This window comes from Microbacterium ureisolvens, from assembly GCF_019511645.1.
GTDB classification, from domain to species: Bacteria; Actinomycetota; Actinomycetes; order Actinomycetales; family Microbacteriaceae; genus Microbacterium; species Microbacterium ureisolvens_A.
The window spans coordinates 285,403-343,073 of record NZ_JAEUAX010000005.1 but is presented as its reverse complement, the minus strand read 5'-3'; the positions used below and the strand labels follow the sequence as shown (position 1 = coordinate 343,073).

Genomic DNA, 57,671 nt, shown 5'->3' with positions numbered 1-57,671 from the left:
TGATCACGGTCGATCAGGTCCTGGAGAACTCGGAGGGAATCGTGAGCTCGATATACGGTGACAGCAGGCAGGGCGGTGAACTCGCCGGCGCCGAGATGGCGGAACAAATCGACGGATCCGGAACCGTGGCCATCATCAACGTGGTCTCGGGTGTCACCGTACTCGACGAGCGAGTCGAGGGTTTCATCGACGCGCTGGCGGACGCGGCGCCGGACGTGACGATCGCCCCAGTTCAGGAAGCCGGAAGCAGCCCGTCGGGATCGGAAGCGGTGACTCGTTCACTGCTGCTGGCCTACCCAGATCTCAAGGGCATCTACGGGGTAACCGAGGTCAATGCAGAAGGCGCCGCGGCGGCACTTCGGGCGCAGAACAGGAGCGGCGACATCCCCGTTATCGCGTACGACGGCACCCCGCTGGAGGTGGAGTACCTGGAGGATGGGCTGCTGCAGTACCTGATCGTTCAGCAGGCCGCGAAGACTGGCGAGCTCGCCATGCAGTACGCCGTCGACTATCTGAGCGGTGACACCTCAAGCATCGAGAAGCTTGTCACTCTGCCCACCGTCGGTGTCGGCGCCGACGACCTCGACGACCCTGCGGTCCAGGCGGTTCTCTACGGTCCGGCGATCAGCTAATCCGTCCACAAATGGTGGGCGGAGACTCACACGGCTGCGCTTGGTGGGACGCCAACCAACCCACGCACGAGCGCCGGCGAACGCCCGTCGAGACAATTGGAGACCATCGTGGCACACACAGTCGAAAACCGCCGCCCAACGCGAACGCCGATTCTCACCGCGGAGAATCTCGTAAAGAGTTACGGTGGCCTCACCGCGCTAGACGGCGTCAGTTTCAGCCTTTATCCCGGCGAAGTGCTGGCCCTCGTCGGTGACAACGGTGCGGGGAAGAGCACCTTGCTGAGCATCCTGTCCGGCAACTCCACGCCCACATCCGGCCATCTACTCGTCGACGAGGCTATTGCCCACTTTCGACGCCCCGCCGATGCCACTGCCGCTGGAATCGCGACCGTCTACCAGGACCTCGCACTCGCGCTGGATTTGGATGTCGCGGCCAATCTGTTCCTAGGCCGCGAGGTCGTTTCCAGGCGGGGACCCGGACGCTGGCTGGGCTGGCTCGATGAGGCAAGGATGGTGAACGACGCACGCAAGGCTCTCAGCGACATCCACATCACCATCCCTGATCTCGACGCCGAAACTCGAAGTCTCTCCGGTGGACAGAGGCAGGCGATCGCGATCGCACGAGCCATCACTTGGTGTCAGCGAGCTCTACTGCTGGACGAGCCCACCGCCGCGTTGGGAGTAGAGCAGCAGCAAGAGGTTCTGCACCTCATCACGAGAGTCCGCGAGAGTGGCATTGCCGTGATCCTCGTCTCGCATCAGTTGCCGCACGTGCTTGAGATCGCGGACAGGATCGCGGTCCTGCGCCGCGGTCGCCTCGTCACGATCCTTGAGCGTGAGGAGGCGAACACCGAACGCCTGATCGCGCTGATCACGGGACTGGAGGCAGCCTGAGGAGCGGAGTGTCGCATTGCACCGCATAAACACTGGATTGCGCACCACGGGTGTGCGCCCCCACAAGGTAGGAGACTTCATTGGAATATCGACAGCTCGGCAGCAGCGGGCTTCGCGTCTCAGCGCTGACGCTCGGCACCATGACCTTCGGAGGCAGGGGGTGGGCGAAGCTTGTCGGCGCCACCGATGTCGACGGAGCCAGCAGGCAGATCGCCCAAGCCGCGAGTGCCGGCGTCAACCTCATCGACACCGCGGACGTCTACTCCGATGGGAGATCGGAGGAGATCGTGGGCGAGGCTCTCGCCGGATCTCGCCACGACATGCTGATCGCCACGAAGGTTCGCATGGCGATGGGTACCGGTCCCAACGAGGCCGGGCTATCACGTCACCACATCATCCGGGCAGCTGAAGCAAGCCTCAGGCGCCTGCAGACCGACCATATCGATCTGTATCAGGCGCACGAGTGGGATGGGCAGACTCCATTAGAAGAGACGCTCGCCGCGTTTGACCACCTGGTCCAGTCAGGAAAGGTCAGGTATATCGGGGCGTCCAACTACACCGGCTGGCAGCTGATGAAGGCCATGGGAATCTCGACCCGCGATCGCTACGCGCCGTTCGTCAGCCAGCAGATTCACTACTCGCTGCACGCCCGCGATGCCGAAGCGGAATTGGTTCCGGTCAGCGTGGACCAGGGCCTGGGCATACTTGTATGGAGTCCGCTTGCGGGAGGTCTCCTGTCCGGGAAGTATCGTCGAAACCAGCCCATGCCTGAGGGCACTCGCCGTTTCGAAGGCTGGAACGAGCCGCCGGTCAACGACGAGAACCGAACCTTCGACATCGTCGAGGCGCTCTGTCAAATCGCGGACGGACGTTCGGTTTCGGCGGCGCAGATCGCCCTCGCGTGGCTCTTGGGTCAACCGGCGGTGACTTCGGTGATAGTTGGGGCTCGCACTGACGAGCAGCTCGCCGACAACCTCGCTGCAGCCGAAATCACACTCACTGACGACGAACGCAGCCGATTGGACCGAGTAAGCCGGGAACCGTTGCGCTACCCCCACTGGCACCAGCGGAACATCGCGGCGGACCGGCTGGGTGCGGCGGACCTCGCGCACCTGCAACAGTACTTGTAGCCGCGAGGACGGCGCGGTTGGACTGATGACCCCTCGCGAGGGAGGCGGCGGGCGCTCACCGGCAGCTTGGCTGCGGGGTCACCCCAGCGCCCCTCTCCCGAATCGAAGCTGCGGCGACGGCACGTCACCGGACGGTGGCGGTTGAGTTACGGCGGCCAGACATTCGTCTGGGCTCCGTGGAGAAGCCGACTGCGCAGCGAGACGACCGCCCAAGTACCGTGCGGTCGCTTCACCGCGCCGAAGCCGGCCACACGGATCGATATATCGCGGGATGGGTCATCGACACCCGCTGGGGGCAGATTGTTCGGCGGGTCATATTCGGCCTCCAGGGAGCGTCGTAGCCTTTCGCCTTTTCATCCACCTCCGCAGCGGCGTCCCGCCGCGTGCCCCCGATCGGCGTCCGTAGAGGATCCTGACCACCACACATGATGCCTACAAAGAGTTCGAGCATGACCGAGCCGTTCATCACAATCCGCGGCAACGCGGGTTTCGCGTTTCCGGTTGCCCCCTGCCACGGAGGACTAAGGAGCGGCGACCGCGGCCCAATCTGCGGGCCCGTGTTACCGACGTCGGTGACTGCTTCTGATCGACCTTTCGGACCGTCTTCGAGGTGAACGCGACACTGATCGTCGACGAATTCCTCGGCCGTCTTGGCTTCGGTTCGGAGCAGGGATCCAGAGCCGCGGTTGGGCCCCGCGCAGTCGCCACGCAGGGATAGCCCGCCGGTGTTCGCATCGATGGTCGAGTGCGCACCCCGCCCGAAGGACTGGGGCATGGACTGGGCGATCCAGGGTGGTGTGCTCAGCTGGGTCACCTCCACTCCCGGCGGGCGGATCCTGATCCGCGAGGGTGCGACGCTGACCAACGCGAACCGATTCCACTTCCCTTACGTTGCGCACCAGCCCTTGCGCGCGGCGACAGGTTACCGACTGAGCTTCGCCGGTGAAGTATGCCTACACGCGCCTTCCGCGCAATGGACGCTTCGTGTACGCAACCCCACCGTGGATATCGACGCCCGTGCGGATATCGCCCTCGTGCACACCGAACTCACGCGGGGCAGGATGGAACTGGCTCGGATCTCGTTGCCACCCGCGGCGGCAGCTCCCCGACAAACCAGAGTCTGGCGGGACGCGACCACAGTCTTGGCCGAGGCCGCAGTCGCAGCGTTCGCCGGCGTGTGTGCTCCTAATTCGTCGTTGGCGCCCATCACGCTGACCGTGCCCTGCGACGAGGGAGCGTACGACTCACAAGCTGGCTGCGGACAGTCAGTCGGCGATGGAGACGTGCGGGGCGACGTTGGCTCCCGGCTGTTTCGCGGGGTCGCGAAGCGGGGGAAGGGTGATACGTCTGACTCCGAGGGCTAACGTCGAGCCGACCTGGTCAGGACCCAGCAATGCCCGGATGCCGGGGCATGACCGCTCGATCACTGGAGACGTGAGACATCAACGTCCGACTCGATGATGCCGCGAAGGTCCTTCCATGAGCTGATGAGCTCGCTCACCGCTTCGTCCTCCAGCAACTGGCTGGCATCCGCAAGATCGATCCCCGCCGCGGCGATCCGGTGGAACACTTGGCGGGCGTCGGGGTAGCCGCCGGAGGTCCCGTGAGCAGGGACGATGCCGTGGTCGAAGGTCGCATCCAGCGTTGCTTTGGACATGGTGCGCACAGTTCCGGGAGCAGCGAGCGCGGTGACGTAGACCGTGTCCGCGAGGCTCGGGTCGTGCGTGTCCGTGGATGCCCAGAGCGGTCGTTGCATGTTTGCACCTGTCGTAGAAAGCTGTCGCACGCGCGGGTCTGTCAACGCGCGCTCATACATTTCGTAGGCAAGCCGGGCGTACGCGACGCCTGTAAGTGACTTGAGACAGACGGCTTGCTCGGTGTCGAGCGCTGTCAAGCGCTTGTTGACCTCGAGGTCGACGCGGGAGATGGGGAACGATGCGACAGAGTGAATATGGGAGAGATCGAGGCCCTGAGTCCGAGCCTGTTCAAGTCCCGACAGGTACGCGTCGAGAACTTCGGCGTAGCGATCGAGACTGAATATCAGAGTGGCGTTGACTGAGATGCCCTGGGCGAGCACGGCGGTGATGGCAGGCAGTCCTGCTCGAGTGGCAGGGATCTTCACGAGCACGTTCGGGCGGTCGACCTTGGTCCACCCGTGTCGTAGGCGAGGTCCGGTGGAACGTCGATCGAGACACGGCCGTCGACGCCGCCTGTGGCTCGGTAGGCCGAGTAGAGGACCTCAGCCACCCCACGCACATAGGCGGCGATCAAGTCGAGAATCGCGGCGTCGATTACCGTCGCCGAGTTCGCGAGTCGGCTGATACGCATCTCGTACCCCGGCGCGCTGCGGAGCGCGCGTTTGAACGCCTCGAGATTCATCGTCACGCCCGAGACGTTGCGCGCCTTGGTCAGTGAGCCGAGGTCGCCCAAATCGATGCGGTCGCAGCAGAGGTCGTCGAGCCAGATGGTCACTCCTGCATTCCGCAGTCTGTCAGTCGCGGTGTCGCTCATCGTGCTCCTTCTCTCTGAGCGGCCGGCAGCAGGTGGATGCGGGAGTAGCGAGCAACGTGATGTGAATACGTCGGTTCTCCGGAGAGGTGCCGGCGCGCTTCGGGTCGACCGAACATTGAGACCAGGCGGGCCAACAACGCACCGTCGGCAGTGCCGGTGCGCAGATCACATCGTCGCCGATGCCCTCGCTTGCGAGGCTTTATGTGCTCCTAGCTTCGAACCGCGATTAATTCGACTTCGAGCTTCCACTCAGGATTGCCAAGGCCCGCGATGATGACGGCAGTTGCCGCTGGACGGTGGTCGCCGAAATACTTGCTACGGGTACGGGAAAGAGCACCTGGATCGCCGTCGTCATCGACGATGTAGGAGTTCACCTTGATGACGTCGCTGGGGGTGAGCCCTTCGGCGGCCAAATGTGCAACGAGGTTGGCAAAGACCTGGTCCGCCTGCTCGAGGAAAGATTTCGGCCAAGTGCCGTCCTTCCGTACAGCCACCTGTCCTGAGACGAAGACAAGACTCGCGTTTGCGGGGCTTGTGACAACGTGGCTGTATGTGCCGAGAGGGGGGTGGACTTCGGGTGAGTTTGAAAACTCCAGAGGCACGATGGGGCTCCATTCCTTAGGTGGGGTTCGCCGTCCGAATCATCCGGGTAGACGTATGGTTCATGGTCGTTCGCCTCGTTCGGTGTCATCCGACGTCGAGGCGGTGGGGATGGCTGCGGTGATCGCCTCAAGCCCGGACAGCCGCGCTGGCGACAGCTGCTTGAGCACTTCCTCGCGCGACATCAAACGCGCCTCGACGACGAGGTCAGCGACGCTTCGGTTCGTGAGGAGCGCCGTCTTCGCGAGCGCGGCGGCGGCGGCATAGCCGATGAAGGGGGTAAGGGCGGTGATCGAGCCGATCGACGAACTGACCATGGTGCCGAGCCGATCACGGTTCACAGTGATGCCCTCGACGCAGTTGACCCGGAGGGTCCATATGGCCTGCCGCATCCAGGTGATTGACTGGAAGAGGGAGTGCGCGATCACCGGCTCGAACGCGTTCAACTGCAGCTGGCCGCCTTCGGCCGCCATGGTGACGGTGAGGTCGGCGCCGGCCACCGAGAACGCGACCTGGTTGACGACCTCGGGGATTACGGGGTTCACCTTGCCGGGCATGATGCTGGACCCCGCCTGTCGTGGTGGAAGGTTGATCTCCCCGAGGCCGGCCTGAGGCCCGCTGGAGAGCAGACGCAGATCGTTGCAGATCTTGGACAGTTTGATGGCATCGCGCTTCAGCGATGCGGAGAACGACATGAACGACCCTGTGTCGCTGGTGGACTCGACGAGGTCGTCGGCGGTCTGCAGGTCGAGTCCGGTGATCTTCCGCAGGTGGTGGAGCACCGTCTGCGAGTAGCCGACGTGTGCCGTGATGCCGGTGCCGATCGCGGTAGCGCCCATGTTGATCTCGAAGAGCAGGTAGGCGTTCTCGCGGAGGCGGTCGTAGTCCTCGCCGAGGGTGGTGGCGAACCCGTGGAATTCCTGGCCGAGGGTCATGGGGACGGCGTCCTGCAGCTGCGTGCGCCCAACCTTGAGTACGTCGTGGAACTCGACCGCCTTGTCGAGGAACGCTTGTCGCAGGAGGCTCAACTCCTGGAGAAGACTCTGCAGCGTGAGCGACAGGCCGACTTTTATCGCCGTCGGGTAGACATCGTTCGTGGATTGACTGCGGTTGGTGTCATCGATTGGAGACAGGAACGCGTAGTCGCCCTTCGGCCGCCCAGCCAGCTCAAGCGCGATGTTGGTGATCACCTCGTTCGCGTTCATGTTGGTCGACGTACCGGCGCCGCCCTGGATGACACCGACCGTGAACTGCTCGTGGAACGACCCGTCGATCACAAGCTGCGCGGCACGGTCGATGAGGTCGGCCTTGTCCTGCTCGAGCACACCCGTCTGCGCGTTCGCGCGGGCGGAGGCCTGCTTCACCATCGCTAGGGCGATCACCAGGTCCGGGTACACCGAAATCGGTCGCTTGGCGATCGGGAAGTTGTCCATCGCCCGGGCGGTGTGGATGCCCCAGTAGGCGTCCACGGGGATCTCGACCGAGCCGAGCGAGTCGGTCTCCATGCGGGTGGACATAACCGCGTCCAGAACCATGTGTGCGCGTCCTCGTAGGTCTTCGCAGTGCAAACGGGTGCGGGTGCGGCTACAGCCCGAATGCGGCTCGCACACCTGCGTTGACGAGCTGACCGTCGCGGACGTTGAGGCCGGCCGCAAGCGGGGCGTTGGCCGAAGCTGCCTCGTCCCAGCCGTGCGCTGCGATCTGCGAGATGTAGGGCAGCGTTGCGTTGCTGAGCGCCTGAGTGGAAGTGTGCGGTACCGCGCCCGGCATGTTGGCCACGCAGTAGTAGAGCGACTGGTGCACCGGGAAGGTCGGGCGGTCGTGGGTGGTCGGCCGCGACCCCTCGAAGCACCCGCCCTGGTCGATCGCGATGTCCACGAGCACCGACCCCGGCCTCATCGCGGCCACCATATCTTCGGTCACGAGTTTGGGTGCGGCCGCGCCCGGGATGAGCACCGAGCCGATGACCAGATCGGCGTCCAGAAGCTGGTCCGCGATCTCATAGCGCGTCGAAACGCGGGTCTGGATCCCGCCGTTGAAACGCACCTCGAGGGCTCGCAGCCGCGGCAGCGAGATATCGATGACCGTGACATCGGCACCCAGGCCGAGGGCGTTCGCAGCGGCGTGCTCGCCTGCGACGCCGCCACCGATGACGACGACCTTCGCCTTGCGCGTAGCCGGCACGCCGCCGAGCATCACTCCGCGGCCCCCGGCAGCGCTGAGGAGAGTGGAGGCTCCCACAACGATCGACAGGCGTCCCGCAACTTCGCTCATGGGTGCGAGCAAGGGCAGGGAGCGGTCAGGTAGCTGAACCGTTTCGTAGGCGACCGCGGTCGTGCCGGCAGCGACGAGGGCGTCGGTCAGCGGACGGTCGGCCGCGAGGTGGAGGTACGTGAAGAGCGTCAGATCATCACGTAGGTGGTGATACTCCGACGCGACCGGCTCCTTCACCTTGACCAGGAGCTCGGCGCGTGCCCAAGTCTCCTCAGCGTCATCGACGATCTCCGCACCGACGGCGTCATAGTGTCCGTCCGCGAAACCGGCGCCGACGCCGGCGCCCGACTCGACGAGCACCTCGTGACCCTGCTGCACGAGCGCATCCGCGCCTGCGGGCGTCAGGGCGACACGATTCTCGTTATTCTTCACTTCGGCGGGGACTGCGATGCGCATGCCAACTCCTTCATCGACTCCAGCAAAGTGTCGCAGAATGATCATTGGTTTTGGTTCTCTGAGAAAGAATATTCGGTGATTCTCCGTAGACTCGGTGTATACTTCGGATCAGCGCCGGCATGGCGCAAGCTGAGCGAAGGAAATTCGGATGCCCGATGAGGTAGATCATCTCGATCATCAGCTAATCGCGGAGCTCGCCAGTCGAGGCCGTGCGACGAACGCTGCGCTCGCAGAGTCTCTTGGCGTTGCACCGTCAACGACGCATGCCCGGATGCGGGCACTCGTCGACGACGGCACTATCACGGGCTTTCACGCCGCGGTCGATCAGGCACGACTCGGTCGCGGGCTTCAGGCAATCATCGGCGTGACTCTCCGCGGCGGTCAGCGGGAGGGCAGCATTCGCGAGTTCGCCGCGGAGATCGGACGTCACCCCGACGTGATTCAGCTCTTCTTCGTGGGCGGAACCGACGACTTTCTCGTTCATATCGCAGTGAGCGACTCTTCGGCGGTGCGTGCGTTCGTTCTCGACCATCTGTCGACCCGACAGAGTGTGGCGTCTACACGGACGAGCATCATCTTCGAATACCACCGCAACGCCGTCGCGGCTGACTTTGATTAGCGAGGCCTCGTGTTCAGGGCAGCAGCCCCGCCGTCCGCGGCCCGAGCCCGAGCGCCCGCGCGATCTCGAGTTGCTGGGCCGTGTCCACGTCGCGCCGGAGGGACGACCCCGCCGGCACGACCATGGCCACGCACCCCATCCTGACGTGGCGCGCGAACGAGCCGTCGCCGAATGCCGACGCCCACTTCACCCCTACGCGGGCGGTCACCAACGTGGAGCCGGTGCCCTCGGCATCCGCCACCACGGCTCGGTCGAACGATGCGGCATGCCGCAGCGCGGCGGTCAGATCTTCGGGTCGCAGAGCGGGAAGATCGCCCAGGAGCGCAGCCCGCGGCATGCCCTCCGCCGCCGCCATCCCGTGGAGGACGGCTCCGTCAAGCCCTCGCGCTCCGCCCTCGGGGACGCAGTGTAGGCGCGGGATACCGGCCGCGTCGACGACGAGTCCGTCGTCGTCCGTCACCACCACGACGCGGGCGACGGCCTCGCAGGCGGCGGCGGCCGCGATGGTGTCGAGTGCGATCGCGCGGGCGAGCCTCGTCCGGTCGACAGCGGCACCGCCGAGCCTGGTCTTGCTCATCGCGGCCGGCTTCACCGGAATGAGGATCGCCCAGCTGGGGAGGAGCCCGTCATCAACTTCAGCTCCGCGCGGAGGCGCGGGTACCCGATCCGACATGTTTTCACCCGTCAGGAACAGAGCGTCACTCGCCGAACCGAACCTGAAACGGGCGGCTCTCCATGAGATAGGTCCGCACCGATTATTCCTCTTCGCGCATGGCGGAGGATGGTCATGATGCTCTTCTCTCCGCGAGCATGGGCAAGAACTCCGAGCCGTCGGCGGCGCTCAGCCTCGCCCGGAACGAGTCGACCGTGCCCGGCCACAGCAGCGTCAGCCGGCCGGTGCGCGCATCGACGTACCAGTTCCGGCATCCGCCTGCGATCCACGGGGTGGATGCGGCGGCTCGGTCGATCTCGGCTGTCCACGCCGCCTCGATGTCGGGGCGTACACGCAGCACGCCGCGGCGGCGGGCTAGGGTGCGGGCGAGGTAAGCCGCCTGCTCTTCGATCATGAGCACCGACGAGTTGTGGCCGAGAGACGCATTCGGTCCGTTCAGCACGAACATGTTCGGGAAGCCCGGGACGACGGTCGACGCGTACGCCGTCATCCCGCCAGACCAGTGCTCCGCGAGCGTCACTGTCTCGCCGCGGACGAGTTCGGCGTACGGCTGCTGAGTCGACGCGAACCCGGTCGCGAGCACGAGCACGTCGGCCTCGTGGCGCCGGCCGCTCGCAGCAACAAGCGTTGAGCCGTCCACCGAAGAGAGAGCAGATGCCTCTAGCGTCGCCGCCCCGGCGGCGAGGACCGGATAGAACGCGTCGGAGAGCAGCACCCGCTTGCAGCCGAACGCGTAGTCCGGCGTGAGCGCGGCCCGCAGCTCCAGGTCGCTGACCTGTGCAGCGAGATGCTCAAGGGCAACGGACCGGGCGGCGGCGGACGCCGCGGCATCGCCCGAACGCGACGGGAAGCGCCGCTCGCCCTCCGCATACAGGTCGCCTCGGAGTTCGGAGAGTACGGTGGGATCCGCCGCGAACCCGGCGCGCTCCGCCTCGGAGTAGAGGTGGCCCTCGCGGGGGACGATCCATGCCGGGCTCCGCTGGAACAGGGTGACGTCGGCGACGCGGGCGAGCTCTGGCACGAGTTGCACCGCGGACGCGCCCGTGCCGACAACCCCGATACGGGCACCCGTGAGGTCGACGGAATGGTCCCAGCGGGCGGTGTGGAAGAGCGGACCCGGGAATGTTTCGAGCCCCGGCACGTCCGGGATCGACGGCTCGGTGAGACGCCCGCACGCGAGCACGAGCGCGTCGGCGACGAGGATGCGGGGCGCTGCACCGCCGAGGTCGAGACGCCAAACTTCCGCGTCCGCGTCCCAGGCAGCGGAACGCATCGGTGTGTTCAACTCGGGCAGGATGCCCTCCGCGACGGCGACGCCCTCCAGATACTCGCGGATCTCGTCGCCGCGCGCGAATACGCCTGACCAGGCGGGATTCGGGTGCGCGGCGAACCCGTAAAGGTGACTGGGCACGTCGCAGGCGACGCCGGGGTAGGTGTTGTCGCGCCAGGTGCCCCCTACGGTTGCTCCGCGCTCGAGCACCGCGACCGACTGCACCCTCGCGCGGCGCAGCGCCATGGCGGCGCCAAGCCCCGCGAAACCCGCACCGATGATCGCGACCTGCACTCGCGTAGGCGCCATCGTCATCGCAGCCCTGCCTTGCGGTCGGCGGGCGGCTCACGGTAGTCGGTCGTTCGCTGACGGAATGGGCGGAACAGCCGCCCTGCGAGTGCCGCCGCATCCGCCACCGGCAACTCCTGACCGTGCTCGACGCCGGCGTCAGGCTTCACACGTCCGTCGAGCAGCGCGCCGCCGAGGTCGTCGCCGCCCGACTGCAATAGGACAGCCGCCGCCTCGCGCCCGACGCGCGTCCAGGGTATCTGCACGTGGGGTATCGATCCCGACAGCAGTAGCCGCGAGACGGCGACCATCGCACGGTGCTCGTCGATCGGCATCCGGCCGGCAACGATCGGCACTCCGCCCGCGGGCCCTGGAAGGGGGATCGGCACGAACTCGGTGAACCCGCCGGTCGACGACTGCAGGGTGCGGAGTGCTCGCAGGTGCGCGACGCGCTCCGCCGCGGACTCCACATGTCCGTAGAACAACACACTGGTGGAGCGGAAGCCGGCGCGGTGCGCGGCGGTGATGTTCTCGATCCAGCGGTCGATCTCGAGATCGTCGGGCGCGATGATCCCCCGCACGCGCTCGCTCAGTACCTTCACGCCCGTGCCCGGGACCGTGTCGACGCCCGCTGCGCGCAGGGCCGTGAGCGCGCCGGCGACGCCCAGCCCGCCACGGTCGGCGAGGTCGGCGATGTCCTGCGGCCTGTACGCATGCAGGTGCACGCGTCCCGTCGCGGCCTTGATCGCGCGGGCTACGTCGAGGTAGCCGACCGGATCCACCGATTCATCCAGCCGGCCCTGCACGCAGATCTCGGTGACGCCGAGGTCCCACGCGTCGGTCGCGATCGCGGTGACGTCGTCGAGCGCGTACGACACGCCGAGCCCGGTGGATGTGAGGTTGCGGTTCACGACGAGGCTCACGGCCTCGCCCACGGTGTAGCGCCGTACGTCGTCCGCAGTCGATGCGAGCACGTCGAGGTCAGCACCCGTGGCGCTGAGCAGCTTCTCCCATTCCGCGTCGTCCAGTGTGAGGGGGTCTGCGGCTGCCATTTGCGCGAGGTGTCGGACCGCTGACCCCACAGCTCTCCGCCCATCCCAGACCAGTGGAAACCGGGACCCGGCGGAAACGTGCGGGGTCGGCGCCACATCCGCCGCGAGCCCGTCGGCGGCCGCAAGGGCTGCCACTGGGGCGTGCAGCGCCGGGTCGATCCAGAACGAAGGCTTGTTGACGAACTCCGGGTGCACCGTCAGGCGCTCGCGGAGGATGAAGCCGAGCTCGGCAGTGCGAGCGGACAGGTCGTCGAGGTGCGGCCACGGTCGCTCAGGGTTCACATGATCGGCGGTGAGCGGCGAGACACCGCCCCAGTCGTCCGCGCCGGCGCGCACCAGGAGCTCGAACGCTTGCGGATCGGAGAGGTTCGGCGGCACCTGGATGCGCATCCCCGGCCCGAAGACGAGACGCGCCACCGCGACGGCGGCGACGTACTCGACAAGTTCGGCGTCCGGAACGCCGTGCATGGCCGTGCGCTGCTTCGCGCGGAAGTTCTGGACGATGATCTCCTGCACGTGCCCGTGCCGTTCGGCGCTGTCGCGCAGGGCGACGAGCGACTCGGCGCGGTCGCGCACGGTCTCGCCGATGCCGACGAGGATGCCGGTGGTGAACGGCACGCGCTCGCGGCCCGCATCCTCGATCACCGCGAGCCGCAGCGCCGGGTTCTTGTCCGGCGACCCGTAGTGCACCTGCCCCGGTTGGGTGAACAGACGCTCCGACGTCGTCTCGAGCATCATGCCCATCGACGCGGCGGTGGGACGGAGCATCCGCAGCTCGTTCGCGGTCAGCACGCCCGGGTTGAGGTGGGCGAGCATCCCCGTCTCTGCTGTGATGAGGCGGGCGATGTGCCCGACGTACTCGACGGTGGACGCGTACCCGTGCTCGTCGAGCCAAGCGCGCGCCTCCGGCCAGCGATGCTCCGGACGATCACCAAGCGTCAGCAGCGCTTCCTTGCATCCCATCGCGGCACCCTGTCGCACGACCGCGAGTACCTGCTCGGGCGACATGTACGCGGGCTGCCGCTTCTTTACCAACTGCCCTGGGGTGTCAACGAAGATGCAGTAGTGGCAGCGGTCGCGACACAGGGTGGTGAGTGGCACGAACACCTTGCGGGAGTATGTGAGGATCCCGGACCGTCCCGCCGCGTGCAGTCCTGCGTCGCGGGCGAGGCCGGCGAGCCACAGCATTCGCTCGAAATGGTCCCCCCGGGCGTGCAAGAGCGCCTCCACTTGCGGGATGTCGAGGCGCGCGCCGGCGGCCGCAGTATTGAGCGCGGCAGCCACCGTCTCCAGCGCGGGCGTGGGGGGCGGGTCGAGCACGGCCTCGGTCCCCGCCGTGCACCGGATGACGGGCGCGGCCTCGCCGAGGACGGTTGCATCTCCGTGCGCCGGTGCCGACGAACCGCGGCCCTCCAGAATCCAGTTCATGAGAACGTCCTCCATACTCGCCCTGCCCGACGCTCGCAACGTCGCGAACGACCACGACGCCGTTGCGCCGATCGACCACTACCCGAACGGGTCTGCGCCTCGAACATCGAACTGTCGAGCTACGCGCTCATCGAGTCCGGCGGTTCACAGCGCACGAAGCCTCGGCAGGATGTCCTCCGAGAACTGCGCCAGGAAGCGGTATTGGTCGTGTCCGGGGCCATGAAAGACGAGGTGATTGAAGCCGGCAGCGACATAGGGATGAATCTGCGCGACAGCGTCGTCTGGATCGCTGGCGACGATCCATCGCTTGGCGATCTGTTCGATCGGGAGCTCGTCCGCCAGACGCTCCATTTCGTCGGCCGAGGAAACGGTGTGCTTCTGCTCAGCGGTCAGGGACAGCGGAGCCCAGAACCGGGTGTTGTCGAGGGCAGCGGCCGGGTCGCGATCGTACGAGAGCTTGACCTCGATCGTTCGCGAGACGTCATCCATTGATCGACCGCGCTTCTCTGCGCCCTCTCTCACCGCGGGCATCAGCTTCTCTGTGTACAGGTCCATCCCCTTCCCCGAAGTGCAGATGAACCCTTCGCCGTGCTGGCCTGCATAACGGGCGACGAACGGCCCGCCCGCAGCGATGTAGACGGGGACAGGGGTGCTCGGACGGTCGTAGATCTTCGCGTTGACCAGCGTGTAGTACTCGCCCTCGAAGTCCACGGAGTCTTGAGTCCAAAGGGCACGCATGAGCTGGATCGACTCGCGCAGCCGACCGAATCGCTCCTTAAACTCTGGCCACACCATGCCGGAGACGGCGACCTCGTTGAGCGCTTCTCCGGTGCCGACGCCGAGGATGATCCGATCGTTGTACAGAAGAGCCATGGTGGCGAAGGTCTGGGCCATCACCGCGGGGTTGTAGCGGAAGGTGGGCGTGGTGACACTCGTCCCGATCGCGATGCGGTCAGTGCGCTCGCCTACCGCTGCCATCCAGGTAAACGCCGCCGGCGCGTGTCCTCCTTTGTCGCGCCACGGAAGGAAATGGTCCGAGACCCACGCGCTGTCCAAACCCACTTCCTCCGCGCGCACCGCGTACTCGACAAGGTCACGGGGCCCGAACTGCTCCGCCGAAGCTTTGTAGCCGATCTTGATGGTCATACTGATTTCTTTCCTACTTGGCGCAAACCCGAAGTGTGATCGAGGTTGCGATCATGGACTATCCGGTGGACCAACTGCCGGGCCGGCGGATATCGCGAAGGCACAACATTGTCTGGGTTGCGGTGACACCGGGGATGACTGAGATGGTGTCGACGAGAATGCTCGTGAGCTCATTGGCGTCACGGAGAACGAGCGCCACGAGGAGGGTCCACTCGCCGGTGATTAATCGCACTGTCTGGACATTCTTCAGTTCGATGAGGCTTTGAATGACGTTCTCGAGGGATTGCCCGCCGCCGCTCACATTGACACCGACAAGAACATGAACGGGGTACCCCAGGGCTTCCATGCTCACTTCAGCGTGATAGCCGGTGATGACGCCGCTGGTCTCGAGCCGATCGATGCGCTCGAGAATCGTCCCTGGCGCCACGCCCAGTTCCCGAGAGATCGCCCGGGCCGACAGCCGCGCATCGCCGGTGAGAAGAGTGACGATCTTGTAGTCGAGTTCGTCCAGAATCCGTCTGTCGACGGAAGCGTCAGCGAAGTCCGTCGCCTCGATGCCCGCCCCTTGCGCGGTGCGGTCCACTCGCCCGGTTCCGACTGCCTTGGCGGTGTCGGCGGTCCGGCGAACGGCCGATGATTTTGAGATCTTGGTCATCGTGAGATGCTACCTCCGGGGTATTCCGGCCTCCTGTGGCCCGAAGCGCTATTCGACGAGCGTTCCGTAGAACGAGTTGACATCTCCTAGGAAGCTGTTCAGCTCCTCCAGGAACTCGGTCCGGCCGGGCATCGTCTGAAGCTCCATGCGATAGCGCTCGAAGTCTGAAACCTCAATGAGCTCCACGTAGTGGCACGGGGCGCTGCCACGTATTGCGCCCGAGATTCGAAGCACGTTGTAGGACACCACCGATGGCAACGACCGTGCTGTCGGATAGTCCACTTCGCGAATCCAGCGCTCGTATTCTTCGGCATCCGCGCCCTCGCGGAGCGTGCTGAGGAAAATCACCTGGGTGCTGCTCACTTTGAGTCCTCCTATCGGGCGGAGAGTTCCGCCACGTTCTGCAGTTGATTCAGCGGTCCATACAACTGCTGGGCGACGGCGAAATGGTCGGGGTCGAAGACCCGCGCTCGGCCCGCGCCGATTGCTCTCGCCGCCTCAATGCAGAAGGAGGTCGCCAGAGCGATGTCCATGGGCTGGTTGGCGCCGGTCGCACTCCCCGGCACGGCGCTCTCGGCCGTCAGCGCGACTCCCACCACCGGCTTATCGGTGGCCGTCGCCGGCTGCACGATGCTGTTGATGTGGGGTAAGCCGTTGCCGTAGGCGGTGATGTCGTACGTGCTGAGCGGAAGGATCACCGGCGCACGGCCGGTCACGTTGGAGTAGATGCTCATCAGGTCCTCTGCCGCAGGCAGCACGTAGCCCTGCATCACAGTGGGCGTGAAGGCGATCCCCCTGTGATTCAGCGTTCGGTTGCCCTTCGTGGCGTCCACGGAGAAGACCACGTCCATCTCCGGCCGTACTTCCAGCCGATTCATCGTCTCCATGCTCACCGGTGAGTCCATCAGGGGTACTGGCTTGCGATCGACGGTCGGGGCATTCGCGCAGATGTGGGTGGTGATCACCACATCACCGTCAAGGCGGTCCCCGCGTGAAGAAGTGGACGCGAGTCGTACCGCGACCGCGAGCGCGGCGATCGCGCCGTCCGCGTCAGAGACCATCCCTCGCTGCTTCGGCCTTGCGCCGATCCCCCCGAGGCGACCGATGATGCCGACAGTCGGCGCTGACCCGCCGGTGGATAGGCCCTGCCCGCCGGGGATCCTGATCTGCAGGAAGTCTGTCGATCCGCGCTCGTCCGCGACGGTTTCGACGGCAGCGAGCACCCCCCGCTGCAGTAGCCAGTCTGCGACCTCGACTCCGTCGACGGGCGCGTCCAGGACATCCATCACGTCGAGAACTGCTTGAAGTGACATCTGTTGGCTCTCTCTCATTGGATCTGGACAAGTGCTCACCCTGCATGCATACTAGGTGAACGTTCGACCACTCAGCAACCATCGAATCTCGACCCGGAGGCAATGGGTACGTGAAACGCCACCTTCTGTTGATAAGCAACTCGACCCAGCCAGGGCGGCCATACCTCGAGCACTGCCTGGACGAGATGGCTTCATTCCTCGCGGACGCGCGATCGGTGCTGTTCGTGCCGTACGCGATGCAGAACGTGGACGCCTACGCCGACGCGGCGCGGAACGGACTTCGCGATCTTGGGGTGCAGGTGTCCTCGATCCACCGGGCGGAGGACCCGCTGGGTGCCGTTCGCGATGCGGAGGCCATCTTCATCGGCGGCGGCAACACCTTCCGCCTGCTCGACAGACTCGCGCGGTCCGGCCTGCTCGGCGCCCTCCGGAGTTTCGCGAGAGCCGGAGGCCGCTACATGGGGACAAGCGCAGGGTCGAACATGGCCGGCCCGACAATCAAGACGACCAACGACATGCCGATCATCTATCCGCCGACGTTCGACGCGCTCGACATTGTGTCGTTCAATATCAATCCTCACTACGCCGACCGTGATCCGGATGTCCCTCACGACGGCGAGACCAGGTCGCAGCGCATCGCCGAGTTCCACGAGATCGACTCCCACGCTGTGATCGGGTTGCGCGAGCAGACGATGCTGCTCGTCGATGGAACGTCCATTCAGCTTCGAGGGTCACATGCCGGGGCGAAGGTGTTCCGCCAGGGGCAGCCCCCGACCGAACACCACGCCGGCGAGTTCCTCGATCACGTCCTCGAGCCGCACACAACTCTGCAAGCCTCTACGAACGGAGCCAAGGATGATCGGGAATGACCTGAGCTTGTTGCTGGTAGGTCGGGACACGCCCCGAGAACTCCGGGAGTTGGTCGGACTGGCCGACCGGTCCGGATATGACGGGCTGTGGCTTGCCGACGAGCGGTTCTTCCGAGACTGCTGGGCCGGCCTGACAGTCGCGGCGCTCTCAAGCAGCACGCTGCGGCTTGGTGTCTGTGTGACCGACCCCTACGTGCGGCATCCCGCGCTGACCGCGACAGCGTTCGCCACCGTCGACGAAGTCAGCGAAGGCAGGGCTGTGCTCGGCCTCGGCGCCGGCATCTCGGGTTTCGCGGAGATGGGCATCAGCCGCAACAAGCCCCTCACTGCCATCCGCGAGACCATTGAGCTCGTGCGACAGCTGTGGTCAGGTGATCACATCGAGTACGCCGGTGAGATTGTGCAGTTCCACGGCGGAGTCATCAATGTCCCCGCCCGGGCCGACACGCCCATCTGCATCGCCAGCAACGGAACGCGCATCATCCAGCTTGCCGGCGAGGTTGCCGACGGCCTGATCGTGCAGGCCCTCGCCTCTACTGAGATGGTCCGCTCTGTACAGGATCTGCTGGCCACCGGCGCCGCCCGCACTCAGCGCGACCCCTCGCAGCTGCGCCTTCATGCACGTCTGGATGTGGCACTGCACAGCGACCCGGCGATTGCTCGCCAGGCCGTCCTCCCCGGTGTCGTGCGGCACCTGCGAACCCACTACCCGCTGTACAGCAGCCCCAAGCTGGCGGGACTGACGATCCCCGACTCGCTGGACGAGGCGATCAGTCAGCTCGCCTACACCCACGATCCCGATTCCCTGGCGGCCATCGCGCCACTGATTCCCGAGCACTTCATTGATCGACTGGCTGCAGCCGGAACTGTCGACGGCGTGGCGCGCCAGTTCGGTGAACTGCTCGCAAACGGCGTCGCCGAGCTCATCGTCATGCCCGTCGTGTCCGAAGGCCAGCAGCAGCGAGACCTGATCCAACAGATCGCTCAAGAAGTGATGCCTCGGGCCCGCGAGTATGCCCACGCCCTCGCCCCGCAAGCCGCCTGAATCCCTTGCAAGAACCCATCTGAGTACCCGACAGAAACTCGACACAAGAGACGCTCTACCCATCAATGGAAAGGACGCATCAATGACCGATGCAGTTCAGGGGACAACAGTGTCCCCGCGTACCGCACACAGCCGCGCACGCCGCCAAGGAATGATCGCGGCTTGCGTTGGCAATTCGCTGGAGAACTACGACTGGCTGGTGTACGCGGCCTTCAGCGCCATCCTCGCCGCGCACTTCTTTCCCACAGACAATCCGGCAGCCGCTCTCCTCGGCACGCTTGCGATCTTCGCCGTCGGCTTCTTCTTCCGGCCACTCGGCGGACTCGTCCTCACCACGATTGCCGACCGACGCGGACGCAAGTTCGCGCTGATCGTCTCGATTCTCCTGATGACCGGTGGCAGCTTCCTCATCGGTGTTTCACCGACCTACGAGGTGATCGGTATCGGCGCCCCGATCCTTCTGTTCGTCGCCCGAGCGATGCAGGGATTGTCGCTGGGCGGTGAGCATGGAGCCGTCGCGTCCTATCTCAACGAGCAGGCTCCCCCCTCCCGACGCGGATTCTTCGGCAGCTTCCAGTACGCGACGCTACTCGTCGGATCGCTGGTTGCCACGGGGACCTCGGCCCTGCTGAATACAGTGATGGTTCCTGAGGCGCTCATGGACTGGGGTTGGCGGATCCCCTTCCTCTTCGGTGGCCTCATCGGACTCGCCACGCTGTGGATGCGCCGCAACATGGAGGAGACCGACGCGTTCCAGGAGGCCGAGGAAGACCACCGCAAGGTCAAGAACCCTTCGCTCACGCTGCTTCGCACCCATCCTCGTCAGGTGATCGGCTTGTTCCTTCTGGCCGGTCTCGCCGGTGTGTGGTTCTATACTTTCGCCTCCTACCTTCCGAACTATGTGCAGGCGTCCGGGCTGGATCCGAAGACGTCCCTTCTCGCCGGTGTGATCGCATTGACCGTCGCACTCATCTGCACGCCGTTCATCGGCCATTTCTCGGATGTCTTCGGGCGCCGGCTCTTCGTTCTCATCTTCACTGCGTTCTGCGTGGTCGGCGCCGTGCCGCTGCTGCTGATCCTCCAGCCCACATTCGGATCACAACTCCTCGTCCAGACGGTCGCACTGCTCGGCTACAGCTTCTTCGGCGCGGCGGGATTGACGGCGATGACGGAACAGTTCCCCACCGAGATCCGGGCCATCGGCACCGGTCTTCCGTACGCTCTCGGTTTCGCGATCTTCGGTGGGACGGCGCCCCTGTTCTTCCAGTGGCTCACCGACGTAGGGCTGGCGCAGGTGTTCCCCTGGTACGTCACGGTCCTCGCCGTCCTCGCCCTGATCGCCATCGCCCTCAGCGTGCGTGACCGACGGGGAATCTCCATGCAAGACATCAAGTGACGCCTGTCGTCGGAGCCCGGTTCGAGGCATTCCCGGACGCCGGGAGCCGGCTCCGGCCACCGGCACGTACTATCCGAACCCTGCAAAAGGAGAAGTAGTTGTGAGCAAGAGAACTGCCCTGGTTACCGGTGCAGCCAGCGGAATCGGCGCCGCATGCGTCGAACGATTCCGGAACGACGGCATCGAGGTCGTCACCCTCGATCGTGACCCCGGTTGCGACTTCACGGTGGACATCAGCGACCCCGCCGCGGTCGCTACTGTCGCCGACCAGCTCGCAGGCGTCGACATTCTCGTCAACTCGGCGGGGATCGTCGGTCCAAGCGGAGAACTCTACACGCTGACTGTGGAGGATTGGCAGCGAACGTTCGATGTGAACGTCCTGGGGATGTTCCTTGTGTCGCGTGCCGTCATCCCTGCGATGGTGAAGAAGGGCTGGGGGAGGATCGTCAACATCTCCAGCGTCGCCGGCAAAGATGGCAACCCCCGCCAGTCCGCCTATTCGGCGAGCAAGGCTGCGCAGCTCGCGATGACCAAGTCGATGGGCAAGGAGCTGGCCACCACCGGTGTTCTCGTGAATGCCATCGCGCCGGCATCCATCCAGACGGCAATGACCGACGCCGTATCGCCCGAGGTGATCGAGCGGCTCAAGGGTCTGATTCCCATGGGGCGCATCGGACAGGCGACTGAGGCCGCGGCACTGGTCGCCTGGCTCGCATCAGACGAGTGCAGCTTCTCCACGGGCGCCATCTATGACCTCACCGGTGGGCGCGCCACCTACTAAGAGACCGGCCGGCAACGAGTGGCTGGTGTTCACGGACACCAGCCACTCGGCTATTTCTCGCGGTGAATGGTGCGACCGCCACCTGCCACAGTTGGTGATTCGCGCACTGGAGCACGCGTAGCAGCAACGATTTGGAGCCGCCTTGCAGACATTGGAATGTCCAGCTGAACGAACTCAAGCGAACCGGCACTCACTACAAAGCTGGAGTTGATGGCGAGCATCACGCCGTGGCGCGCGAGTGGGCAGAAGAACTCGCGCCGATCTTGTCGAAGTGATCGTCGACGCGGTGGGGAACCGGATGCTCCAGGGCGGGGACATCCTTGTCGTGACGTCCAAGATCGTGTCCAAGGCCGAGGGGCGGATCATCCAGGCTGACGATCGCGAGGACGCGATCACCGCAGAGACCGTTCGGGTCGTTGCGTCGCGCACCTCGGACTCTGGGCACATCACGCACATCGTGGAGACCCGCCTCGGGATCGTGGCAGCTGCGGCTGGGGTGGATGCCTCCAACACCCCGGCAGGCACGGTGCTGCTGCTGCCCGCGGACCCCGACGCCTCCTCGCAGCGGGACTGCGCGAGCGTCTAGGTATCGAGGTCGGCGTCATCGTCTCCGATACCCTTGGGCGCGTGGCGTGAGGGTCAGACCGATGCGGCCATCGGCGCGGCCGGTGTGCACGTCTTCGAGGATCTCCGCGGGCACATCGATGCCGAGGGTCGCCCCTTGGCCGTCACGATGCCATGCGTGGCAGACGAACTCGCCTCCGCGACGGATCGGATCTCGTCCAAGGCAAGTCCGCGAGGCGCCCTGTCGCAGTGGTCCGCGGTCGCGCCGATCTTGTGGGATCTCTCGACCTCCCCGGGGCGCGGTCCATCGTGCGGCCGGCCGAACTCGACATGTTCTCTCTCGGCGCTGATGAAGCGTGGGCTGACGGATTCGCGCAAGGTGCGGCATCCGCCGACACTGATTCCCGCTGGCCACCGCCATGCCCGCGCGCACGGCGGCCAGGGTCCGCTGACTGCCGAACAACCGGGCGATCGGGGCGAGCATCAGACGGCGCGGTTACCCCTTCGAGATCGAGGTACCCGTGAGCTGCGAGTCCGGCTTGGAGGTCGAGGCGGAGATCATCGACGGCTCGACTGCCGTCGAGTCGCCCTCCTCGCTCGCTCGGCTCCGCGTGCCCACCTCGAAGCCCGCTCGCCAGTCCTGGCGGCAATCGGCGGCGATGCTGGGGGCCCAGGCTGCGCGCACAGCATCCGCGATCCGGCCCAGTGCAGGTCGACCCACCGGCTGCCGCCTTCGGACGGGAGTTTCTGCATCGAGTTGGGGCCTCACAGCGTGCCCAATCGACGGTTGGGCGAGAGTCGAACAGCAACGCGTTCGATCACGGCGGCTACCGGCTGTTCCCCGACATCGCCTAGCCAGGATCAGGCGTGGGCGCCGATACGCGTGCCCAATCGACGGCGAGGAGCGGGCTGCACACGATCATCGACGAGTCGCTGCGGCAACGGTGGAGTTCCCGGCAGACCAGCCGCTACCTCCGGAACGACTGCCCAACGACCACGACGGTGCAGTCGAGTCACGAGAGCATTATCTAAGCAGTCTGTCCGCTCGGTTGGGGATTGCGCGCGACGAGCCGCGAAGGAAGGGTAAGACGTATCGGCGGCGCCGATGAGGGCGTCGCCCCTTCCCGGGGGGAGCAGGGCCATGTACGCGCGTTCCACCACTATGGTCGCCCAGCCCGACCGCATCGACGGCGGTATCGCGTGGGCCAACGAGGTGTTGATGTTGGTGATGTCCGACATCGAAGGCTGCATAGGAATGTCCCTGTTGGTTCACCGGCCGAGTAATCGCTGCATCGTCACGACCTCGTGGGAGTCCGAGAACACCATGCGCGCGAGCAACGAACGCCTCCACCCAACCCGTGAGCGCTTTCTCGAGACCTTGGGCGCGAACGACGTTACCCATGAGTGGGAGATCGCGATCATCCAGGAGTGGGAGATAGCCGTCCTCCATCGTGACCGGGTGTCCTCTGCCGAGCCCCACGCCCGTGTGACTTGGTCTCGCCCACGGGCGGGTCAGCTGGACGCGGCAGTAGCCGCGTTCAAGGCCACCGAGTTGCCGCTGCTGGAGCACCAGGACGGGTTTTGCAGCGCGAGCATGCTCGTAAGCCGCGGGACCGGAATGCTCGGTGAGACAGGGATGCTCTGCTCGACGGTCAGCTTTGTCAGCAGAGCCACGGTCGAGGGCAACCGCGATTTCGCGGCCCGCCAGCGGGCCTTGATGACCGAGCGGATCGGGATCGAGTACATCGATGTGATCGAGTGCGAACTCGCCATCCACCATCTGAGGGTGCCGGAGCTGGCGTAACGGATGCCCGTTGTGACGCGACTCGGTGGCTGACGATGAGGCTCAGGTCGCGCGACTCGTGGGTCGACGAGGGGCCCAGCGGCTCCCAGTCAACCCGATGAAATGGACCCGGCGGACTACCGTCATGGGCTGTGCCAGGCGCCACGTCGCGCGAATACTCGAACCGCCTCGTCATCATTGGCGGATCAGCGGAGCGCGCGGAACGTCAGCTCCAGGTCCAATCGTGCGGGGATGACAACGGGGTGTGTGCCCGCCATCTTCTCAAGAACGCGGATGACTTGAGAGGAGTAGCCGTATTCGTTGTCGTACCAGACGTAGAGGATCAGATTACGGTCTTCGGCGATGGTGGCGAGTCCATCCACGATACCGGCGCGGTGCGATCCAACGAAGTCGGTGGAGACGACTTCGGGTGATTCGACGTAGTCGACCTGCTGGCGAAGGTTGGAGTGTAGCGATACCCGCCGGAGGTAGTCGTTCACTTCGTCCTTTGTGGTCGGACGCTCGAGGGTGAGGTTCAGGATCGCGAGCGATACGTCGGGCGTGGGCACGCGGATACTGGACCCCGTCAGACGACCTGCCAGTTCGGGCAGCGCTTTCGCGACAGCTTTCGCGGCACCGGTTTCGGTGATGACCATGTTCAGCACGGCGGAGCGTCCGCGGCGGTCGCCTCGGTGGAAGTTGTCGGTGAGGTTCTGATCGTTGGTGAACGAGTGGACGGTTTCGACGTGTCCACGAGCGACGCCGTACGCATGGTCGACTGCTTTGAGCACTGGCGTGATCGCGTTTGTCGTGCAGGATGCCGCCGACAGGATCTTGTCGTCCATGGTTATGGTGTCGTCGTTGATGCCGTGAACGATGTTCTTGACAGGCGTCTTGCCCGGCGCGGTGAGCAGCACCCGTGACGCCCCGGGGCTCCGTAGATGCTCAGAGAGGCCGTCCTCGTCGCGCCAGCGTCCCGTGTTATCGACGATGATTGCGTCGGTTATCCCGTATGCCGTGTAGTCGACGTGCGCAGGGTCATCCGCGTAGATGACCTGGATGCGCGTGCCGTTGGCGATGAGGACGTTCTCCTCCGCGTCTACCGTGACCGATCCGGCGAAAGGGCCATGGACCGAGTCGCGGCTGAGCAGGCTGGCTCGCTTGGTGAGGTCGTTTTCCGATCCGCGTCGCACCACGATCGCTCGCAGGCGTAGGCCGTGCCCGTTGCCGGCGTGGTCGATGAGGATTCGAGCGAGCAGTCGACCGATTCGGCCGAAGCCATACAGCACAACATCGGTGTTTCCGGCTGTCGGTGTGATCTCCGACACCTTGCCGAGTTCGGCCCGCAGGTGGGCCGCGGGGTCCCGGGCTTCGTTCTGCTGCAGCGACAACGCCAGCCGGGCGATGTCGATAGACGCCGGCTGGGGAGCGATCTCGAGCAGTGCTTCAAGCACCGTGCGGGTCTGATCCAGTGTCAACTCCGCGTGTCCGCGATCTCGGGCCCGGTCGTGGACGGTGATCACTCCCGTCGCGGAGAGATTGATCAGCCTGTGTCCGTGGATCGATGTGACGACGCCGTGATTGCGGTAAAGGCGGCCGATGAGCGGGATCAGCTGTTCGGCGTGCTCCTCCCGAGTCACCCACTCCGAACGGTGGGTTTCGAAGGTGATGGCCGGTTCGATCGCGAAAATCGCCATGGTTCAGCGGCCCCGCACCATCAGCTCGGTGCGGGTGAGCACCCCCGCCGGTGTGTCCTCAGCCTGGGCGAGCGTCAGCCAGGTCTCGACGACGGCATCCGGGTTGAGGGACAGCGACTCGACCCCGCGCGCGACGAGCCATTCGGCGAAATCGGGGTGGTCCGAGGGGCCCTGCCCGCATATTCCGACGTACTTTCTTTGCCGTAGGCACGCATCGATCGCCATTCCGAGCAGGCGGCGGACCGCCGGGTCGCGTTCGTCGAAAGTGGAGGCAACGAGGGAGGAGTCGCGGTCAAGACCGAGGGTGAGCTGGGTCATGTCGTTGGAGCCGATGGAGAAACCGTCGAAGTAGTCCAGGAATTGTTCGGCGAGGATTGCGTTGGATGGCACCTCGCACATCATGATGACCTTCAGGTGGTTGGCGCCGCGACGGAGTCCATTCTGCGCGAGCAACTCGCTCACTGCCGCTGCTTCATCGAGAGTGCGCACGAACGGCACCATGACCTGAACATTGGTCAAGCCCATATCGTCGCGTACGCGGCGGATCGCCTCGCATTCCATGTCGAAGCACTCGCGGAACTCCGGCGAGATGTACCGGGATGCGCCGCGGTAGCCGAGCATCGGGTTCTCTTCTTCCGGCTCGTATAGATGCCCGCCGATGAGGCTGGCGTACTCGTTGGACTTGAAGTCCGAGAGTCGCACGATCACCGGTTCTGGAGCGAACGCCGCGGCGATCATCGAGATGCCTTCGGCGACCCGCCGGACGAAGTACTCGCGCGCGGACGGATAGGCGGCGATTCGTGCCTGCACGTCGGCGCGGAGCTCGGCAGGAAGGTCGTCCATGGCGAGCAGCGCACGCGGATGAATGCCGATCTGCCTATTGATGATGAACTCCAGCCGCGCGAGGCCGACGCCGCGGTGCGGGAGCTTGGCGAAGGAGAAAGCCTGATCGGGCGTGCCGACGTTCATCATGATTTTCACCGGCGCTTCCGGCATTCGGTCGAGCTCCGTCTGCTGCTCCTCGAAGTCGAGGAACCCTGCGTACACGAACCCCTCGTCGCCCTCGGCGCAGGAGACGGTCACCTCCTGTCCGTCGATAAGCGCGCGAGTCGCATCGCCGGTGCCGACGACCGCGGGGATTCCCAGTTCGCGGGCGATGATCGCGGCGTGGCAGGTGCGGCCGCCACGGTTCGTGACAATCGCTGATGCCCTCTTCATGACCGGCTCCCAGTCGGGGTCGGTCATGTCCGCTACCAGGACGTCGCCCGGAGCGAAGTCGCGCATCTCATCGAGCGATGACAGCACGCGTACCGCCCCGGCGCCGATCTTCTGGCCGATGGCGCGGCCTTCTGCCAGCACCGGTCCGCGTTCACGCAACAGGAAACGGCGCATCACGTTCGCAGCCTGACGGGACACGACTGTTTCCGGGCGAGCCTGCAACACGTAGAGCTTCCCGTCGATGCCATCCTTGCCCCACTCGATATCCATCGGGCGACCGTAGTGCTCCTCGATGATCAACGCGACCCGGCCGAGCTCTTCTACGTCCGAGTCAGAGATGGAAAGCACCACACGGTCTGACGGCGCGACGTCGACGAGCACGGTAGAGCCACCAACGTGGCGGCCTTCCGAGTAGCGCATCGCGATCGCCTTCTCGCCCACTGACCGCTTGAGGATGGCAGGACGACCTGCGCGGAGCGCAGGTTTGTACGCGTAGAACTCATCGGGGTTGACCGCACCCTGCACAACGGCCTCACCGAGACCGTAAGAACTGGTGACGAAGACCGCCTGATCGAAGCCTGACTCTGTATCTACGGTGAACATCACGCCTGATGCGCCGACATCGGAGCGGACCATTCGCTGGATTCCCGCGGAGAGCGCGACATCGTGGTGATCGAAGCCGTGATGCACGCGGTACGCGATGGCGCGGTCGTTGTACAGCGACGCGTACACGCTGCGCACTGCCGCGAGGATGTTCTCGATTCCCCCGATGTTCAGGAATGTCTCCTGCTGCCCCGCGAAGGATGCGTCGGGGAGATCTTCCGCGGTGGCGCTGGAACGAACCGCCCAGGTGACCTGATCCGAAGCCGGATCGTCCGAGATGAGCTTGGCGTGCGCCTCGCGGATGTCTCGTTCGAGATCATCTGGGAATGGCTGCGCCTCGATCCACCCCCGAATAGTGGATCCGACGAGGGACAAGCCTGCGATGTCATCGGTTTCCAGGCCGTCGACGAGGCCGCGGATGCGGCCGTCCAAACCGCCTCCCGCGAGGAACCGTTGGTACGCCTCCGCGGTCGTCGCGAACCCGCCGGGCACGCGAACCCCGGCCGTCGCGAGGTGCGAAATCATCTCTCCCAAGGATGCGTTCTTGCCGCCGACCCTGGCCAGGTCGCCCATGCCGATCTCGTCGAACCAGAGGATGTTGCTCACTGTTTTGCGCCTTTCAAGTGTCAATCCCGCAGCCTCATGGACTGCATGATCAGTGCGGACATCTCCTCGACGCTCTTTGTCGCGGAGTTGAGGAAGGGGACGCGGTTGCGCCGGTACAGGTCTTCGGCACGACGCAGCTCGATCGTGCACTGCGCGAGGCTGGAGTATGTGGAACCTGGTCGCCGCTCGTGCCGAACCTGGCTGAGCCGGAGCGGGGTTGTCGTCAGCCCGAAGCATCGAGCGGCATAGGGTGCGACCGTGCGAGGCAGCCCGTCTGTGGGGAAGTCATCGTCGGTGAGTGGGTAATTCGCCACGAGAAGCCCGTACTGCAGCGCCAGATACATCGTTGTGGGAGTTTTCCCACAACGAGACGGGGCGATGATGATCACGTCGGCCATGTCGAGCGCGCGGCCGCTTTGACCGTCGTCATGTTCGAGGGCGTACTCCACGGCGCGCATGCGCGCGAAATATCGCTCCATGTCGCCTACTCCGTGATACTGACCCAGCTGCTCGTCGGCCGTGGTGCCCAGCGCCTGCTCGAGCTCCACCAGATGACCACCGAGTAGATCCACCTGTACGGCGCGGGCGTCCGCGAGCTGCGATCGCACCTCGGGGGCCTTCACCGTGGCGAACATGATCGGGAGGACTCCACCGGCTGCCGCCCGATCCACAGCGGCAACAAGAGCCTGCGCGCTCTCGATCGTGTCCACAAAAGGAACGGTGTGCCGGGTGAACTGAACGGCTGGAAAGTTCGCTAAGAGAGCACTTCCTAGTGTCTCGGCGGTGATTCCTGTGCTGTCGGAGACGAAGAACACCACGCGTGCACCGCCGGACGGGCGCGGTGCGTGCTCATACGTGCCCGCCCTTCGCTCATCCATGGTGTTCCTCTCGCCCAGCGAATAGCCCGTTAGGGCGACGATACGAGGTGCGGGGGGCGCACTTGGGGCAGCGGTACGCGAAGGATTACCTGTTCTTTCGCGATAAGCAAACGATGACGTTCGGATTAGCGCCCTTTCGGGCGAAGGATCTACGCACGCGTAGCCTGAGGGCGTGAGCGAGTCGACGACGACCGACCTGCGTGACATCCCCTTCCGGACCGCCGAGGGCAGCGCCGCGACGCTCGCCGATTACGGCGACCGGGTGCTGCTTGTCGTCAATATTGACTCTCGGCGCCGTCTCACGCCTCAGTACGAGCAGTTTGAACACCTGCAGCGTGGCTTACGCCGATCGCGGATTCACCGTGCTCGGCCTTCCCGGAAATCGATTCAACGGACAGGAGCCGGGGAAGATGGATGAGATCTCGGAGTGCGGCTGCTCGACGCCGAAAGGAAGGTCAGCGGCCGGGTCCGCCTGGGTCTTTGCAGACCCGGCGGAGGCGAGGTGCACTCCCGAGGCGTAGGCGGCGGATCCACCTCAGATCATCGTGGTTGGTCCCGGTTCGCAACCGCTCGCTGGCCGCGCGGGAACACGGTTGGGCGTTCGTCGGAGTGTTGGGCGTCAACTGCGCCGTAGTCGGCGGGCTGCGAGCAGCTGGGCTGCCGTGTCGGGAACGTATGCCAGTTCGCGAACAGCTGCGTGCACTGCGCTGATCGCCTCGGCGCTCACGTGGGGCGAACCGGTGAGCACACGGGACGCCGTCGAGCGAGAGACTCCTGCACGTGCCGCGACATCCTCAAGAGTCGCCGGCGCGGCCTCCCGGAAAGGCATCATCCTCTCCGGAAGAGGTCGGCTTGAAATCGGTACGCGTCGCCACGATAGGTGTTCGTCCCGAGCAGGATGGGAACGCCGTCGGTCGTATAGGCGATCTCTTCGCCGACGAGAACTGCGGCGCCTACCACCGTGTCGAGGAGGCGCGCAAGAGCCCCGTCTGCCGTGGCAGCCATCACACTGTATGCACTCCGGTGGATCGAGACGCCGCACCGTTCACGAAGCGTCTCGTAGAGCGACGCGTCGTTGAGGGCGGCGTCGGCCAGCTCGGGCGCGCGTTCGGCCGCCACCACCACCACGTCGAAGCACACGGGACGGCCATCCATCCCCCGCAATCGGTCGATCTGGATGACGGGGGACGTCGGCGCCATCCGGAGCTTCTCTGCCTCATCGAATGTGGCAGGCCGCACCTCTTGACGAAGGACCTTCGCCGTCGGACGCAGCCCGCGCGCGCGCGCCATCTCCGTGAACGATTGCAGGGTGCTCGGTGGCTCGCCCACCACGTTCGCCGGCACGAACCAGCCGCGCTGGGCGGATCGTGTCAGACGGCCGTCGGACTCCAGGGCGCCGAGCGCCGTACGCAGCGTCACCCGGCTGACACCCAGTCTGGCGGCGAGTTCTCGTTCGCCTGGCAGCCGCGTTCCGGCCGGGTGAAGGCCCAAATCCAGCTCTTGCACGAGCTGGTCGTAGGCCTGGGTTGCAGCGGCGGGAAGGGTCACGACGACACGGTACCACAATGGCAATCTGGTGCAACCAAAGTAATTCTTTGGTTCGCAACTGGAATAACTGGTCTAACGGTGCTAGCTTTCCCCTGGCGGTGCCCGCCGCCCCTTCTCCGGCCATGATTCATCGGCCCGAGCAGTTTTCTGGTTCTCACGACCACGACGGAGTGAACATGATCTCGAAAATGGCCCGAGCCGCGGCAATCGCTGCGGTCGGCTCGATCGCGGTACTCGCCATGGCGGCCTGCGCGCCCGGTGGGAGCAGCGCCGGCAACACTGCACCCACCGAGGTATCCGACGATGTCGCCGCTGCGGGCGACGTGACGTTGAAGCTGTCGGATTTCTTCCAGGGCGACTGGATCGTCCAGATGATCGAGCAGTTCGAGGAGGAGTACCCGAACGTCACGATCGAGCGCACGCAGGAGGACTGGGGCCAGCTGACCAGCACCCTCAATCTGCAGCTTCAGGACAACGGCGGTCCGGATATCGCCTCCGCCAACAACGGCTGGTCGTCGCTGGGGACGCTCGCGGAGGGTGGCTTGGTGGTCAACCTCGACCCGTACGCCGAGCTGTACGGGTGGGATGATCTCGTTCCGACGACGATCGCGCGACAGAACCAGTTCACCGATGACTTCGACACGATCGGCGAGGGCTCCTGGTTCGCTTCGCCGATCGCCTCGGCATCGCTGATCGGCATCTACTACAACGCGGACAAGCTGAACGAGCTCGGCATCGAGGTGCCGACCACTCTCGACGAGGTGGAGGCCGCTGCCAAGAAGGTCAAGGCGGCGGGCCAGGTGCCCTTCAGCTACAGCGGCCTCGACGGGAACACCGCCGCGCTGCTCGGGCTGCAGACACTGTATGGGTCGGAGAGCGACATCAACGACTTCGTCTACGGCTCCCCAGACGTCACTGCGGCGGACACGGGCCTCACCGAAGCGGCCACGACGCTCGAGGAATGGAACGAGGCCGGATGGCTGACGCCGAACTTCGAAGGCATCGATTACCAGACGTCGCTGGCCAACTTCCTCGACGGCGACGCGATCTTCCGCTGGGACTACACCGGCTCGCTGGGCCTGACCGGCGATCGGCTCAACGACTTCGGATACATCCAGCTGCCCCAGGCGGACGCCGACACGACCGTGGGCGTCGGAGCGTCGGCCGGGGCCATGATCATCTCCTCGAAGTCCGAGAACCCCGATGTCGCCGCAGCGTTCCTCGACTTCCTGATGTCGCAGGACGCCAGCCAGGCCGCGGTCGACCTCGGACTCGTGCCGATGCTCAACGAGGTCGAGATCCCCGACGTTCTCACCCAGACGGGTGAGGCCACCGCGACGGCGACGCTCGACTCCGACGACGGCTACGTGCCGTACTTCGACTGGGCCAGCCCGACGATGCTCGACATCCTCACCCAGAACACCCAGCTCCTCCTGGCAGGCAAGACCACCCCGGAGGAGTTCACCCAGGCGGTGAACGATGACCGCGACGCATTCCTCGCGGAGCAGGGTTCCTGAGATGAGCGTCGCCCACGCAGGGGCCGCCGTCGTGCCGGAGACGGCTGACGGCGGCCCCGCCACCCGGATGCTGCTGGTGCCCCGCCGCCGGCGGCGCACCTCGTCGGCCCGCCGCCGCATGCGACTGGCGGGGCTTCTCTTCGCCGCACCCGGCCTCCTTCTGTACGGGCTGGTGGTGCTCTGGCCGATGGTTCAGTCGGTGCAGTACTCGTTCTACAAGTGGAACGGGGTCACCGAAGCGGTCTGGGTGGGATTCGACAACTACGTCAACTTCTTCACAGACCCGGTCCTGCGCTCGACGCTCGGGAACGTGCTGGTTCTCATCGTGTTCTTCGCGCTGCTTCCCATCACGCTCGGCCTCATCTCCGCCGCGTTGGTCACGACATCCAAGAGGCCCGGCATGGGTGTCTACCGCTGGATCTTCTTCCTGCCGCAAGTGCTCACGAGCGTGGTGATCGCGCTCGTCTTCAAGCGCATGTACGCGCCCGAAGGGCCGATCAATGAGGCGCTGCGGGCAGTCGGCCTCGGCGCACTCGCGCAGAACTGGCTGGGTGACTTCACCTGGGCCCTCCCGGCGATCGGCCTCATCGGAACCTGGGGAGCCTTCGGATTCTGCATGGTGCTGTTCATCGCCGGTGCATCCTCGATCGCGCCGGAGCTGTATGAGGCGGCTCGCATGGACGGCGCAGGCCCCGTTCGCGAGTTCTTCGCCGTGACCCTTCCGGGGCTGCGCGGACAGCTGGCCATCGCGCTCACCCTCACCATCACCGGCGCGCTGCGCGCATTCGACCTCATCTGGATCACGACGCGTGGCGGACCGGGCACCTCCACGCTCACCCCCGCCGTCGCCCTCTACAAAGCGGCGTTCGTGAACCCCGACGTCGGCCAGGCCGCGGCCATCGGCGTCGTGATGGCTGTCCTGTGCATGATCATCGCGGTCGTGATCACCCGCGTCTCGGAGAAGGAGTGAACATGTCTTCCCGCGCGGAGAAGATCTGGAACTACGTCATTCTGACCGTGATGGCAGTCGTCGTGCTCTGGCCCGTCGCCACCTTCGTCACGGCAGCACTGAGCCCCGACCGTGCCGGACGTCCGACCGGAGAGATTCAATGGGACAACTTCGTCACAGCCTGGAACAACGCCGAGTTCTCGCGGTCGATGCTGGTGTCGCTCACCATCACGGTGGCCGTCGCCGTCCTCGGAGTTCTTCTCGCGCTTCTCGGCGGATATGCGTTCGGCGTACTGGGGGTCCTCGGCGACAAGGTGTTCTTCCCCCTCGTCCTGCTCGGAATGATGATCTCGCTCGAGGCGATCATCGTTCCGCTGTACTACCAGTTCCGAGCCCTCGGACTCACCGACAACCTCTTCGGGATCATCCTGATCCACGTGGGAATGGGCGTGCCCTTCGGGATCTTCTGGATGCGTGCAGCGTTCCGTACGCTGCCGCGCGGCATCTTCGAGTCGGCCGAGATGGACGGAGCCGGACCGTTCCGGATGCTGTGGTCCATCGCCGTTCCCAACCTCCTGCCCGCCGTCTACACGTTCATCCTCTTGAGCTTCATGTGGACGTGGAACGACTACTTCCTCTCCCTGGTGTTCCTGCACGGTGACAACCAGACCGCGACCGTGGCGCTCGGCGTGTTCCAAGGGCGGCACGTCACCGAGGTGAACCTCATGGCTGCCGGTGGCCTGATCGTCGCGGCGCCCGTGCTGATCCTCTACGTGCTCTTCCAGCGCAAGTTCATATCGGGCATGCTCGCCGGCGCCGTCAAGGAATGACGCGTCCGACGCCCTCCCGAACCCCATCAAAGTAAGGCAGATTCAACGTGCGACTGACCCCGCAGATCCTTCCCGACCGCGAAGCCATCGGAGAGGTGGTGGCCGAGATCATCCTGGACCGCATGTCCGCGAAGGGAGACGAGCCGTTCCTCCTCGGTTGCCCCAGCGGCCGCACCGCGGTACCGGTGTACGACGCGCTAGCACGGGAAGCGGCGCGCGGACGTGACCTCTCGAACCTCGTGATCGTGATGATGGACGACTACGTCGTGCCCGATGAGGCAGGCCGATACCAGGTGGTGAACCCCGACTCGTCGTACTCGTGCCTCGGCTTCGCGCTGCGGGACATCCTCGCGCCGATCGCCGCCGCGAGCGAGCGTTCGGACACCGCCGCACCGTCACAGGTGTGGACGGCGGACCCGGCGGCGCCGGAGGACTACGACGCACGCATCGCAGCTGCCGGCGGCATCGACCTGTTCCTGCTCGCTTCCGGGGACAGCGACGGCCACGTCGCCTTCAACCAGCCCGGAACCCCGCGCGACGCGAAGACGCACATCGTCACACTGGGCGACGCCACCCGTCGCGACAATATGGCCACATTCCCTGAGTTCACCCACCTCGAAATGGTGCCCGCCACAGGCGTCACCGTCGGCGTCGACACCATCGCGCGGCTGTCCGCGGAAGTGGTGATGATCCTGTCCGGCGAACACAAGCGCGACGCATTCGCCCGTATCACCAGCGCCGAGGCGTACGAGGACGACTGGCCCGCAACGATCGTTACGGAGTGCCGCAACCCGCTGCTCCTCGTCGATCGCGCCGCCGCCGCCGTCGCCGTCTAATCCCGGCCCAGGCCCGTTTCCCACTCCCGAAGGACACCGACATGACCCTGCCGGTTCTCGACAGCGACGCGAGCATCGCGGATCACGTCATCGGCGTCGACATCGGCGGCACCAAGACTCATCTCCGGGCGGCCCCCGCCGACGGAGGATCAGATCGGCCGGGCGCCGACATCGTGCTTGCCTCGTCGTCGTGGCGCAAGCGTCTCGGAGACTTCCGAGCCGACGGGGTCGGACTCCGGCAGCTGCTGATGGACCAGTTCGGCGAAGCAGTGCTCTGCGCGCCGATCGCGGTCGGGGCGCATGGCTGCGACAGCACCGAACAATGCGGCGAGCTCGAGCACGAGTTGCGGCGTCAGTTCAGCGGTCCCGTGCTCGTGGTCAACGACTCCGAACTGATGGCGCCCGCGATGGACGTCACCGGCGCCATCGGCGTGGTCGTGGGCACGGGCTCGATCGCGACCGCACGCACCCCGGGCGGCGAGCTCCTCACCGCGGGCGGCTGGGGATGGCTGCTCGGCGACGAAGGCAGCGCACCCGCCCTCGTCCGTGAGGCCACCCGGGCAGTCCTTTCGCACCTGGACCGCGGAGATCGCGCGGACGCGCTGGGGGAGCGGCTGCTGGCATGCTTCTCCGCCGTCGACGGAGCAGAGCTCGCGCTCACGGCAACTCAGGTCGCCTCCGCCGAAGGGTGGGGTCAGCATGCCCCCGAGGTCTTCACCGCGGCCGATGAAGGCTCCGCCATCGCCCAACTCGTCGTAGCGAACGCGGGCGAACGCGTCGCCGGACTCATCGACAAACTGCTGCGCCGCGGCGTGCACGCCGACTCGGTCGTCGCCGGCGGCTCGGTGATCGAAAAGCAACCCCTGCTTCAGCGGGCGCTCCGGACAGCGCTGGCGCAGACTCGCCCCGGTCTGGACCTCCACATTCTGGATCGCGCCCCGGTGACGGGCGCTGTCGAGCTGGCGCGGCGTCTCGTCCGGCAGACCACACCAACCCCCTGAGAACGGAGAGTTCCACCTCATGAAAGTCACCTTGATCGGAGCAGGCAGCCGGCAGTTCGCCGGGACCATCGTCCGCGACCTGCTCCTGAGTCAGCCGATCGCCGACAAGGGTCTCGAGATCGTGCTAATGGACGTCGCGGCGCAGCCGCTGGCCGAGATGGAATCGTACGCCCGAAGCGTCATCGAGCGCCTCGGCCATCGGGCCATCCTCTCGTCGACCACGGACCTGGACCAGGCGGTCTCCGGGGCCGACTTCATCGTCGCCGCGATCGAGGTCAACCGCTACCACTACTGGTCACAGGACTTCACGATCCCCCGCACGTACGGCTTCAAGCAGGTGTACGGCGAGAACGGCGGCCCGGGCGGACTGTTCCACGCACTGCGTCAGTTCGCGCCCCTGCTGGAGATCGCGCGCTCGATCGAGAAGAACGCGCCCGATGCGTACTTCCTCAACTTCTCCAACCCAGAGCACAAGGTCTGCGAGGCGATCTCCCGCCTGACGAACGTCAAGGTCGTGGGCCTCTGCCACGGCTACTTCGCGGGCGCCGGGCAGATCTCCCGGCTGCTGGACATCCCCCTCGAGAACCTCGAGCTGTCCGCGGCAGGCATCAACCACTTCCAGTGGTTCCAGACCATCCGCGATCGTCGCACCGGTGAAGACCTCTACCCGCGGCTGCGTGAGGTCGAGCGCGAGGCGAACTGGGTCTCGGACTGGCACGAGATCGGGCTGTCGCGCATTCTCTTCCGCCGGTTCGGGCTGTGGCCGTCGCCGAGCGCCAACCACATCGGCGAATACCTCTCGTGGGCCGACGACTACGTCCCGGCTCAGCTCCAGTACTTCCACGACCGCGCCGACGGCTCGCCCTGGGCCGAGGGCGCGCAGACCCCGGAGTGGCATTACCACATCGGCCTGGTCGACACCGAGCGCGGGTTCCACGCCCGCCGTACGGACGAGACGCTGATGTCGCTCGAGGCATCCCTCGACGAGCGTCCGCTGGAGTCGTCCGAGGAGCTGGCCATCCCCATCATCGAGTGGATCGGGTGCGGCGTGGAACGCGAACTTCCGGCCGTGAACATCCCGAACCGCGGTGCGATCCCGGGCCTTCCGGACGAGATGGTCGTCGAGGTGCCGGCGAAGGTCGTGGACGGCGAGCTGGTGCCGTTGCAGATGGAACCGCTGCCGGAGGGCATCTCCGCGATGGTGCGCCTGCAGGGCTCCATCCACAAGCTGCTCGTCGAAGCGTACGTCGAGCAGTCGAAGCAGAAGCTGCTGCAGGCGATCCTCCTCGACCCCGTCGTCGACAACCACAACCGCGCGGTGGCGATGCTCGACGAGTTCCTCGAACGGCAGATGGACTCGCTCCCGCCACTGCACTGATACCCGCTGCGGCCCCGCCTGGCGGTGCCGCAGCATCCGATTCGCCACGCTCTCTCGTTCAGAAAGCAGATCAATGACCCTCCCGCAGTTCGACGTCGACACAGTGCTCGCCGAGCTCACGCTCGAAGAGAAGGCCTCGCTGCTGTCAGGGCTCGACGACTGGTTCACCCAGCCCATCGATCGCCCGGGCCTGTCCCGGGCGGTGCCGCCGATCGAGGTGGGCGACGGCCCGCATGGTCTGCGCAAGGAGACGGGCGTCGACATGGTGTGGGTGCCTGCCACCGGCTTCCCGACCGCCTCAGCCATGGGTGCGTCGTGGGATCGCGACCTCACCCGCCGGGTGGGCGCCGCCATCGGCGAGGAGGCGCGCGCGGAGGGCGTGCAGGTCGTGCTCGGGCCAGGCGTCAACATGAAGCGCTCCCCGTTGTGCGGCCGAAACTTCGAGTACTTCTCGGAAGACCCCATGCATTCAGGGGAGCTGGGCGCGGCATACGTGCAGGGTGTGCAGTCCACCGGTGTCGGCACCTCGCTCAAGCACTTCGCCGCCAACAACCAGGAGATCGAGCGCACGAGAATATCGGTCGTCGTCGACGACCGGACGCTGCGCGAGACCTACCTCGCGGCGTTCGAGCGGGTGGTCCGCAAAGCTGACCCGTGGACGGTCATGTGCTCGTACAACCGGCTGCGGGGCGTGCACGCGTCCGAGAACCGGTGGCTGCTGACCGAGATCCTGCGTGACGAATGGGGCTTTCGGGGTGCCGTGGTCTCGGACTGGAACGCCGTGCACGATCGGGTCGCTGCCGTGCGGGCAGGGCTCGACCTCGAGATGCCCGGCACCGAGGGGCGAACGGATGCCGAGATCGTGGCAGCCGTGCGCGCCGGCGAGCTCGACGAGGCGATCGTCGACAATGCTGCCCGCCGTGTGCTGCGACTGGTCGCTCGCGCTTATCCCGGCGCCGACCTCGTGGACGGACCGGTCATGTCACTCGGACACAGTGCGGGCGACCGGCTGACCACCGCGCAGCTCGAACTCCTGCGCGCCGACGAGCACCACGCCCTGGCACGCGAGGCGGCCGCGGCCTGCATCACACTCCTGCGCAACGAGCCCGCACCGCATGGGCGTGCCGTGCTGCCCCTGTCGGAGGCTGGCACGGGCACGATCGCGGTCGTCGGCGCGTTCGCCGAGCACGCCCGTATCCAGGGCGGCGGCTCGTCCGGTGTCGATCCGACGCGGGTCGACGCGCCGCTCGAAGCGATCCGCGCGATCGCGGGGGAGCGTGTGATCTATTCGCCCGGGTACGTCCACCTGCCGAAGAACCCCTACCAGGACGACAATATCGCCACCCTCGCCGCACACGAGATCGCCTTCGTCGAGGGGCGCCCGACCGTCGCCCGCCGGTCGGCGACTCTCGCCCGCGAACTGCAGCTGGCCGAAGCAGTGCAGCATGCGGTGAACGGCCCGCTCTCACCGACCGCGGAGCGCCTGATCGATGAGGCCGTGGCGGCCGCTGAAGACGCCGAGACCATCGTCGTGTTCGCGGGCCTGCCGCTCGCTTTCGAGCAGGAGGCCAACGACCGCGCGACCCTCGCACTCCCGGGCGACCACGTGGCCCTCATCTCGCGCCTGGCCGACCTGCGAGAGCGCACCGGCGCGACGCTCGTCGTCGTGCTCTCCAACGGCACAGCCGTGACGATGGATCCCTGGCACGACCGCGTCGACGCTATCGTCGAGTCCTGGCTCACCGGCCAGGCACTCGGCGGCGCCGTCGCGGACGTGCTGTTCGGCCGGGTGAACCCTTCCGGCAAGATCTCCGAGACCTTCCCGACCGCCGTCGAGGACACGCCCGGTCAGCCCAACTGGCTGGGGGAGCGCGGCACGGTGCTCTACGGCGAGGGCGTCTTCATCGGCTACCGCTGGTACGACGCACTGGGCCGCACGGTGCGGTACCCGTTCGGGCACGGTCTGTCGTACACGTCGTTCGCGTACTCCGACCTGTCGGTGGAGGTCACGGATGCCGCGGCCGCACGCGTTCGCGTATCGGTGACGATCGCGAACGAGGGGCCCGTCGCGGGTGCCGAGATCGTGCAGCTGTACATCGGCGACCCGGACGCCGAAGTGTACCGACCTGTCCGGGAGCTGCGCGGGTTCGAGAAGGTCCGGCTCGAAGCGGGCCAGTCCGTGCGGGTGGAATTCGCGCTGGAGAGCCGCGACTTCGCCTACTGGGACGCGGCGGCCGCCCGCGGCGACGGGCGCCTGGGTCTGTGGCGTCGCGAGGGAGGCGACTTCCGTATCGAGGTCGGGGCGTCCTCGCGCGACATCCGCGTGTCCGACACCATCCAGCTGCCCGACGATCCGACGATCCCGGCACTGATCCGGGATGCCGACCTCCAGGGGTCCAGCAGCTCGCGGTTCGTTCAGGGACACGCCGGATGACCGGCATCCCATCCCTGCCCGCCGAACTGCGCACTCGCGCACGGGATCTCGGCCGACGATTCCCCGAGCGCTTCGTGTGGGGCGCGGCGACCGCGGCGCCGCAGATCGAGGGCTCGGTCTCGGCAGACGGCCGCACCCCGAGCGTCTGGGACACCTTCGCGCGGATTCCCGGGGCGGTCGCAGGGGGCGACACGCTCGACGACGCCGACGACCACTTCCGCCGGTGGCGCGACGACGTCGCGCTCATGCGCGATCTCGGCCTTTCGGCGTACCGCTTCTCGGTCGCCTGGCCGCGCATCGTGCCCGCACGCGACGGAGTGGCGAACCGCCGTGGGCTCGACTTCTACGACCGGCTGGTGGATGAGCTGCTGGCAAGCGGCATCGATCCGTTCGTGACGCTCTACCACTGGGATCTGCCGCAGTGGCAGCAGGACGCGGGAGGGTGGGCCGACCGGTCCACGGCCCACCGGTTCGCCGAGTACACGAACCACGTCGCCGAGCGCCTTGGGGACCGGGTGCGGCACTGGACCACCCTCAACGAGCCCTGGGTGTACGTGTTCCTCGGCCACCTGCTGGGCGTCCACGCCCCGGGCGATCGTTCCGAGGCGCTCGCGGTCCGGGCCGTGCACCACTCACTCCTCGCTCACGGTCTCGGCGTCCGGGCGCTGCGCGCCGCGCTTCCCGCCGACAGCCAGGTGGGCATCGCGCTGAGCATGAGCCCGACACAGCCCGCGACCGCCGAGCCCGACGACGTGGCGGCGGCGGCGCGTAACGACCTGTACCGCAACTGGCTGTTCCTGCACCCCATCATGCGCGGCGAGTACCATCCGCTGACGGGGGAGCTGTTCTCGGAGCCCATCCCTGTTGAGCCTGGAGATCTCGAGGCCATCGCGGCGCCGATCGATTTCGTCGGCATCAACTACTACGCCCGCGCCGTCGTCCGTGCCGACCAGTCGGTCGCGGTGACGCGAGCGCAGGAGACCCGCCCGGACGGCACGTACACGGCGATGGACTGGGAGGTATACCCCCAGGGGATCGCCGACATCATCGCCCAGACGCACGACCGCTACGCTCCGGAGGCGATCTACATCACCGAGAACGGGTCCGCCTGGGACGATCAGCCCGCCCCGGATGGGGTGATCGTCGACGCCGAGCGTGTCGCCTACCTGCTGGACCACCTGGATGCCGCGACGCAGAGCACTGATGCGGGCGTGCCCCTGCGCGGGTACTTCGCCTGGTCTCTTCTCGACAATTTCGAGTGGGCCGAGGGCTACACGAAGCGGTTCGGCATCGTCGGCGTGGACTACGCCACGCAGCGGCGCACCGTGAAACAGTCCGGCGCGGTCTACCGCGAGGTGCTCGCCGCACATCGCGAGGCCACGGGCGACGAACGGAAGCCTTCCCGCCTATGAGCTTCACGGTCCGCGACCACCAGCTCCCGGGAACGGGAACCGCAGTGCGCGACTACGTCCCGGAACGCTCGGCGGGCCGGCCGCTGCTCTGGGTGCATGGCGGCGCCTTTGCGGGCGGCAGCATCGACATGCCCGAGTCGGATGCCGTCGCCCGTCAGCTTGCGGGAGCCGGTCGGCACGTGAGAACCCTCGAGTACCGTCTGGCCCCGGACTTCTCTGACGACGGCCCGCTTCCGTCGGATCCGGCCGGCGGGCGCTACCCGGCCGCGCAGGACGACATCCTGGAGGCCTTCGCGGACCTCTCCGCGAGTGCCAAGGCCTTCCTCGGCGGGGCGAGTGCGGGCGCGTGCCTCGCTGCGAGCGCCGCGGTCAAGCTGCGTGACGACGGCCGCTCGCTGCCCGTGGGTCTCGTCCTCGTGTACGGCGTCTTCCACTCCGGCTTGCCGGTTCACGCGGATGCCGAGGGCGTGCGTCTGCAGCAGTTGACCGACGCACAGGGCACTCGCTGGGCGGAACGCATGGCACTCAACTACGCCGGCGCCGAGGAGCTGCTCGCCGACCCTCGCGTCTTCCCTGGACAAGGGGACCCGGCTGGGTTGCCGCGGACCCTCATCCTGGATGCCGACCGCGACATCCTCCGAGCTTCCGGCAAGCGCTTCGCCGAGCAGTTGCGCCATGCGGCAGTCCGGACGTACGAGACCATCGTGGCCGGATCGGAGCACGGTTTCCTGAACGAGCCGGCAAGCCCGCACTTCGCGCGGGGATCCGCCGAGATGTCGAAATGGATGAAGCGGGTCGACGAGGGTGTCAACCCTCCCTGAGCTGCCGCCACGCTGTTCTGGCCAGCCACAGCTCCGAGACGTCCCGAGTTCTGCGCACGCTTCGGCCCGTGAGCTCCTCGGCCCTGTTGAGTCGATAGACGAGGCCCTGGCGATGCATGCCGAGCGTCTGCGCGGTGACGCTCCAGTGGAGGTCGTTGTCAAGGAACGCGAAGAGGGTCTCCCGCAACAGACCGTATCGCTGCTCCTCGCGGGCCAGCGGCCCGAGCACCGTGTCGATGATCTGTGCGGCCTCTGACCGTGAGCGCGCCACCAAAGACACCTGCTCACCCTGGAACTCCCGCCAGTGCTCCCCGCGGCCACGCACTGCTGCGTGCTCCGCCGTGGCTTCGGCCACGGCTCCCGAGACGTCGCGGAGGTCCCGATGCACCGCGGATACGCCCGACTCGGCACAGATCTCCTCCACGAGCGAGCGAAGCTCCTCGAGACGGTGGGTGGGAGTGACCACAACGATCCTGCCGTCGGCCTCGATTGCCGTGGTCGGAAGCTCGGCGACTGCAAGCGCCGTCTGCAGGCGCAATGGGGTCTTGCACGTAGTGGCGACAGCGCGATACCCCGCGGTCTCCTGTCCCCAGAGCCGAAGGAGATCGCCATGGACGTTCGCACGCCCGACGAGCGCCTGCTCGAGCACGGCCGCCCCATCTCTCAAACGGGCTTCCGCATCCTGCGCGACCGCATTGGCATGGACTGTGAGGATCTGGGTGACGTGGACCAGCGTCAGGCTGTCGAGCGGAGCGCCGGCATCGATCATGAGGTGCGTCGGACGGTGCGTCCGGAGGGGGTACGCCCGTGCGCCAGCGGGGGCGAGCGCACCCCGCCCCAGAAGGACGCATCCCGTCGCATCGTCCACGACGGTGAGACGGATGCCGAGGAGGTCGCCGAGATCGTCGCTCGTGCGGCGATGACCTCGATGATCTTGGCCTGCGACCTGGTAGAGCTTGGCGAGGCCGAGCACGCTCATCGTCTGTCGTTCCGCGTTGGCGGCGGCGACGGTTCGTCCTATCGCTGCGAACGGCGTGTTCGGCCCCGTCCTGAGAACGGGGAAACCTCGGGCGTCTGCCTCGGAGAGCATCGCCTTGGTGAGGCGTGGAGCGAGCCCATCGTCGCCGACCGCGATGCCGGCCAGCCCGGCGTCATCGAGCCTGGCGATGAGATCTCGCTGCTGCTGCGCGCCATGAGGAATGCACAGTCCGATGGTCATCAGGAGCTCGTGCGGACCCAGCCACTTGTCGGGGTGTTCCATCTCGCAGGAATGTGCCCACAGGACGGTCCGGTCCGATCCGTCACCGCCGCTCACCAAGCTGGTGTCGAGCGTCGGGTCGCTGACCAGGTCGGCGATCGTGAAGGCGTTCAGGACTCTCACCCTTCGTATGAACAACGAGCAAACTCTAGCCGTTTGCGCAGTAGGAGCGTCAGTGCGATGTTCGTAGCTTTGTCGTTGTCGCGCAGGCGAAGCCAGCGGCGGCAGAAACGTCGAAGGAGATGACATGACGCGCACCGCCGTACTCGGTGCCGGCCTCGCCGGCCTCGCGGCTGCAACTGAGCTCGTCGGCGCGGGCCACGACGTGACGGTGTTCGAGGCGCGGAATCGTGTCGGCGGCCGCGTATGGTCCGAGACGATCAGCGCGGCCGGCGGTCTCCACGTCATCGAACGCGGCGCGGAGTTCGTCCTCGGCGGGTATTCGACCCTCCGTGACCACTGCCGGAAGCACGGGCTCGAGCTCGTCGATACGGGAATGAGCTACTACGTCCGCATCCCTGGCGACCGGCCTCATGTCAGCACCGACGCGATGGCGACACTGGGCGAACGCGCCGCCGAAGCGGTCGCGACCGGCAGCGGCGCGCGCTCGGTCGCTGATGTGCTGGACGAGATCGGCGTCGAGGGAGACACCCGCGAGGCGCTCGAGGCCAGGATCGAGATGTCAACTGCCGTGCGCGTCGACCAGGTCTCGGCCCAGGGAACTCTCGATCACGTCGCCTCCTTCCACCCACAGCCGAGCTGGCGTATCGGTGGCGGCAATCAGCGCCTTCCCGATGCGATGGCATCCGTGCTCGGGGATGCGATCCGCTTGAATTCCAAGGTCCAGGCTGCTGTGCAGCACGGCGACGAGGTCGTGATTACGGCCGGCGGCGAGGAGGAGTCCTTCGACTACGCCGTCGTCGCGCTGCCCTTCGGCGTGCTGATCGATGCGACATCGCTGCTCATCGACATCCCCGATAGAAAGCGCCAGGCGATGTCGCGCATCGTGCAGGGCAATGCGGCGAAACTCCACCTGGCCCTCGACGAGGTCCCGCGGGCGAGCGCGGTGATGAGCGTGTCCGGGAGGTTCTGGACCTGGACTGCGAACGGACTCGGAGGCGCGGTAGCCCCCGTGCTCAACTGCTTCGGCGGAGAGATCGGCCATCTCCTCCGCCTCGGCATAGATCGCGGTGCACGCGGATGGGAGGGGGAGGTGCGCGCCCTTCGCGCCGACCTGGCCATTGGCCACGCAGGGGCCGTAATCACCAGCTGGCCATTCGATCCACTCGCGCGCGGGGCCTATACGGCTCACGCGCCGGGCTTCAGCGTCCAGGACGCGGAAGCTCTCGCGGCTGCGTACGGCCGGTTGTACTTCGCGGGTGAGTACATCGACCCGGAGTTCACCGGCCTCATGGAGGGGGCGTTGCGCAGCGGCCATAGCGCCGCTGCAGCCCTCATTGCGGCGGAAAGCAGGGTGGCCGCATGAACGGGTTCTCCGCCGCCTGGTACGAGACTTCCGCGATCAACTGGCCGGACGATGTGGCCATCGCAGCCGAACGTGTCGTTGCCGGCTCCCCGACAGCCTCCACGTTCGCCATCGAAGACACGGCTACACACCAGGTCGGACTCTGGCGCGTCACGCCGGGTGAGTTCCTCACCGACCACACCGGATACACCGAGTACATCCACGTCCTGGCCGGTGCCGGTCGGCTCATCGACGACGATGGTGCCGTTCTGGAACTGTGGCCCGGCGTCACGGTGCTCATGCAGCCCGGCTGGAAGGGTCGCTGGGTCGTCGACGCGACGATCACCAAGGTCTACACGGTGATCCACGCTTGAGCACACGCTGACCCCGCCGGTCTACACGGCACCCCACAACACTCCGACAACGAGGTCCCCACATGTCCATGTTCGAAACCACGACCACGACCAAGGTGGTCAGGCAAGTCGCATTCCTCCCGCTGGTCGGCATCATCTTCTTCAGCGTCTCCGGGGGCGCCTACTCCCTCGAGGCGCTCGTCAGTGCATCCGGCCCCGGCCTCGCGCTTCTGCTTCTCGTGCTCGTTCCCGCGATCTACGGCATCCCCATCGCAGCAATCACCACGGAGCTCTCCACGGCCATCCCGGCCGAAGGCGGAACATATGAATGGATGAAGCGGTCCGTCGGGGGCTTCTGGGCCTTCCAGGCGGGGATCCTGCGCTGGATCAACAGCTGGGTCGACATGGCGATCTATCCGGTCCTTTTCGCGAGCTACTTCTCGACGCTGGTTCCGGTCGTCGGCGAGGGAGAAGTCGTGTTCTTCTCGTTCGGCCCGTTCCAGCTGGATCTGCACTGGGTCGCCGGCGTCGTCCTGGTCATCATCCCGATGGCGCTGTTGAACATCCGGGGTGCGAAGAGCGTCGGCGACAGCGCGCTGCTCTTCAGCGTCTTCGCGCTCCTGCCTCTGCTGATCGTCGCAGGTCTGGGAATCTGGCGGCTGATCCAGGACGGCACGAATCCGTTCGTCCCCTTCATGGCCGACGGCGAATCGCCCGGTGCCGCCATCACGATCGGCTTGTCGGTAGTGATGTGGTGCTACTGCGGCTTCGACCGCGTCGGCCTGATCGCGGGTGAGATCAAGAACCCGGGGAAGACCATCCCCAAAGCGATGGTCGTCTCGATGATCGTCATCATCGCAACCTACGCGCTGCCCCTGATCGGTGCCCTGGCGATTCCCGGGTGGGAGGAGTGGTACGCGGGATCGTTCTCCGATGTGGCCGCAGTGCTCGGTGGCCCCTGGCTGGCCATGTTCGTCACGATCGGGGCACTGTTCTGCAGCATCGGGCTCTACTCATCGCTGCTGATGAGCAGCGCCCGCACCCCGTTCGTGCTCTCACGCGACCGCTGGCTCACGCCCGTGCTGGCGCGCCAGTCGCGCAGGACCGGTTCGCCCGTCGTCTCGATCATCGTGTGTTCGGTGATCTACGCCTTCTTCACGCTCGGAAGCTTCGTCGATCTCGTCGTCCTCGATGTGTTCCTCATCAACATCCTGCTTCTGATGAACCTGGTCGCCCTCATTGCGCTTCGCATCAAGCAGCCGACTCTGGCTCGACCCACCAAGCTGCCGTGGGGATGGTGGGGGATCGCGCTGGTGGGAGTGCCCCTGGTCGCCAGCATCCTCTTCCTCATGTACCTCCAGTGGCTCGACTACGGTCTCTTCGCGTTCGTGATCCTCGCCGCCACGCTCGGCGCGAGCGTGATCGCGTATTTCCCCGCGCGGTGGTACCAGCGTCGGCACCAGGAGCCGGCTCTCGAACCAGACGACTCACTGGCTGCGGCGCCGCGCGGCTGATCCGCTTATCGAAGGAGAACGAACATGGAAAACCACGACGTCATCGTGATCGGAGCGGGGCTCGCTGGACTGAGCGCGGCGCGAGACCTTGCCGCGGCAGGGACCGATGTGCTCGTCGTCGAGGCCCGGGCTCGTCCAGGCGGCCGCGTCGAGCAGACGCGTACGCCCGACGGGCGTCTCATCCAGCTCGGCGGTGAGATCGTCGGCAGCTTTCACACCGCCTACAAGCAGCTGGTGACGGAGCTCGGCTTGACGCTCGGTCCGACGTTCGTCGCCAGCAGCGGCGAGACAACATGGAGTCTGACGGATGGCTCGTTCCTGGGAGATGACCTGCCGTGGATGAGCAGCGCCGACCGCAGGATCTACGACACCGTCGAGAAGCAGTTCTCAGCGCTCGCGGCGACCGTGGACCCGGACGACCCTTGGTCGCACCCCGACGCCGAGCGCCTGGACTCGCTGTCCGTCGGCGCATGGATCCGTGATCAGGGAGGCTCGCCGGCGGTCGTGCGGGCCCTCCACCTGTCGGCCAAGGCACTTGCCGACGACTCGATCGAGCGGTCGTCCCTTCTCGCGTACCTCCGCAAGGAGTCCGCGGCCGGAGCAGACGGCTTCTACAACTACGAAGCCTGGGAGAACGAGCGCGTGCTCGAAGGTTCCGCCACCGTCGCCCTGCGGATGGCGGAGCAGCTCGGCGACCGCGTCCGCTACAGCAGTCCGGTGGCCGAGATTCGCATCGGCGGCGGGAACAACACAGTGCGACTGGCCACGGGAGAGCTCATCGGCGCAACCGCCATCGTGTCGGCGCTGCCAGTCGGCCCTCTTCGCGACGTCCGGATCACGGGCGTCAGCGACGGACGCATGGCGTCGCTGCATCGGCAGCGCAACTGCCTCACCGTCAAGGTCGCCGCGATGTACGAGGAGTCGTTCTGGGAGAACGACGGGCGCAACGGCACCAGCTACATGGAAAACACGATCCTCGGCGGGACGTGGGCGCAGAGCGAGGGCGTCCTTTCGGGACTCATTCCACCCTCGAGTCTCGGCGAGTACCTGGCCACTCCCGTGCACCGTCGAGAAGCCGAGCTCACCGAGGAGCTCGTCGGCGTTCTTGGCCCGCGGGCTGCGGAGCATGCCCGGTTCTACCTGCGCAACTGGGCGACGGACCCCTGGACGCAGGGCTACGCCACCGGGTGGCGTCCCGGGGACGTCATGGCAGTCGGGCCGCTCCACGCCACCCACGAGCCGCCCTTCTATGTGTGCGGGTCGGACCAGTGGGTCTGCGGCTACATGGAAGGCGCCGTCCGGACCGGCCGTGGCACCGCCGCAACGATTCTGCAGTCATCCTGAGACAGCGAAGGAACGCACACCGATGAGCAAGATCCGCGCCGTGCCGACAGCGGCAGCCGCGGGCCCGAGCATGACCCCCAGCTCCTACGTGACGGCAGGCGCCCTGCGTGGCGGCGACCCCAGGGAGATGGAGCTGGCGCACGTGGTCAGCGACGACGAACGCCTCACCGTGGGCGTGTGGTCGGCGGAGCCATACGCGGAGTTCGTCACGTCGCATGAGGGTTACGAGTACACGCTCGTGCTGGAGGGGCGTGTCACCCTCACCGACCCCGACGGCGACGTTCACACCTTCGGAGCGGGCGACGCCTTCACGATCGAGCCGGGCTGGTCCGGCGAGTACCGCGTCAACGAGCGGCTCGTGAAGCATTTCGTCTACTACGCGGGCGCGGAGGCATGACATGAACGCCCCCGCGTACCGCGTGGTGAATCCCGCAACGGGTGACCTCGTCGAGGAGTTCACGTCCATCGCTGACGATGACCTCGCCGCGGCCATCGAGAGCGCGCACGCTGCCTACGTCCGCGACCGAGATGTTCCGGTCGCCGATCGGCTCCTGCCGCTGCGACGGGCCGCATCACTGCTGCGCGAGCGAACCACCGAGCTGGCAGCCATCGCTGCCGCCGAGATAGGCAAGCCGCTCGAACAGGGACGCGGCGAGGTCGAGTTCTGCGCCGACATCTTCGACTACTACGCCCAACACGCCGAGCGGCTGACAGCGCCTCAACCCATCTCCTCCGGCAGCGGGCGCGCGCGCATCGAACGGCGCCCGCTGGGGGTGCTCCTGGGGATCATGCCCTGGAACTACCCCTTCTACCAGGCTGCGCGGTTCGTCGCTCCGAATCTTGCGGTGGGCAACACTATCCTCCTGAAGCCCGCGGAGTCCTGTCCCCGGTCTGCGCTCGCGCTCGACCACCTGCTGCGAGAGGCCGGCGTCGGCGAAGGCGCCTTCCACACGGCATTCGCCACGCACGAGCAGATCCGTACTGTCATCCAGGACGCCCGTGTGCAGGGAGTGTCGCTGACCGGCTCCGAGCGCGCGGGGGCCGCGGTCGCGGCGGCGGCCGGCGCCCACCTCAAGAAAGTCGTTCTGGAGCTGGGAGGATCGGACCCGCACGTCATCCTCGATACCGCTCATGTCGCCGAGGCTGCCGCGGCGGCGTGGAGTATGCGGATGGAGAATCTCGGCCAAGCGTGCAACTCGAACAAGCGAATCATCGTCGCCGCTGCGCACTACGCCGAGTTCGTGAGCGAACTGACCAAGCTGGCGAGTGCGCTCGAACCGGGAGACCCATTGGATCTCCGGGATGGCCAGTTCCCCCCGATGGCTTCCAGAGCCGCGGCAGAGCATCTGTGCGCTCAGATCGAGGACGCGATATCGCGAGGCGCCACGCTCCACACCGGCGGAACCCTTCACACGGGGCCCGGCGCTTACTTCTCGCCGGCGGTGCTCACGGGCGTGACCCCGGGTATGCGGGCCTATCACGAGGAACTGTTCGGTCCGGTCGCGGTCGTCTACCGCGCGGAGGACGACGAACATGCTCTGCGCATCGCGAACGACACCGAGTTCGGGTTGGGAGCCGCCGTCTTCAGCACGGACATCGCGCGCGCCGAGGCGTTCGCCGCACGGGTGGAAACCGGGATGGTCGCCATCAACGCCCTCGCAGCGGAGGGCGCCGAACTCCCGTTCGGCGGAGTGAAGCGATCCGGCTACGGCCGCGAGCTCGGCCCTCTCGGGATGGACGAATTCGTCAACAAGCGCCTGATCTACACCGCATGACCGGCCCACGTGCTGCCGCTGACGCAGCGGCGACACGTGCCGGATGACCGCACTCGGGCGGATGAGCCGTCGCCCGACACTTCGCATCTGGACATCGACGTCCTAACCCTGGAGGAAACCGCATGAGCCCCACACCTGCCATCCCCGTCGCCGAGAGCCCGACGGAGGCCGTCCGGGCCGTTCACCCGCTGAAACGCCAGATCCCGCTGTGGTCGCTCGTGGGCATCATCTTCTTCAGCGTCTCGGGCGGAGCCTACGGGCTCGAGGAGCTAATACCGGCCGCCGGCCCGGGATTGGCGATACTCCTCATCCTCATCACGCCGATCATCTACGGCGCCCCGATCGCAGCGATCACGGCAGAACTCTCGACCGCGCTGCCCGCGGAAGGGGGCACATACGAGTGGGCTCGTCGCGGTCTCAACTCGTTCTGGGCCTTCCAAGCGGGGGCGCTGCGCTGGGTGAACAGCTGGGTGGACATGGCTCTCTACCCGGTGATGTTCTCGAGCTACCTTGCGCTGCTTCTGCCACCGTCCTTCGCCGACCAGGTGTTCTTCAGCGTCGGCCCGATCGACATGACCATGGGGTGGCTGGCCGGTGTGGTCTTCGTGATCATTCCCTTCGGGATCGTGAATCTGTTCAGCGCTCGGTTCGTCGGCGCCAGCTCTGCCTGGATCGCCGTCATCGTCCTCATCCCATTGGCAGTGCTATCTGTCGTCGGTATCAGCACGCTGCTCACCGAGGGCGTCAATCCGCTGAGCCCTTTCGCCGCCACGGGGGCCTCCGCGCTCGCATCGTTCGGCGTGGGTCTTTCCATCATCATGTGGAGCTATTGCGGCTTCGACAGTGTCGGGGTGATCGCCGGCGAGGTGAAGAACCCGGGACGGGTCATACCGAAAGCCACGGTGATCGCGATGATCGTGATCGTGCTGTCGTACCTGCTCCCGACCATCGCTGCCCTGGCCGCAGGTGGCTGGGAGGACTGGACCACCGGATCCTTCGGCGATGTCGCCGCTCAGCTCGGCGGGCCCGCACTCGGTCTCGCCGTCACCATCGGGGGGATGGTCGCCGCTATGGGGCTCTACTCGTCACTTCTGCTGAGCAGCTCGAGGGTGGTGTTCGTTCTCTCGCGAGACCGGTGGATCACCGGCGCGCTGGCGCGGCAGACGAAGAAATCCGGCACGCCCTGGGTCTCGGTCGTCGTGTCCTCCGTCCTCTACGCGCTTTTCAGCTTGGGCTCATTCGCTGACCTTGTCGTGGTGGATGTCTTTCTGATCAACGCCTTGCTCCTCCTCAGCCTCGCAGCGCTCATCGCCCTGCGCATTCGGGAACCCCACCTTCCGCGGCCGGCGAAGATCCCCGGTGGCTGGTGGGGAATCGCTCTGGTGGGAACGCCGATGATCGCGGTGATCCTGTTCACGATGATCACGCAGTTCACCGACAATGGCGGCTTCTTCGCGCTGAGTCTCTTCCTGGCAACGGTGACGCTCAGCGTTCTCGCCTACATTCCCGCGCGAGCATATCGGCGGCGTCAGCTCAATGGGCAGAGGGACGAATCGACCTCGTCGGCGGGGAATTGATGGGTTCGGTCGGACTCCACGACAAGGGTGGCAGCCACCGTCACAGCAGCCCCCTCTCGCGCGCGACGGCGACGGCTCGCGAGCGGCTGTCGACGCCGAGTTTGGCGAAGATGTGGACGAGGTGGGTCTTCACCGTGGCCTCCGTGACGAACAGGGTCTTGGCGATCTGGGGGTTCGACGACCCCATGTCGAGGAGTCGCAGAACCTCCTGCTCCCGGTCGGTCAGCCGCACGCGCGGGGCGCGCAGCACCTGGACCACGCGCTCACTGAGCTCGGGACTGAGAGCCAGCCGACCCGCCGCCGCCTCCCGTACCGCCCGTGCGATGGCATCGGGCGGAGCATCCTTCAGCACATAGCCAGAGGCGCCGGCTTCGATCGCACCCAGAATCTCGGCATCCCGATCGAACGTGGTCAGAATGATGACGGCGGGTGCGGGCACGAGGGCCCGCAATTCGCGAGTCGCCGCGACCCCGTCCATGCCGTCACCCATCCGTAGGTCGCACAGCACGACATCGGGTACGAGGTGCCGAGCAAGGGCCACTGCCTCTTCGCCGGTCGCCGCCTCGCCGAGGACCTCGATGTCGGTGTGGCCCGCGAACAGGGCACGCACCCCTGCCCGCACGATCGGGTGATCGTCGACGATCAGCAACCTCAGCACGGTCATCCCCGTGCCGCGGCGACCACCGGGACCGACGCCGACAGCGCGACGCCCCTGCCGGGTGCGCTCTCGACGTCGAGCCCGCCGCCCAGCTCGCGCAGGCGTTCCCGCATCGCCCGCAGCCCATACCCGCCGCCTGCTCCGGCAGGCAGACGCTCCCACCGCGCCGCGTCGAACCCCACGCCGTCGTCGACGACGTCGAGCCTCACACTGTCGCCGCCGTCGACAAGGCTGACATCCACTCGGCTCGCCTTGGCGTGCAGGCGGGTGTTGGCCAGCGCGGATTGCGCCGTGCGCAGCAGCGCGACGTCGACGACGACGGGGAGCGCCGGAACGGTGTCGTCGACATGCAACTCGGCGCGGATTCCGGTCTCCTCGGTGAGCCGATGAAGCATCCGGCGGAGCGCCTCCGCGAGGGCGGTGTGCTCGAGTTCAGCCGGCATGAGTGCATCCACGATGCGCCTGGTGTCCGCGAGTCCTTCCCGGGCCAGACCCTCGATCTGCGTGAATGCCCGCGCCGAGGCATCCGCTGCCATGGGTGCGGCGCTCCCCGCGAGCATCACGATCGATGTGAGGCTCTGGGCGATGGTGTCGTGGATGTCGCGGGACAGCCGGGTGCGCTCCGCGACGGCTCCCGCGTCCCGCTGGGCCCGGCCGAGCTCATCCTGCAGCTGTGCCATCTCCTCGTGCGCGGTCACGAGCGACGAGATGAGCCGGCTGCGCTCGCGGCCGTCCCGCACCAGTTCAAGGTAGCCACGCGAGATGCCGAGGGCGAACACGCCGCCCACGACCGGGCCCACCACATTCGCGTACGTCGTCGTGCCGCTGTGCACGACCGGCGCGGCGAGCACGACGGCGAGGACGCCGATGCTGAACAGGATCGCCCACCGCATGCGCAGGACGAACCCGGCCAGCAGCCACAGCGGAAACGCCAGCCACACGAACTCGGGAGAGATCGCGACGGCGCCGATCCAGATGAGGGCCAGGCCGACGAGCCAGCCTGCAGCGACGCCGTGATCCCTCGTGCGTTCGCTTAGCAGCAGACCGCCGAAGTACCAGCCGCCGAAGACCAGCGAGATCGCGATGACCCATGGCACCGGCGAGCCGTCTCCGATCGCCCGAACGGCTCCGACGACCAACAGGGCGGCGGTGATGATGGACTGGCCGACCCTGAAGGACCCCACCAGCCTCCGCCAGGTCCGCGCGGAGCGCGGGTTACCGCCTTGGCCCGTCTCATCCGACGGGTTCGCGAAGGGCTGAGACATCCGCCGACACGCCTTCCTCTCGGTCGTGAACGCCTCCGCCGTCCGACGCCGAGCCGGATGGGGTCCGGCCCGGCCACCACATCCGATCGCCGATGAGCGAGAACAGTGCGGGAACGACCAGGGTGCGTACGACAAGGGTATCGACGAGTACGCCGACGCCGACGATCAGTCCGATCTGCCCGAGCGTGACGAGGGGGAGCAACCCCAGCGCCGCGAAGACACCCGCGAGGACGACGCCTGCACTGGTGATGACACCACCGGTCGCGGCGACGGCCGTCACCATCGCTGGTCGCGTGTGCCGTGCGAATGCCTCGGTGCGCGCCCGGTGCACGAGGAAGATCGTGTAGTCCACGCCCAGCGCAACCAGGAACAGGAACGAGAGCAACGGTACCTGCAGATCGAGCGCCTCCCAGCCGAAGAGGACACGACCCAGCCAGGCACCCGCGCCGATCGCGCCGATCGCACTGAGCGCGTTCAGCATTAGCAGCAGGAGCGGGGCGACGGCAGCGCGCAGGAGCAGGACGAGGACGATGAAGGTGACGGCAAGCACGAGCGGGGCTATGAGCAGGAAGTCTCGTACGTTGGCCTCATGAGCGTCGAGCGCAGCGCCGGCCGGTCCTCCCACGAGGGCGGACTCGGACGCGCTGTGCGCGGCGTCGCGCACATCGCGCACCAGCTGCAAGGCCTCCGGTGACCCGGGTTCCGCAGCGCCGACCACCACGTACTTCACCAGCGCCCCGTCCTGCGTCTCGGCTGTGCGCGCCACCCGGTCAACGCCGGGGACTCGGGCCATCGCCTCGGCCACGGCCTGTGCCTCATCCGCGTCCGATATCGCGACCATCGGCTCTGCCGCTCCTGGCACGAAGTGATCACTCAGCACGTCGAGACCGATCCCGGACTCGGACGGTTCTCGGAACCGCTCAGCCTGACTGAGACCCCACTGAGCCCCGACAAGACCCGTCGCCATCACGCCCAGCACGATGATGCCGGCCACCACTGGAAGGACGGGGCGCGCGACCACGCGGGACCCGACCGCTCGCCACAGCCCCGGCCGCGGCTGCGGCCGACCGGGACGGGGGACAGCCGGCCAGAACACGCCACGGCCGCACACCGCGAGTGCCGGCGGCAGAACGAGGACGACAGCTGCGAACGCGATCAGCAACCCGAGCGCGGACGCCAAGCCCAGACCTCGTGTTCCCGGAACCACGGCAAGCAGAAGGGCGAGGAGCGAGATGACCACCGTGGCGTTCGACGCTGCGATCGCAGGGATGCTCGCCCGCCACGCGCGCGCCAGGGCGGCCCGATGATCGTCGGAGCGGTTCAGCTCCTCGCGATACCGGGAGATCAACAGGAGCGCGTAGTTCGTGCCCGCTCCGAACACGAGCACACTCACGATTCCGGTGTCGAAGGGGAGTACCAGCGCGGCGCCGAGTGCTGCGGTCGCCTTGCTCGCAAGCTGGTCGGCCAACGCCACCACGGCCAGCGGCACGAGCCACAGAACGGGTGACCGGTAGGTGGCGACGAGGAGGAGCGCGACGATCAGGACGGTCACCAGCAGGAGTGTGAAGTCCGCGCCATCGAAGGCGGCTGCCACATCCACGCCGAACGCGGCACCGCCCGTGACCCGCACTGTGACGCCGTCGACCGGGTGATCAGCGATGAACCCGCGCAACTCCTCGACCGCCTCGGCAGCGGCATCCGCCCCCGACCCGACGCTCACCGTCACCTGAATCACCGCCGCTGCGCCGTCGTCGCTCACGACGGGCCCGACCGCCGTGCTCCCCAACGCCGCATCGATCTCCGGCAAGAGCGACGCCAGATCGCCCTGCTCTTCGGTCGTCAGGGCCTTCCCGTCATCACGCGATGCCACCACCAGCAGCGCCTGATCATCGGCGCGTGGGAATCCCTGGGCCAAGGCTGCCACCTGGGCGGTTTCCGACTCGGGTACAGGAGCATCGCCGGGTGCGGCGATGTCGGCACGACTGAATACCGCGAGCAGCCCCACCAGAGCGAGTAGACCGAGAACGAGCGACACCCAGGCGCCACGGCGCGAGGTGAGGATGCCGGACAATCGAGACAGGACGTCATTCACGAGTCCAGTCCATCCACGACGGACCTTCATCGCGTCGCCTAAAGGGGCGAGCCGGATGTCATCCGTTCGGTGGATGCGGCGCTGCGTTCACGTCGCGCGACGGCACGTTGTCAAACGACAGTCACGCCGTTCAGCCGCTGCGCCCCGCGATCCCGTGCAGCGCCAGCTCGAAGCCCGCTGCGATCGTGTCGGCGTCGAAGCTGCCTTCACGGAAGAGGAGCTGAAAGTAGATCGGCGCGTAGATCCGCTCGGCGAGTTCATCGGGAGAATAGCCGTCGCGGATGGATCCTTCGGCGATCCCTCGTTCGATCACCCGGTTGACCACCTCGCGGCGAGGACGCCAGAACAGCGTCTTGAAGGCGTCGAGGGTGGCGGGGTCGTATTGGCTCTCCGCGATCAGCTGCGCCATGAGGCGACCCTCGTGTCCGGCGTAGACCTTCGCGAGTGAGACGACGTGCTCGCGGAGAGCGTCCACGGGGGGCAGGTCGTCCCGCAGCGTCGTCTGAAGGATGTGCTTCTCGAGGAAGGTGTCGATGATCACGGCCGCCTTGCTCGGCCACCAGCGGTAGATGGTGGTCTTGCTGACTCCTGCCTCGCGCGCGATGCGCTCGATGGACAGCTGCTGCACCGACATCGAATCGGGTTCGCGCTCGTCAAGGAGCTTCATCGTCGCCTGGAGGATGGCCTGCCGGCTCTGTTCACTGCGAATTGCCACGGATCGACCCTAGATCTTCGTCGTTCGATACGAAACGTTCACCGGGGCGCGCCGTCTCATAGGCTGGCCCCGGCGGTCGAGCTCTTCGTTCGAGCGAACACCGCAAAATGGTCCAGGAGCGCGGCATCGTCGACCGCGCCCCGGTCGACGACCTCGTCGAGCGGCGCGCCCTGGAGCAGGCGCTTTACGGGGACCTCGAGCTTCTTCCCGGTCTTCGTGTGCGGGATGCCGGGCATGACGACGATGTCGTCGGGCAGGTATCGCGGTGACAGGTTCGTCCGGATGGACGCGCGGACGGCGGCTCGGGCATCCTCCGCGTCCGCCCCTGGAGTGAGCACGATGAACAGCGGCATGTAGTAGTCGGTGCCGAGCTCCACCCCGACGATCATCGCCTCGGCGATCTGCGGAAGCCGCTCGACCGCCGCGTAGATGTCGGCTGAGCCGAGGCGGATGCCGTTGCGATTGAGCGTCGAATCGGAACGCCCGTGGATCACGATGCCCTCCTTCGAGAACTCGATGAAGTCGCCATGACGCCACACGCCGGGAAACGTCGAGAAGTAGCTGTCGTGGTACCTCTCACCCTCGGGGTCGCCCCAGAACCTGAGGGGCATGGACGGGAGCGGCGCCGAAACGACCAGCTCGCCGCGCCCGAGAGTCGGATAGCCATCGGCATCCCACGACTCGACGCGCACCCCGAGGGCCGGAGCCTGGATGTACCCGACGCGAACCGGCAGCGTCGGAACCCCGCCGACGAAGATCGAGGCGATGTCGGTGCCGCCGCTCTGCGACGTGAGCCACACATCACCGACGCTTCGGTAGACCCACCGATAACCGTCGGCCGACAGCGGCGACCCTGTGACGGTGACGACCCGGAGAGCCGACAGATCGTGGTCGCGAGCGGGCTCGAGGCGGTCCTTCGCGCACGCATGCACGAAACCCGCCCCCACGCCGAGCACGCTCACCCGCTCGCCGTCCGCCACCTGCCAGACGCGGTCCAGCCCCGGGTAGGTCGGGTTGCCGTCCAGCAGAACGATGGTGGCGCCGACGCCGAGCGCCGCGACCAGCCCGTTCCACACGACCCAGCTGGTGGAGGCGATCGTGAGCACGCGATCGCCCGGCCGGATGTCATCGTGGATGCTGCACAGCTTCAGCTGCTCCAGCAAGGCGCCGCCGTGGCCGTGCACGATCCCCTTGGGCACGCCGGTCGTGCCCGATGAGAACAGGACCCACAGCGGATGGTCGAAGTCGACGTCGACGAAGGCGGGCTCCGCGCCGGCACGCAGGGCATCGGCCCAGCCGCACGACTCCGCGACCGAGTCGACCGGTCTCGCATTCGTGTGGCCGGTCACCCAGACGACGTGTCGCACGCTGGGAAGGCTGCCCAGCACCTCGGCCAGTTCCGCCTCGCGGTGCCGGTCCGTGCCGCCCAACTCGTACCCGGGCACAGCGATCAGCACCTTCGGCTCGAGTTGGGCGAACCGCGAGACGATCGCGCCGGGGCCGAACTCGGGTGCGCACACCGACCACACCGCGCCGATCGAGGCGGTCGCCAGCAGCGCGATCACCGCCTCAGGGATGTTCGGAAGGATGCCGACCACGCGGTCGCCCGCGCCCACCCCATGAGCGCGCAGATGCGCGGCGAACGCGGCGACCTCGGCGCGCAGATCGGCGAACGAGACCTCGGTGCGCTCGCCGCGCTCGGACAGCGCGACGATCGCAGTGCCCTCATGCCCGGCGAGCAGCTCGCGCGCACAATTGAGCCGCCGGCCGGGGAACCACCGTGTGCCGGGCATCGGATCCGCGCTGCGAACGGGTCCCCCGGGGCCGCCCATCGTCACGCCGGCGAAGTCCGCCCACTCCGACCAGAACTTCTCAGGCTCGTCCACCGACCACTGCCACAGGTCGTCGTAATCCTCCCCGAGCTCGACACCACGGGCTCGGAGGAACGCCGTGAAGCGGGCGACGTTCGTCTGCGCCCGAAGCGACGGCTCGAGGCGCCAGGCGACCTCTCCGACGCCCGCTTCCGGGTTGACGATCACAGCCGGTTCGATTCCACCGGAACGCCCCGACGGCGGGCGGCGATCTCCTCGGCCGAAAGCGGCTCGGTGCCGATGAGAACGAACGCCACGCGGGCGACGCGGTCGGTGCGGTTTGACCAGGCGTGGCTCGTGGCCCGCTGCACCACGACGTCGCCGGCGTGCAGCGTCGCCTCCCCGTCGTCCACCAAGAGCGTGATCTCGCCCTCCAGCACGATGGCGTAGTCGAGCGAGTCGGTGCGGTGGAACCAGAAGTGCTTGCCGTCGGAGTGCTTGGCGCCCTCGGCGGCCTCGGCCTTGCCGTCGATCTCGTCGAAGATGCGGTCCTGGGCGTCGCTCGGATACGCGGAGTCGGGGGGGAATTCCGCAACCCGGAACACCGTCTCACCGACGCGCGGGAACGTCGGCGTCGCCGACCCCGGCCCGACGGGGTCCGCGTCGGACACGTGGTCGGTGGGGCAGGTCGTCAGCCACGGGACCGCGGCACCGAAGCCGGGGATGACCTCGGAGGCGAACGAGTTCGGGGCGATGTCATCGATGAGGATCACGGCCCGGCCCTGGTCGTCGTGGCC

Annotated in this window: 50 protein-coding genes and 2 pseudogenes (2 of these 52 only partly in view); 28 read left to right on the top strand and 24 right to left on the bottom strand. The window is 66.5% G+C overall.

The window, feature by feature from the left end:
- From JNB61_RS11760 to JNB61_RS11745, 4 genes are all read left to right on the top strand, one after another.
- Positions 1-632 carry the 3' portion of a substrate-binding domain-containing protein gene (locus JNB61_RS11760; RefSeq protein ID WP_220289255.1) on the top strand. It extends 379 nt beyond the left edge of the window, so 632 of the gene's 1,011 nt are visible here — the last part of the coding sequence; its start codon lies beyond the left edge, outside the window; its stop codon occupies positions 630-632.
- Positions 633-740: 108 nt separating this feature from the next.
- Positions 741-1,526 (top strand): ATP-binding cassette domain-containing protein, encoded by a 786-nt coding sequence (locus JNB61_RS11755; RefSeq protein WP_308289171.1) that lies wholly within the window; start codon positions 741-743, stop codon positions 1,524-1,526.
- A gap of 80 nt (positions 1,527-1,606) precedes the next feature.
- A complete protein-coding gene (locus JNB61_RS11750; RefSeq protein WP_220289253.1) occupies positions 1,607-2,656 on the top strand; it encodes an aldo/keto reductase in 1,050 nt (349 codons plus the stop codon).
- 773 nt (positions 2,657-3,429) lie between these two features.
- Positions 3,430-4,020 (top strand): HtaA domain-containing protein, encoded by a 591-nt coding sequence (locus JNB61_RS11745; RefSeq protein WP_220289252.1) that lies wholly within the window; start codon positions 3,430-3,432, stop codon positions 4,018-4,020.
- 59 nt (positions 4,021-4,079) lie between these two features.
- Here JNB61_RS11745 and tal read toward each other — a convergent pair.
- The 4 genes and pseudogenes from tal to ald all read right to left on the bottom strand — a co-directional run bounded on the left by tal (position 4,080) and on the right by ald (position 8,437).
- Positions 4,080-5,167, bottom strand: a pseudogene (gene tal, locus JNB61_RS11740) (transaldolase).
- A 209-nt stretch (positions 5,168-5,376) separates the two neighbouring features.
- Complete coding sequence (locus JNB61_RS11735) at positions 5,377-5,769, bottom strand: RidA family protein (RefSeq protein ID WP_220289251.1); 393 nt, start codon at positions 5,767-5,769, stop codon at positions 5,377-5,379.
- A gap of 60 nt (positions 5,770-5,829) precedes the next feature.
- Positions 5,830-7,302 carry an aspartate ammonia-lyase gene (locus JNB61_RS11730; protein WP_220289250.1) on the bottom strand — a complete coding sequence of 491 codons (1,473 nt, stop codon included), beginning with the start codon at positions 7,300-7,302 and terminating at the stop codon, positions 5,830-5,832.
- A 49-nt stretch (positions 7,303-7,351) separates the two neighbouring features.
- Entirely contained in the window at positions 7,352-8,437 is a 1,086-nt protein-coding gene (gene ald, locus JNB61_RS11725) for an alanine dehydrogenase (RefSeq protein WP_220289249.1), read from the bottom strand.
- Positions 8,438-8,585: 148 nt separating this feature from the next.
- Here ald and JNB61_RS11720 point away from each other — a divergent pair, with 148 nt between their 5' ends.
- Positions 8,586-9,056, top strand: coding sequence for an Lrp/AsnC family transcriptional regulator (locus JNB61_RS11720; RefSeq protein ID WP_220289248.1), 471 nt, complete (start codon positions 8,586-8,588; stop codon positions 9,054-9,056).
- Positions 9,057-9,069: 13 nt separating this feature from the next.
- Here the strand turns inward: JNB61_RS11720 and cofC are convergent, their stop codons facing one another.
- The 7 genes from cofC to JNB61_RS11685 all read right to left on the bottom strand — a co-directional run bounded on the left by cofC (position 9,070) and on the right by JNB61_RS11685 (position 16,854).
- Positions 9,070-9,729, bottom strand: a complete 660-nt coding sequence (gene cofC, locus JNB61_RS11715) for a 2-phospho-L-lactate guanylyltransferase (RefSeq protein WP_220289247.1) — start codon at positions 9,727-9,729, stop codon at positions 9,070-9,072.
- Positions 9,730-9,841: 112 nt separating this feature from the next.
- On the bottom strand, positions 9,842-11,314 hold the full coding sequence (locus JNB61_RS11710; protein ID WP_223214779.1) for a flavin-containing monooxygenase: 1,473 nt from the start codon (positions 11,312-11,314) through the stop codon (positions 9,842-9,844).
- Positions 11,311-13,767 (bottom strand): 7,8-didemethyl-8-hydroxy-5-deazariboflavin synthase CofG, encoded by a 2,457-nt coding sequence (gene cofG / locus JNB61_RS11705; RefSeq protein ID WP_220289246.1) that lies wholly within the window; start codon positions 13,765-13,767, stop codon positions 11,311-11,313. The genes JNB61_RS11710 and cofG overlap by 4 nt, the downstream gene beginning before the upstream one ends.
- Before the next feature lie 144 nt (positions 13,768-13,911).
- Positions 13,912-14,913 carry a glucose-6-phosphate dehydrogenase (coenzyme-F420) gene (gene fgd / locus JNB61_RS11700; protein WP_220289245.1) on the bottom strand — a complete coding sequence of 334 codons (1,002 nt, stop codon included), beginning with the start codon at positions 14,911-14,913 and terminating at the stop codon, positions 13,912-13,914.
- 58 nt (positions 14,914-14,971) lie between these two features.
- Entirely contained in the window at positions 14,972-15,568 is a 597-nt protein-coding gene (locus JNB61_RS11695; RefSeq protein ID WP_220289244.1) for an Lrp/AsnC family transcriptional regulator, read from the bottom strand.
- A 48-nt stretch (positions 15,569-15,616) separates the two neighbouring features.
- Positions 15,617-15,931: a hypothetical protein gene (locus JNB61_RS11690; protein WP_220289243.1), complete on the bottom strand. Its 315-nt coding sequence runs from the start codon at positions 15,929-15,931 to the stop codon at positions 15,617-15,619.
- An 11-nt stretch (positions 15,932-15,942) separates the two neighbouring features.
- The gene (locus JNB61_RS11685) at positions 15,943-16,854 is read right to left on the bottom strand and encodes a DUF1177 family protein (RefSeq protein ID WP_223214805.1); all 912 of its coding nucleotides are present in this window, start codon (positions 16,852-16,854) and stop codon (positions 15,943-15,945) included.
- A gap of 137 nt (positions 16,855-16,991) precedes the next feature.
- Here JNB61_RS11685 and pepE point away from each other — a divergent pair, with 137 nt between their 5' ends.
- The 5 genes and pseudogenes from pepE to JNB61_RS20650 all read left to right on the top strand — a co-directional run.
- On the top strand, positions 16,992-17,750 hold the full coding sequence (gene pepE / locus JNB61_RS11680) for a dipeptidase PepE (RefSeq protein ID WP_220289241.1): 759 nt from the start codon (positions 16,992-16,994) through the stop codon (positions 17,748-17,750).
- Entirely contained in the window at positions 17,737-18,795 is a 1,059-nt protein-coding gene (locus tag JNB61_RS11675) for an LLM class flavin-dependent oxidoreductase (protein WP_220289240.1), read from the top strand. The genes pepE and JNB61_RS11675 overlap by 14 nt, the downstream gene beginning before the upstream one ends.
- Positions 18,764-20,191 carry an MFS transporter gene (locus tag JNB61_RS11670; RefSeq protein ID WP_220289239.1) on the top strand — a complete coding sequence of 476 codons (1,428 nt, stop codon included), beginning with the start codon at positions 18,764-18,766 and terminating at the stop codon, positions 20,189-20,191. Before JNB61_RS11675 ends, JNB61_RS11670 begins: the two co-directional genes overlap by 32 nt.
- A gap of 100 nt (positions 20,192-20,291) precedes the next feature.
- Positions 20,292-20,972 carry an SDR family NAD(P)-dependent oxidoreductase gene (locus JNB61_RS11665; protein WP_220289238.1) on the top strand — a complete coding sequence of 227 codons (681 nt, stop codon included), beginning with the start codon at positions 20,292-20,294 and terminating at the stop codon, positions 20,970-20,972.
- Between the two features lie 298 nt (positions 20,973-21,270).
- Positions 21,271-21,696 (top strand): annotated as a pseudogene (locus tag JNB61_RS20650) (coenzyme F420-0:L-glutamate ligase); the annotation flags it as partial.
- 336 nt (positions 21,697-22,032) lie between these two features.
- On the opposite strand, the gene JNB61_RS11655 reads toward JNB61_RS20650, so the two are convergent.
- On the bottom strand, positions 22,033-22,257 hold the full coding sequence (locus tag JNB61_RS11655; protein ID WP_220339725.1) for a hypothetical protein: 225 nt from the start codon (positions 22,255-22,257) through the stop codon (positions 22,033-22,035).
- A 420-nt stretch (positions 22,258-22,677) separates the two neighbouring features.
- Between JNB61_RS11655 and JNB61_RS11650 the strand changes: the two genes are divergently transcribed.
- Positions 22,678-23,340, top strand: a complete 663-nt coding sequence (locus JNB61_RS11650; protein WP_220289236.1) for a hypothetical protein — start codon at positions 22,678-22,680, stop codon at positions 23,338-23,340.
- Positions 23,341-23,525: 185 nt separating this feature from the next.
- Here JNB61_RS11650 and JNB61_RS11645 read toward each other — a convergent pair whose 3' ends face one another.
- Genes JNB61_RS11645 through JNB61_RS11635 form a run of 3 tightly spaced genes read right to left on the bottom strand, consistent with a single transcriptional unit; the run spans position 23,526 to position 28,321 of the window.
- Positions 23,526-25,016, bottom strand: coding sequence for a glyceraldehyde-3-phosphate dehydrogenase (locus JNB61_RS11645; protein ID WP_220289235.1), 1,491 nt, complete (start codon positions 25,014-25,016; stop codon positions 23,526-23,528).
- Between the two features lie 3 nt (positions 25,017-25,019).
- Positions 25,020-27,443, bottom strand: coding sequence for a phosphoenolpyruvate synthase (gene ppsA / locus JNB61_RS11640; RefSeq protein WP_220289234.1), 2,424 nt, complete (start codon positions 27,441-27,443; stop codon positions 25,020-25,022).
- A 20-nt stretch (positions 27,444-27,463) separates the two neighbouring features.
- Positions 27,464-28,321, bottom strand: coding sequence for a pyruvate, water dikinase regulatory protein (locus JNB61_RS11635; RefSeq protein ID WP_220289233.1), 858 nt, complete (start codon positions 28,319-28,321; stop codon positions 27,464-27,466).
- A gap of 172 nt (positions 28,322-28,493) precedes the next feature.
- Between JNB61_RS11635 and JNB61_RS20495 the strand changes: the two genes are divergently transcribed.
- Entirely contained in the window at positions 28,494-28,739 is a 246-nt protein-coding gene (locus JNB61_RS20495; RefSeq protein WP_308289169.1) for a hypothetical protein, read from the top strand.
- A gap of 201 nt (positions 28,740-28,940) precedes the next feature.
- Here the strand turns inward: JNB61_RS20495 and JNB61_RS11625 are convergent, their stop codons facing one another.
- Together JNB61_RS11625 and JNB61_RS11620 are read right to left on the bottom strand one after the other, a co-directional pair.
- The gene (locus tag JNB61_RS11625) at positions 28,941-29,150 is read right to left on the bottom strand and encodes a LacI family DNA-binding transcriptional regulator (protein WP_223214777.1); all 210 of its coding nucleotides are present in this window, start codon (positions 29,148-29,150) and stop codon (positions 28,941-28,943) included.
- A complete protein-coding gene (locus tag JNB61_RS11620) occupies positions 29,150-29,869 on the bottom strand; it encodes a GntR family transcriptional regulator (protein ID WP_220289231.1) in 720 nt (239 codons plus the stop codon). The genes JNB61_RS11625 and JNB61_RS11620 overlap by 1 nt, the downstream gene beginning before the upstream one ends.
- 176 nt (positions 29,870-30,045) lie before the next feature.
- Between JNB61_RS11620 and JNB61_RS11615 the strand changes: the two genes are divergently transcribed.
- The 9 genes from JNB61_RS11615 to JNB61_RS11575 all read left to right on the top strand — a co-directional run bounded on the left by JNB61_RS11615 (position 30,046) and on the right by JNB61_RS11575 (position 41,047).
- Complete coding sequence (locus JNB61_RS11615) at positions 30,046-31,386, top strand: ABC transporter substrate-binding protein (RefSeq protein WP_220289230.1); 1,341 nt, start codon at positions 30,046-30,048, stop codon at positions 31,384-31,386.
- Between the two features lies 1 nt (position 31,387).
- Complete coding sequence (locus tag JNB61_RS11610) at positions 31,388-32,356, top strand: carbohydrate ABC transporter permease (RefSeq protein WP_220289229.1); 969 nt, start codon at positions 31,388-31,390, stop codon at positions 32,354-32,356.
- 2 nt (positions 32,357-32,358) lie between these two features.
- Complete coding sequence (locus JNB61_RS11605; RefSeq protein ID WP_220289228.1) at positions 32,359-33,165, top strand: carbohydrate ABC transporter permease; 807 nt, start codon at positions 32,359-32,361, stop codon at positions 33,163-33,165.
- Positions 33,166-33,212: 47 nt separating this feature from the next.
- A complete protein-coding gene (locus JNB61_RS11600; RefSeq protein ID WP_220289227.1) occupies positions 33,213-34,001 on the top strand; it encodes a 6-phosphogluconolactonase in 789 nt (262 codons plus the stop codon).
- Between the two features lie 41 nt (positions 34,002-34,042).
- On the top strand, positions 34,043-35,002 hold the full coding sequence (locus tag JNB61_RS11595) for an N-acetylglucosamine kinase (protein WP_220289226.1): 960 nt from the start codon (positions 34,043-34,045) through the stop codon (positions 35,000-35,002).
- A gap of 19 nt (positions 35,003-35,021) precedes the next feature.
- Entirely contained in the window at positions 35,022-36,380 is a 1,359-nt protein-coding gene (locus tag JNB61_RS11590; RefSeq protein WP_220339724.1) for a family 4 glycosyl hydrolase, read from the top strand.
- A gap of 73 nt (positions 36,381-36,453) precedes the next feature.
- Complete coding sequence (locus JNB61_RS11585) at positions 36,454-38,814, top strand: glycoside hydrolase family 3 C-terminal domain-containing protein (RefSeq protein ID WP_220289224.1); 2,361 nt, start codon at positions 36,454-36,456, stop codon at positions 38,812-38,814.
- Complete coding sequence (locus JNB61_RS11580; RefSeq protein ID WP_220289223.1) at positions 38,811-40,226, top strand: GH1 family beta-glucosidase; 1,416 nt, start codon at positions 38,811-38,813, stop codon at positions 40,224-40,226. Before JNB61_RS11585 ends, JNB61_RS11580 begins: the two co-directional genes overlap by 4 nt.
- Positions 40,223-41,047: an alpha/beta hydrolase gene (locus tag JNB61_RS11575; protein ID WP_220289222.1), complete on the top strand. Its 825-nt coding sequence runs from the start codon at positions 40,223-40,225 to the stop codon at positions 41,045-41,047. The genes JNB61_RS11580 and JNB61_RS11575 overlap by 4 nt, the downstream gene beginning before the upstream one ends.
- Here the strand turns inward: JNB61_RS11575 and JNB61_RS11570 are convergent.
- Positions 41,034-42,554: a PucR family transcriptional regulator gene (locus JNB61_RS11570; protein ID WP_220289221.1), complete on the bottom strand. Its 1,521-nt coding sequence runs from the start codon at positions 42,552-42,554 to the stop codon at positions 41,034-41,036. The genes JNB61_RS11575 and JNB61_RS11570 overlap by 14 nt on opposite strands.
- On the opposite strand from JNB61_RS11570, the gene JNB61_RS11565 reads away from it, so the two are divergent.
- The 7 genes from JNB61_RS11565 (at position 42,553) to JNB61_RS11535 (ending at position 50,333) form a co-directional block, all read left to right on the top strand.
- On the top strand, positions 42,553-43,791 hold the full coding sequence (locus JNB61_RS11565) for a flavin monoamine oxidase family protein (protein ID WP_220289220.1): 1,239 nt from the start codon (positions 42,553-42,555) through the stop codon (positions 43,789-43,791). The genes JNB61_RS11570 and JNB61_RS11565 overlap by 2 nt on opposite strands.
- The gene (locus tag JNB61_RS11560; RefSeq protein ID WP_220289219.1) at positions 43,788-44,144 is read left to right on the top strand and encodes a cupin domain-containing protein; all 357 of its coding nucleotides are present in this window, start codon (positions 43,788-43,790) and stop codon (positions 44,142-44,144) included. The genes JNB61_RS11565 and JNB61_RS11560 overlap by 4 nt, the downstream gene beginning before the upstream one ends.
- A gap of 62 nt (positions 44,145-44,206) precedes the next feature.
- Positions 44,207-45,637, top strand: coding sequence for an APC family permease (locus tag JNB61_RS11555; RefSeq protein ID WP_220289218.1), 1,431 nt, complete (start codon positions 44,207-44,209; stop codon positions 45,635-45,637).
- A gap of 24 nt (positions 45,638-45,661) precedes the next feature.
- Positions 45,662-46,981, top strand: a complete 1,320-nt coding sequence (locus JNB61_RS11550) for a flavin monoamine oxidase family protein (RefSeq protein ID WP_220289217.1) — start codon at positions 45,662-45,664, stop codon at positions 46,979-46,981.
- 22 nt (positions 46,982-47,003) lie between these two features.
- On the top strand, positions 47,004-47,378 hold the full coding sequence (locus tag JNB61_RS11545; protein ID WP_220289216.1) for a cupin domain-containing protein: 375 nt from the start codon (positions 47,004-47,006) through the stop codon (positions 47,376-47,378).
- 1 nt (position 47,379) lies between these two features.
- Entirely contained in the window at positions 47,380-48,756 is a 1,377-nt protein-coding gene (locus JNB61_RS11540) for an aldehyde dehydrogenase family protein (RefSeq protein WP_220289215.1), read from the top strand.
- Between the two features lie 122 nt (positions 48,757-48,878).
- Positions 48,879-50,333, top strand: a complete 1,455-nt coding sequence (locus JNB61_RS11535) for an APC family permease (protein WP_220339723.1) — start codon at positions 48,879-48,881, stop codon at positions 50,331-50,333.
- Between the two features lie 40 nt (positions 50,334-50,373).
- On the opposite strand, the gene JNB61_RS11530 is transcribed toward JNB61_RS11535, so the two are convergent.
- From JNB61_RS11530 to JNB61_RS11505, 6 genes are all read right to left on the bottom strand, one after another.
- Positions 50,374-50,997, bottom strand: coding sequence for a response regulator (locus JNB61_RS11530; RefSeq protein ID WP_222855355.1), 624 nt, complete (start codon positions 50,995-50,997; stop codon positions 50,374-50,376).
- Positions 50,994-52,175, bottom strand: a complete 1,182-nt coding sequence (locus JNB61_RS11525) for a sensor histidine kinase (protein ID WP_308289168.1) — start codon at positions 52,173-52,175, stop codon at positions 50,994-50,996. Before JNB61_RS11525 ends, JNB61_RS11530 begins: the two co-directional genes overlap by 4 nt.
- A gap of 49 nt (positions 52,176-52,224) precedes the next feature.
- Entirely contained in the window at positions 52,225-54,348 is a 2,124-nt protein-coding gene (locus JNB61_RS11520) for an MMPL family transporter (protein WP_308289167.1), read from the bottom strand.
- Positions 54,349-54,478: 130 nt separating this feature from the next.
- On the bottom strand, positions 54,479-55,063 hold the full coding sequence (locus tag JNB61_RS20490) for a TetR/AcrR family transcriptional regulator (protein ID WP_220289210.1): 585 nt from the start codon (positions 55,061-55,063) through the stop codon (positions 54,479-54,481).
- Between the two features lie 56 nt (positions 55,064-55,119).
- Complete coding sequence (locus JNB61_RS11510; protein WP_220339722.1) at positions 55,120-57,102, bottom strand: acetoacetate--CoA ligase; 1,983 nt, start codon at positions 57,100-57,102, stop codon at positions 55,120-55,122.
- Positions 57,099-57,671, bottom strand: the 3' portion of a protein-coding gene (locus JNB61_RS11505; RefSeq protein WP_220289208.1) for a cupin domain-containing protein. Its footprint extends 36 nt past the window's final position; 573 of the gene's 609 nt are visible here — the last part of the coding sequence; its start codon lies off the right edge, out of view; the stop codon is at positions 57,099-57,101. The genes JNB61_RS11510 and JNB61_RS11505 overlap by 4 nt, the downstream gene beginning before the upstream one ends.

Bases quoted from the DNA above. Each gene is read 5' to 3' on its own strand.
- JNB61_RS11745 (WP_220289252.1), top strand. From the start codon at position 3,430: ATGGACTGGGCGATCCAGGGTGGTGTGCTCAGCTGGGTCACCTCCACT.
- JNB61_RS11730 (WP_220289250.1), bottom strand. From the start codon at position 7,302: ATGGTTCTGGACGCGGTTATGTCCACCCGCATGGAGACCGACTCGCTC.
- cofC (WP_220289247.1), bottom strand. From the start codon at position 9,729: ATGTCGGATCGGGTACCCGCGCCTCCGCGCGGAGCTGAAGTTGATGAC.
- JNB61_RS11695 (WP_220289244.1), bottom strand. From the start codon at position 15,568: ATGACCAAGATCTCAAAATCATCGGCCGTTCGCCGGACCGCCGACACC.
- cofG (WP_220289246.1), bottom strand. From the start codon at position 13,767: ATGAACTGGATTCTGGAGGGCCGCGGTTCGTCGGCACCGGCGCACGGA.
- JNB61_RS11550 (WP_220289217.1), top strand. From the start codon at position 45,662: ATGGAAAACCACGACGTCATCGTGATCGGAGCGGGGCTCGCTGGACTG.
- JNB61_RS11635 (WP_220289233.1), bottom strand. From the start codon at position 28,321: ATGGATGAGCGAAGGGCGGGCACGTATGAGCACGCACCGCGCCCGTCC.
- JNB61_RS11720 (WP_220289248.1), top strand. From the start codon at position 8,586: ATGCCCGATGAGGTAGATCATCTCGATCATCAGCTAATCGCGGAGCTC.
- JNB61_RS11590 (WP_220339724.1), top strand. From the start codon at position 35,022: ATGAAAGTCACCTTGATCGGAGCAGGCAGCCGGCAGTTCGCCGGGACC.
- JNB61_RS11605 (WP_220289228.1), top strand. From the start codon at position 32,359: ATGTCTTCCCGCGCGGAGAAGATCTGGAACTACGTCATTCTGACCGTG.
- JNB61_RS11555 (WP_220289218.1), top strand. From the start codon at position 44,207: ATGTCCATGTTCGAAACCACGACCACGACCAAGGTGGTCAGGCAAGTC.
- JNB61_RS11540 (WP_220289215.1), top strand. From the start codon at position 47,380: ATGAACGCCCCCGCGTACCGCGTGGTGAATCCCGCAACGGGTGACCTC.
- JNB61_RS11610 (WP_220289229.1), top strand. From the start codon at position 31,388: ATGAGCGTCGCCCACGCAGGGGCCGCCGTCGTGCCGGAGACGGCTGAC.
- JNB61_RS11545 (WP_220289216.1), top strand. From the start codon at position 47,004: ATGAGCAAGATCCGCGCCGTGCCGACAGCGGCAGCCGCGGGCCCGAGC.
- JNB61_RS11560 (WP_220289219.1), top strand. From the start codon at position 43,788: ATGAACGGGTTCTCCGCCGCCTGGTACGAGACTTCCGCGATCAACTGG.
- fgd (WP_220289245.1), bottom strand. From the start codon at position 14,913: ATGACCATCAAGATCGGCTACAAAGCTTCGGCGGAGCAGTTCGGGCCC.
- JNB61_RS11645 (WP_220289235.1), bottom strand. From the start codon at position 25,016: ATGGCGATTTTCGCGATCGAACCGGCCATCACCTTCGAAACCCACCGT.
- JNB61_RS11685 (WP_223214805.1), bottom strand. From the start codon at position 16,854: ATGGATGTCCTGGACGCGCCCGTCGACGGAGTCGAGGTCGCAGACTGG.
- JNB61_RS11675 (WP_220289240.1), top strand. From the start codon at position 17,737: ATGATCGGGAATGACCTGAGCTTGTTGCTGGTAGGTCGGGACACGCCC.
- JNB61_RS11535 (WP_220339723.1), top strand. From the start codon at position 48,879: ATGAGCCCCACACCTGCCATCCCCGTCGCCGAGAGCCCGACGGAGGCC.
- JNB61_RS11710 (WP_223214779.1), bottom strand. From the start codon at position 11,314: ATGACGATGGCGCCTACGCGAGTGCAGGTCGCGATCATCGGTGCGGGT.
- JNB61_RS11580 (WP_220289223.1), top strand. From the start codon at position 38,811: ATGACCGGCATCCCATCCCTGCCCGCCGAACTGCGCACTCGCGCACGG.
- JNB61_RS11670 (WP_220289239.1), top strand. From the start codon at position 18,764: ATGCCCACGCCCTCGCCCCGCAAGCCGCCTGAATCCCTTGCAAGAACC.
- JNB61_RS11595 (WP_220289226.1), top strand. From the start codon at position 34,043: ATGACCCTGCCGGTTCTCGACAGCGACGCGAGCATCGCGGATCACGTC.
- JNB61_RS11565 (WP_220289220.1), top strand. From the start codon at position 42,553: ATGACGCGCACCGCCGTACTCGGTGCCGGCCTCGCCGGCCTCGCGGCT.
- JNB61_RS11585 (WP_220289224.1), top strand. From the start codon at position 36,454: ATGACCCTCCCGCAGTTCGACGTCGACACAGTGCTCGCCGAGCTCACG.
- JNB61_RS11530 (WP_222855355.1), bottom strand. From the start codon at position 50,997: ATGACCGTGCTGAGGTTGCTGATCGTCGACGATCACCCGATCGTGCGG.
- JNB61_RS11625 (WP_223214777.1), bottom strand. From the start codon at position 29,150: ATGCCTTTCCGGGAGGCCGCGCCGGCGACTCTTGAGGATGTCGCGGCA.
- JNB61_RS11615 (WP_220289230.1), top strand. From the start codon at position 30,046: ATGATCTCGAAAATGGCCCGAGCCGCGGCAATCGCTGCGGTCGGCTCG.
- JNB61_RS11570 (WP_220289221.1), bottom strand. From the start codon at position 42,554: ATGTCATCTCCTTCGACGTTTCTGCCGCCGCTGGCTTCGCCTGCGCGA.
- ald (WP_220289249.1), bottom strand. From the start codon at position 8,437: ATGCGCATCGCAGTCCCCGCCGAAGTGAAGAATAACGAGAATCGTGTC.
- JNB61_RS11650 (WP_220289236.1), top strand. From the start codon at position 22,678: ATGTACGCGCGTTCCACCACTATGGTCGCCCAGCCCGACCGCATCGAC.
- JNB61_RS11575 (WP_220289222.1), top strand. From the start codon at position 40,223: ATGAGCTTCACGGTCCGCGACCACCAGCTCCCGGGAACGGGAACCGCA.